Genomic DNA, 54,973 nt, shown 5'->3' with positions numbered 1-54,973 from the left:
ACGGCTGGACGTCTGCAAGGCGGCGCCGAACGTGGTGGAGGTCAATTTCAGCTACGATGAACTGGGTCTGGCCGGGGCGGAGACCGTTCGGCTCCTGAATCCAGTGAACTGAACTCCCCACCTCCGCTCATCCCGGCATTCGCCGGGATGAGCGGAATCATAGGGAAGGGAGAGAGGGTCTCACCCCTTGGGCGTGAACCGCTCGACCATCCAGGGCAGCACCCGCGCCGGGCGCTTGGCGGCGATGTCGATCAGCACCCAGTCGGTGCGGCTCTGGGCGCACATCTCGCCGTCGGGGCCGTCGATGCGGAAGAAGCGCTCGAAGCGCGGGCCCTTCAGCTCGCCCACCCAGGTGTAGCCGGTGGCGATCTCGTGCGGCAGCAGTTCGCGGCGGTAGTCGATCTCGTGGCGGCGGGCGACCCAGCTCCACGGAGCCCGCTCCTCGGGCGTGGCCCAGGCGTCCCAATGGGCGATGGCCAGGTCCTGGCCCCAGGCCAGGTAGACCACGTTGTTGACGTGGCCGTTGGCGTCGATCTCCGACGCCTTCGGTTCGAAGGTCAGCTTGAAGGCGTCGCTGGGCGGGACGAAGGCTTTACTCAAGCCTCGATCAGGCCCTGCTCGGCCAGGAGGGTCTTCAGTTCGCCCGACTGGAACATCTCGCGGACGATGTCGCTGCCGCCGATGAACTCGCCCTTGACGTAGAGCTGGGGGATGGTCGGCCAGTCGGTGAAGGTCTTGACGCCTTGGCGCAGTTCGTCGTCCTGCAGCACGTCGACGCCGATGAACGACACGCCGAGGTGGTCGAGGATCTGCACCGTGACCGACGAGAAGCCGCAGCGCGGCTGATCCGGCACGCCTTTCATGAACAGGACCACGGGATTTTCGGCCACGGTCTTGGCGATGAAGTCGATAGCGGGGGAGGAGGCGACGTCGGTCATGGAACAAAATCCTTGGGCGTAGGCTCTCAGCTAGGCGCCGCGCCCCTCCGGGTCAAGCCTTGGCGCCGCATCGCGGCCTCAGGCGCGACGCTTTGACCGTTCCGCCTGCTGGGCCGAGAAGCGGGCCATCTCGATCTGGGCCGCGCAGCCGGTGGGCAGGTCGCGCTCTGCCATCGCCGCCAGGGCTTCGATTTCGGCGGGCGAGCCGGCCGTGACCTGGACGGTGGCCAGGGACGGTTCGGTCAGGGCGTAGGCCAGGCAGATCTGCTGGGCGTTCCAGCCGGGCGTGTTGCGCAGGAAGTCATAGCCGCCGACATCGGCCAGCGGGTCGGTGCGACGCCGCCACAGCGAGGGCTTGGGCAGGAAGCTGTGCTTGTGCTCCTCGTGCAGCACGTCGGGCCAGTAGTCCTGGGCGATCACCGCCATCTCACGGGTCATGGCGGCGCGCACGCGATTGCGCTCCACCCAGCCCGAAGCCAGGTTGAACGGCGTGGCCATGGCCTCGAACTGGCCCGAGGCGACATAGGCGTCGAACTTTTCGCCGGCCCCGGCCACGCCCAGCAGGCGGATCAGCCGCGCCCCGCGCAGGGCCTTCAGCTGTTCCAGGGTCTCGGCGGGGAAGGCGTTGGTGTCCGGATCGTCCAGGGTGGCCAGGTCCAGGTGGCCCAGGCCGGTGCGGTCCAGGGCCTGCTCGATCATGTCGTGGACGGCTTGGGCCCGCAGCGCGCGGTCGCTGGCGCCGCGCAGCCGCCAGCCGATGAACAGCAGCCGCCGCTCGACCGTCGAGAAGGCCTCGGTCGCGCCCTCGATCAGGGCCGGCGAGACGCCGTCGAGCTCGAAGGTGTTGATGCCGCTTTCCAGCGCAGCGAAGATCAGCTTGCGCCAGTCCGCGCCCCGCAGGCGAGGCTGGTCCTCCAGCCTCAGCGAGATCGCCGAGACCGCCACGCCCGCGCTTCCGAAGGGGCGATAGCGCATGGCGTCTACTCCGTGGGGGCGGCGGTTTCGAGGGCCAGGGCGTGCAGCGCCCCGCCCAGCACGTCGGCCAGGGCGCGGTTGACCATCTGGTGCTGCTTGACCCGATTGAGCCCCCGGAAGGCGGGCGAAACGATGCGCGCCTTGTAGTGGTCGCCGTCGCCGGCCAGGTCGGTCAGCACGATCTCGGCGTCCGGAAAGGCGTCGTGCAGGCGGGCTTCGAGGTCGGGGAAGGACATGGGCACGGCGGAAAACTCCGAATCTCTCGACCTTGGGTATGCCGGGGAAACCTTAAGAACGGGCATACGGGAAATGCCGGCCCGGGCTGGAACGTTGCTTTCATCCGCCGCGGTGTCCTTCGCCGTCATCCCGGCGCCGTGAAAAATGACGACGAGTTCATTGCGAAATCCGGCCGACGCAAGCCATGAAGGCCGGATCAGCAAGGGTCTCGCATGCGTCATCTCCTGGCTTCGGCCGCTCTCGCGCTCGTCTTCACGGCTTCCGCTCACGCCGCGCCCACGCCCGGCGCCCATGCCCTGGACGACGTCCGCATCCTGTCGGCCGACGACATGGAAGGGCGGGCCGTCGGCACGCCGGGCGGGGCCAAGGCGCGGGCCTACATCCTTAAGCGCTTCGGCCAGATCGGGCTGAGGCCCAAAGGCGCGCCGTTCGAACGCCCGTTCACCTTCAAGCCCAAGACCTTCGGCAAGGACGTCACCGGGGTGAACCTGGTGGCGCGGATCGAGGGCACGTCCAGTTCGGACAAGGTGCTGGTGGTCTCGGCCCACTACGACCACCTGGGGGTCCGCAAGGGACAGGTCTATAACGGGGCCGACGACAACGCCTCGGGGATCGCCGGCCTGCTGGCCGTGGCCGAGGCGTTCAAGGCCAAGCCGCCGCGCCACACCGTGCTGATCGTCGCCTTCGACGCCGAGGAAAGCGGGCTGAAGGGCGCCAAGGCCTTCGTCGCCGATCCGCCCGTACCGTTGGCGAACATCGGGCTGAACGTCAATTTCGACATGCTCAGCAAGAACGCCAAGAACCAACTTTATGTCAGCGGCGCCGGCCCGCAGCCGTATCTGAAGCCGGTGCTGGACGGGGTGGCCAGGACCGCGCCGGTCAAGCTGCTGCTGGGTCACGACACCGACGCCCAGGGCAAGGAGAACAACTGGACCCAGCAGTCCGATCAGGGACCGTTCGCCGTGGCCGGCGTGCCCTGGGTCTATTTCGGCGTGGAGGACCACCCCGAATACCACCAGCCCACCGACGACTTCGCCACCGTGCCCCAGGACTTCTTCAAGCACGCGGTGGCCACCGTGGTCACCGCGACCCGAGCGCTGGACGACGACCTGGACTCGATCGCCAAGTCCGCGGGACGGTAGGGTTCGGCTCAGCACATCCCTTTCTATCCGCTCATCCCGGCGTTCGCCCGGATGAGCGGAGTGAAAAATCAGCCCGCGCTTTCTTCCTCTTCCGCCTCTTCGTCGTCCTCTTCGAGACCGAACACCTCGTCGATGACCTCGACGATCTCCTCCAGGTCGTCGAGCGTGACCTTCAGCTTCAAGGTCTGCTCGTCGTCGCCGGTGACGGTCAGGAAGATCCCGTCGGCGGTTTCTTCGAGAATGAACTCGTCCAGGTTCGGAATGGCGGCCATGTCGGTCTCCTCGGTTGGCGGACAAGCGACTGGACACGGCGTTTGTTCCGGGCCGTCACGCGTCGTCACGCGATAGATAGTGTCGCGATGCGCCAATGTCGTGACGGCCCGGGTCGCCGTACCGCCTAGGCGGGAGCGCCGGCCCTGTAGCGCTCGGCGGGACGGTTGCGCGACAGGTTCGGCAGCAGCTTGGCCCGGGCCGCGTCGTAGGCGGCGAAGTCGACCGGATCGGGCAGGGACGGGATGGTGACCAGTTCGCCTTGACGGAAGCCGGCCAGGGCCGCGTCCACCAGGTCGTCGACCTCCATCAGCATGTTCGGGTCCAGCTTGTCCGCGCCGCCGCCGCCCGAACGGTCCCAGATCTCCGTGCGGGTCGCGCCCGGCAGCACGGCCTGGAGCTGGACGCCGGGGCTCAGTTGCTGGCGCAGAGCCTGGGTGAAATAGGTCACATAGGCCTTGGTCGCGCCGTAGACGACCGATTGGAGCTCGGGGGCCAGTCCGACCACGGACGAGATGTTGACGATCGCGCCGCGGTCGCGGGCCGCGAAGGCCTTGGCGGCGGCGTGGGCCAGGCGGGTCACCGAGACGACGTTCAGCTGGATCATGTTCTCGACCCGCTCGACGTCCTGCTCGGCGAACGACCCGGCCAGGGCCGCGCCGGCGTTGTTGATCAGGATGTCGATCGAAGCGTCGTCGGCCAGCCGGGCCTCGACCTTGGCCAGGTCGGTCCTGTCGGTCAGGTCGGCGGCGACGATGTCGATCTTGACGCCCGTGGCGGCCTTCAGCTTGGCGGCCAGGGCTTCCAGCCGCGCGGCGTCGCGGGCCACCAGCACCAGGTCGTGGCCGGCGCGGGCCAGGCGGTCGGCATAGGTCGCGCCGATGCCGGAGGAGGCGCCGGTGATCAGGGCCGCGCCGCGAAGGTCTTGCTTGCTCATCGTCTTCGTCCCGAAAGGGGTTGGCCAGGCCCCATGGCCTGGTCGTGAGGTTCAGATGGGAGGTAACTTTTGATTTGCAAGTGACTAACTTTCAATTCGCTAGTGATCGCCTATATGGAGGGCATGACCCAACGCGCCCTCGATGCTGGACAATGCCCCGTGGGCCGCACGCTGGAGCGCGTGGGCGACGCCTGGAGCCTGATGATCCTGCGGGACGCCCTGCAGGGCCTGTCGAAATTCGACCAATTCGAAAAGAGCCTGGGCGTGGCGCCGAACATCCTGGCCCGACGGCTGGCCGCCCTGGTCGAGGCCGGCTTTCTGGAACGCCGGCCCTATCAGGAACGGCCCGTGCGCCACGAATACCTGCTGACCGACCTGGGGCGGGACTTCGCCCCGGTGCTGACGGCGCTGATGGCGTTCGGCAACCGCCACTTCGCGGTCGAGGGCGTCGCCAGCCAGATGGTCGACGCGACCACGGGCCTGCCGGCCGAGCCCGTGATGGTGGACCGCCGCACGGGCAAGCCGATGGACGATCCCGATTTCGTCTATGCCGCCGGTCCGGCGGCCGGCCCCGCGCTGCTGGCCCGCGTGGCCCAGGTCGCGCAGGGGCGGCGCCGCTAAAGGAGCGGACCACCTTCGATAGCGCGTGGTCAAGTTTCGGCTTTTGAGTGTAGATTTCCCGCAAGGGCCGCCGGACGTCGGGCCATCAGGGTGGGACGCATGGACATCAAGCTGAACTTCATCAACGATTCCAACGATGTGAACAACAGCGAGATCGTGATCTTCGCCAAGAACGCGGCCACGGACGTCCAGGAGACGGCGGTGGCCTGGCTGGTGATCCAGAACTGCGGCAAGGGCGACAACCACCCGTTCGTCTATCCGATGGCCACACAGGTCGGGGCCAGCGACAGCTGGGGCAACTACACACCCCTGTTGGACGCGGCCGACGGCCAGCAATTCTCAATGGTGCGCGACACATCGGGTGATGTGCTGAAATACAGCGGGCAGGCCGCCAGCGCGAGGGAGATCGAGGTGCTCAACGCCCTGCAACAGGGCGCGATCAACGCCGGAATCTACAAGAGCGGCAAGCTCTATGCCCAGGCGACCAGCATCGCGCCTCAGCAGAAGGCGGTGTTCCAGTTCAAGCCGACGATCTGGATCGGGGTGGCGTCGCAGGTGGTCCAAGGCGAGGTGATGAACTCGGCCATCGTCTCGTCGATCAACACCGAACTGTCGCTGCTCGGCATCGCCAGCGCCGACATCGTGATGACCGGCGGCGGCTCCGGCCCGAACGCGACGCCGTTCATGTTCACCCTGGCGAATGTCGAGTACGCCTGAGCGCCTGGCGACCCCAAGGCTCTGGAGGGAGCGATGATCCTGACCTGGCTATGGAAGATGTTTCAGTGGTTTCGGCAGAGCCGCGAGGCGTCGGTTCTCGAGGCGCCGGAAGGCCAGCCCGCGCTGGGCGAGGCGCGGGCCGATTTCATCAACGACTCCAACGACAAGAATAACGCTCATGTCGTGATCTTCGAGGGCGACGAGGCCGCGACGGCTCCGACGAAATAGGTGCGGCCTAGTCGACGCAGATCGCGCCCGTCGTCTTGCCGCCCACGATCTTGGCGTAGCAGCCGAACTGGACGTTGGTCTTCTGGCACTGGCCGGTCGTGGCGCCCTGGGCCTCCAGGTTGCCCTCGGCGATGCAGGCGCCCTGGCAGTCGGCCTTGTCCGAGCAGGTCTTGCCGGCGTCGGCATAGGGCACGACGCAGGTCGGGCGCTGCAGGCGGCCGACGGGCTGCATGGAGCCGCCGCGCGCGGCGCAGGAGGCGTCGGCGCTCTGGGCGGCCGGTCGCGGCGCCGGCGCGGGCGCGCAGGCGGCCAGCAGCGACAGGGCGAGGCTCGTGGTGGCGATGATCGAGATCGTGCGCATGGAGGTCCTCTATGGATCCTATCGGCATTCAAGTCGGGCGCCGGGTCCTCGTCCTTCGACAAGCTCGGGATGAGGACCAAGCGCGGGCGGCGGCGGTGGAAGTCTCTTAGGCGACCGCGCCCATGAAGCTCGGCAGCCAGGCCTCGTGGGCCGTGCGCAGGGCTTCCAGCGGGATGTTGAACAGACCGGTCGAGGCGAAGGCCTCGCCGCCCGCCACGCCGGCCACGATGGCGTGGACGCCGGCGTCCTTGGCCGCCGCCAGAACCGCGTCCGGATCGGGCGTGGCGACCAGGTAGCGGGCCTGGTCCTCGCCGAACAGGTAGGGGTGGGCGTGGGTTTGGCTGGTGGCGTTCAGGGTGACGCCGACCTTGCTGGCCAGGGCGATGTCGGCCGCGGCGATCAGCAGGCCGCCGTCCGACAGGTCGTGCAGGCCGGCGACCAGGCCGGTCGGGATCAGGCCGCGCACGAAGTCGCCGTTCTTGCGCTCCATGCCCAGGTCGACCGGCGGCGGGGCGCCGTCCTCGCGGCCCAGGATCTCGCGCAGATAGATCGAGGCGCCCAGCTCGCCATGGGTCTCTCCGATCAGCACCAGGGTGTCGCCCTCGGCCACGTTGCCGAAGCCCATGCGCAGGTCGTAGTCGTCGATCAGGCCGACCGCCCCGACCGTCGGGGTCGGCGGAATGGCGACGCCGTTGGTCTCGTTGTAGAGGCTGACGTTTCCGCTCACGACCGGGAAGTCCAACGCCCGGCAGGCCTCGGCCATGCCGTCGGTGGCGCGGACGATCTGGCCCATGGTCTCGGGCTTTTCGGGGCTGCCGAAGTTGAGGTTGTCGGTGATGGCGATCGGCGTCGAACCGGCGGCCGTCAGGTTGCGCCAGGCCTCGGCCACGGCCTGCTTGCCGCCCTCGTAGGGGTCGTTCTGGACATAGCGCGGGGTGACGTCGCTGGTCACGGCGATGGCCTTGCCCTTGCCGTGGATGCGCACGATGCCGGCGTCGCAGCCGGTGGCGCTGTCTTCCAGGGTGTCGGCCATCACGTGGCGGTCGTACTGCTCCCACAGCCAGCGCTTGGAGGCCATGTCGGGGCTGCCGACCACCTTCAGCACGGCGGCGTTCCAGTCGGCGGGGCCGGCGATCTTGCCCGGATCGAGGCGCGGATGCAGCGTCGGCTGGACCCAGGGGCGGTCATACAGCGGCGCGTCGTCGAACAGCGGGGCCAGGGGCACGTCGCAGACGATCTGGCCGTGGTGCTTGAGCACCAGGTGGCCGGTGTCGGTGGTGTGGCCGATGACGGCGGCGTCCAGGCCCCACTTCTCGAAGATGGCGTGGCCTTCGTGCTCGCGGCCGGGCTTGAGGACCGCCAGCATGCGCTCCTGGCTTTCCGAGAGCATCATCTCGTAGGCGCTCATGCCCTCTTCGCGCTGGGGCACCATGTCCATGTTCAGCTCGATGCCGACCCCGCCCTTGCCGGCCATCTCGACCGACGAGGACGTCAGGCCCGCGGCGCCCATGTCCTGGATGGCGGCGACGGCGCCGGTGGCCATCAGTTCGAGCGTGGCCTCGATCAGCAGCTTCTCGGCGAAGGGGTCGCCGACCTGGACGGTGGGACGCTTCTCGTCGCTGTCCTGGTCGAACTCGGCGCTGGCCATGGTGGCGCCGTGGATGCCGTCGCGGCCGGTCTTCGAGCCGAAATAGACCACGGCCAGGCCCGCGCCCGGAGCGGCGGAGTAGAAGATCTTGTCGGCTTCGGCGTGGCCCACGCACATGGCGTTGACCAGGATGTTGCCGTTATAGCCCTTGTGGAAGTTGGTCTCGCCCGCGACCGTGGGGACGCCCACGCAGTTGCCGTAGCCGGCGATGCCGGCCACCACGCCGTCGACCAGGCGCTTGGTCTTGGGGTGGTCGGGCTCGCCGAAGCGCAGGGCGTTCAACAGGGCGATCGGCCGCGCGCCCATCGTGAACACGTCGCGCATGATGCCGCCCACGCCCGTCGCCGCGCCCTGATAGGGCTCGATGTAGGAGGGGTGGTTGTGGCTCTCCATCTTGAAGATGATCGCGTCGCCGTCGCCGATGTCGATCACGCCGGCGTTCTCGCCCGGACCGCAGATCACGCGCGGGCCGGTGATCGGGAACTTCTTCAGCTGGTTCTTGGACGACTTGTACGAGCAGTGCTCGGACCACATCACCGAGAACACCCCCAGCTCGACCAGATTGGGCTCGCGGCCCAGGCGGTCGAGGACGACGCCGTACTCCTCCGCGTTGAGGCCAAATTCACGGGCCGTGTCGGCCATGGACTTCGTGGGGGAGGGCGAGGTGCTCATGGGCGGGCCTTCTAGCGCGGCCAGGGGGATTCCGCTAGATTTCCCGCCCAAGGCTTTGTCTAAAATGACCGCTTCCCCGTCGCCTTGAAGCGAGCCGCCCCATGATCTCCCGCCGCCATCTGCTGGCGCTCGCCGCCGCCCTGCCGCTGACCGCCGCCGGGGCCGCGCCCGTTCGCGTGCGGATAGTCACCGATCTCGGGCCGATCGTCATCGAGCTTTGTCCGGACAAGGCGCCGATCACTGTGGCCAACTTCCTGGCCTATGCCGACCAGCATCTGCTGGACGGCGGGACCTTCTATCGGACCGTCTCGCCGAAGAACGACAACAACCCCGCCACCATCTCCGTCATCCAGGGCGGGCTGAACCGCGACGACAGTCCGCTGCCGGCCATCGTCCACGAGACCACCAAGGTCACGGGCCTGCGGCACACCGACGGGGTGATCTCGATGGCGCGGGGCGCGCCGGGCACGGCGGGTTCGGAGTTCTTCATCTGCATCGGCGACAACCCGGCCCTGGATTTCGGCGGCGCCCGCAACAAGGACGGCCAGGGCTTCGCGGCGTTCGGCAGGGTGGTCGAGGGCATGGACGTGGTCCGAAAGATCCACGACGCCCCCACCGTCAGCAAGGCCGACGACCCCTATATGAAGGGTCAGATTATCGAAAATCCGGTGAAGATTCAAAAGCTAAGCCGGAACTAAGGCAGCTTGGCGCTAGGAACGGGGACGGTCCCTGGCCGTTTTCTTGTCCGTGCGCGATCGGCGCGCTGTCCAAGGAGAAAGCCATGGGTGACGACAAGAAGACCCGCAATCCGCAACAGCAGCAGAACGACCCGCAGCGACAGTCCCCGGGTCAGCAGCACCAGCAAGGCGACCGCGATCGCCAGAAGGAACAAGGCCGCGATCCGGGCGGCCAGGCCAATCCGGATCAGCAGCGGCGCGACCGCTGACGCAAAACGCTCCGTGAATGTGAAGGAGGGGCCGGAGGCGTAAGCCTCCGGCCTCTTTTCGTGCGGCGAATACCTGCCCCCTACGGGTCGCTTCGCGACCGTCTTCCCCCACAGGGGGAAGAGGAAGGCGCGCGTCCTCCGCCCCCTATGGGGGCGGACAGACCGCGCAGCGGTCAGGTGGGGGCAAGTGCGTGCGCTACTGAACCACCGGCAGCTCGATGAAGCTGGCCGTGTCGCCCGCGTGATAGACCCGCTGCGTCGCCTTCACGTAGTCCGCCGGCTTGGCGAAGAAGATGTTGGGCACGAAGGTCTGCGGGTTGCGGTCGTAGAGCGGGAACCAGCTGGACTGCACCTGCACCATGATCCGGTGGCCCGGCTGGAACGTGTAGTTCGCGGTCGGCAGGATGAACTGGTACTTCAGCGGCGCATTGGCCTTCAGCGCCTTGGGAGCGCTGAAGCTCTCGCGATAGCGGCCGCGGAAGATGTCCATGCCCACGGCCAGCTGGTAGCCGCCCAGCTCGGGCTGGCTGGGGACCTCGTCGGGGAAGACGTCGATCAGCTTGACCACCCAGTCGCTGTCGCTGCCGCTGGTCGAGGCCGTCAGATTGACCTTCGGCACGCCGGCGATCTTCAGCGGCGCGGTCAGGGGCTCGGACACGTAGGACAGCACGTCGGTGCGGTCGGCCACCGCGCGCTGGTCGGTCAGCAGCCAGGGGGTCCACTTGTCGCGGTCGCCGAACTTCATCGGCCGTGGGATGTACGGCACCGGCTTGGCCGGATCGGAGACGTATTCGTCATAGGCCGCCGCGCCCTTGGCCGGGGCGGGGGCGCTGAACGACAGGCCGCCCTTCTCGGTCAGGTACAGCGGCTTGTTTCCGCCTTGCGGCCAGGACTTGTAGCGATCCCAGTGGTTCTGGCCCGGATCGTAGATCAGCACCGGCGGGGTGTCGGCCTTGGGGGCTCCGTCCTTCAGGTACTGGTTGAAGAACGGCAGCAGCACGTCGCGGCGGAACTGCAGGGCGGTGTCTCCGTCCCACTTGAAGGCGCCCAGGCTGGAGCCGTCGTAATTGACCTGGCTGTGACGCCAGGGGCCCAGCACCAGGTAGCTCTTGTCGTTGGCCGTGTCCTTGGGCTCGGTGGCCGCGTAGGCGTGCACCGCGCCCCACATGTCCTCCTGGTCCCACAGGCCCTGGATCCACATGGTCGGCACCTTGAGCGGCTGCTCGGCCATGGTCTTGTCCAGCGCCTGCTGGCTCCAGAACGGCGTGTAGGCGGCATTCTCGGTCATCTTCTTCCACCAGGGCAACTGGTCGATGCCGTTGGCCTTGGCGTAGTCGCCGGCCGAACCGGCGCGGCGGAAGTTCTCGTAGTCGTCGGGGCTCGGGCGCGCGACGCTGTCGCCGGCCCCGCGCTTGGTGGTCTGGCCGGTGAAATAGTCGAAGTTCACTTGCCGGAACGCGCCGAAGTGGAACCAGTCGTCGCCCATCCAGCCGTCGACCATCGGGCTCATCGGCGCGGCCACCTTCAGGGCCGGGTGCGGATTCACCAGCGCCATCACCACCGTGAAGCCCTCGTAGGACGAGCCCAGCATGCCGACCTTGCCGTTGCTCTCGGGCACGTTCTTGGTCAGCCATTCGATGGTGTCGTAGGCGTCGGTGGCGTGGTCGACCTCGCTGTTGTTCAGCGGCCCCTTCAGCGGGCGGGTCATCACATAGTCGCCTTCCGAGCCGTACTTGCCGCGGATGTCCTGGAACACGCGGATATAGCCGTCCTTGACGAACACCTCGTCGCCCTGGGCCAGGGTGGCCAACATGGACGGGCTGTCGTTGCGGGCGGCGCGCTTGGCGGCGTTGTAGGGCGTGCGGGTGAAGAGGATAGGAGCGTTCTTGGCGCCCTTGGGGACCACGATCACGGTGTAGAGCTTGGTTCCGTCGCGCATGGGCACCATGACCACGCGCTTGTCGTAGTCATAGCCGGCCTTGGACGCGACGTACTTGCCGTCGATGTCCGGCGTCAGGGCGGGCGTCTGGGCGTGAACCGTGGTGGCGAAGGCGGTGAGGGCGGCGGCGGCCAGCAGGCCGGCGCGGAGGGTGGACGCAAGACTCATGGAAAAGCTCCCCAATGGTGCGGCCACCTTAGGAGCGGTTTTTGGCGGGCGCTATAACATAACAGCGTTCAGAGGCTTCTAGCGCGCGTAGACGCCGTCGAAGCTCACCGAAGCGCCACCGCAGCTTCCGCTGTCGGCGACGACCATGTGCCTGCCGACCCGACGCATGCGGACGTCGCAGAAGGGCTCGGTGCCTTCGGGGTCGGCATATTCGGCGTTGACGCCCTTGACCTCCAGCAGGCCGTCGAACGCGCCTGAATGCTGCGAGACGGGGCCGGACCAGGTGGCGTCGCCGGCGGCCCGCAGGCCCTTCTTGGTGCGCTTGATCGTGATCTGGTTGTCGCCGAAGCGCCAATCGCCGAGCCAGTCGCCCTCGCCGGACGGGGCGACGGCGGACTTGACCAGGTCGGCCTTCTTCAGCCAGCCCACGGTGTGGCGATCGCCGCGCCCGTACCAGGCGCAGGCCCAGCCGTTCTCGACCTTGCTGACCAGCACCTCGTCCTGAACGACGAGATAGCTCTTCAGCCGGCAGCTCGGCGCGTCGGGGCAACCCTCGCCGTTATTGTGGAAGTAGGTCCGCCCTTGGCCGGGTGGCGAGACGTTGTAGACCGCCACGCCGTCCTGGGCGAAGGAGACGAAATCGCCGTAGCCGCAACGGTTGTCGGCGGCCTGGGCGACGGCGGCCGCCATCAGTCCGGCGACGAGAGAGGCTGCGGTGATCGAAAAACGACGCATCGGAACCCCCGTTTCTTGTCGTCGTCAGGCGCTGGCGAAAATGCTTCGGAACAGGATCGCGCCGTCCTCCGAGCCCAGGTCCGGGTCGAACGAGCGGTCGGGGTGGGGCATCAGGCCCAGGATATTGCCCTTGGCGTTCATGATGCCGGCGATGTCGCGGGCCGAGCCGTTGGGATTGTCCTGGTAGCGGAACACCACCTGGCCTTCGCCCTCGATGCGGTCGAGGGTCTGTTCGTCGGCGAAGAAGTTGCCCTCGCCGTTGCCGACCGTCATCACGGCCGAGCGCTGCTCGCCGAAGCTGGCGGTGAAGCGGGTCTGGCTATTGACCACGTCCAGGGTCACCGGCTTGCAGATGTACTTGAGCTTCTCGTTGCGCAGCAGGGCGCCGGGCAGCAGGCCCGCCTCGCACAGCACCTGGAAACCGTTGCAGATGCCCACGATCGCGACGCCGTCGTCAGCGGCCTTGATGACTTCGCGCATCACCGGGCTCTGGGCGGCCATGGCCCCGCACCGCAGATAGTCGCCGTACGAGAAGCCGCCGGGCAGGACGATCAGGTCCAGGTCGTCCGGCAGGGCCGTCTCCTGGTGCCAGACCATCTCGACGCGGGCTCCAGCGGAGCGCTCGATGGCGACCTTGCAGTCACGATCGCAATTGGAACCGGGGAAGACGACGACGGCGGCTTTCATGGCGCGGGCCTGTAGCACCGTTCGCGGGGATTGTCAGCGGCGCTTCGTCCTAAACTCCAGCCAGCCCCCGCACCTCCGCCAACGCCAGGTCCACCTCGGCCGGCGAGTTCATCAGGCTGGGCGTCAGCCGCACGTGCTGGATGGCGTAGGGCGCGGCCGAGGCGACGATCCGGCGGCGGCGCAGGGCGGCCACCGCCGAGTCGGTCGACAGGCCGTGGACGTCGAACGAGACGATGCCGGCCGACAGTCGCGGATCGCGCGGCGTGACCAGCCGCACGTGCGGCATCAACGCCAGCCCGGCCTTCAGCTGGTTGGCCAGCTCGGTGGTGCGGGCCGCCACCTGGGCCTTGCCGATCTTCTCGTGGAACTCGATCGCGGCCGGAATCGACCACAGGTGCTCGAAGGCCTTGAAGCCGCCGGGCGACATCAGCGGGCCGTCGGTGTTCTCCAGCAGCGGCGCGTTGTTGATCCAGGCGCTCCAGGCGGCGCTGTCGACATAGGTCGGAATGGTCGGCCGCAGCCTCTGCCAGCCGCGGGCGTTGGCGGCGATGACCCCGGTGCCGCGCGGCCCGAACAGCCACTTGTGACAGCCGGCGAAGAAGATGTCGCAACCCAGGCCGGCCAGGGTGAAGTCCTGATTGCCGAAGCCGTGAACCCCGTCGACGATCAGCAGGATCTGCTCCGTCGGCTGACGAGCGGCGTTGATCGGCGCCAGGGCCGCGGCGATGGCCGGCAGGGGGATCTTCAGCCCGGTGCTCGAGTGCACCCAGGTCAGGGCCAGGGCGCGTGTCCGGGGCGTGATGGCCGTCATCAGCCGGCCGACCATCTGCGGCTCCGACACCGTCTCGATGCTGTCGAACAGGTCGATGCGCCGCACGATCGTGCCGTTGCGCAAGGCGGCGCGGCGCAGGCTCTCGTGGGTGATGTAGTAGTCCTGGTTGGTGGTGATGATCTCGTCGCCGGGCAGCAGCTTCAGCCCGCTATAGATCAGGCCCGCGCCCATGGTGGTGCTGTCGGTCAGGGCGACCTGGTCGCTCTCGAGCGCCAGATACCGGCCGGCGGCGGCGCGGCTGTAGCTCTGCAGGCGTCGGTTGTTGTCTTCCAGATAGGTCACCGGCCGCCAGTCGAGTTCGCGGCGGAACTGGTCGATCGCCTTGCGCACCGGCAGAGGGTGGGTGGCGATCAGCATGGCGCTCATGTTGACCTGGTCGGGGGCGGTCTCGAACTGGGCCTTCACGGCGGCCCAGTCGACCGGAGGCAGTGGCGCGCCGGACGCGACGGGCGCGGCGGCGGGTCCGGGATAGGCGGACGGCGGCGCGGGCTTGGGATAGGAGGTCGGTGGCGTGGGTTTCGGATACGAGGTCGGCGACCTGGGCCCGGGATACGAGCCCGGCGGTATCTTGGGCGGCGTGGTTGCTGGAGAAACAGCCTGCCGCGCCAGGGCCGACCCCGCGGCCATCGCCAAGCCGGATCCCAAGAGGAAGTCCCTGCGGCCTACGCTCATCACACTGTCCCAGCCTACCTGCTGAGACAACGCCGCCCGAAGGAGAAGCGTTCAGACGCGCGGGAAGCCGGCTAGGCGCACTCGTCCAGCACCGGCTCCACGCTCGCCTGGTCCGGAGCCGGGAAGGGAACCTTGAACGTGAAGGCCTCTGGCGTCGGGCCGTTGGCCTCGAGCAGGGCCAGCTTGGCCTTGGCTTCCTCGATGGTCGGCCGGCGGCCGGCGGGCACCCACCACAGGACCATGTAGAGGTCAATGTGCTCGAACCACTCGCGGCGGCGGCGCATGATCGCCACGTGGTCGCTGCGATAGACATAGGCGCCGAGCGAGGGGATGTCGGTCCAGACCGACATGTTCATCGCCATCAGCGGGTCGTCGTAGGGCTTGATGTCGGTGGCGTTGTCGCCCTCGCCGGTCAGCCGCCAGACGAAGCCAGGCGAGGCCTCGGCCAGGGCGTTGATGGGGTCGAGGTTGTCGACGAAGTCCTTGATCATCGGATGATCGACCGGCGCGCGCAGGCGCCCGAAATTGACCTGGGCCAGTTCGAACTTCGCGCTCATGGAATCCCTCCGCCGGTTTCATCGAACATGGGGCGGCGAAGCTTGGAGGGAAGGCCCAGGCAAAGAAAAAGCGCCGCTCCAGGGGAGGGCGCTCGATCGTGACGCGGTTGGGGACATGCGCATGCGCATGTCCCCAGGCGTCGCCCTAGGCGATCTCGACGCGGTAGCTTTCGATGACCGCGTTGGCCAGCAGCTTGTCGCACATGGCCTTGACCTCGGCTTCGGCCTTGGCGGCGTCGGTCTGCGTCAGGTCGAACTCGATGGTCCGGCCGACCCGCACGCCCGACACGTCGGACCAGCCCAGGCCGTGCAGGGCGGCTTCGACGGCCTTGCCCTGAACGTCCAGGACGCCGGGCTTGAGGAACACTTGAACCTTGGCTTTCATGATCTTCCCGACTAGTGCACGCCGCCTTGGATGACGGTGGGCATTTCCTTCATGATGCCGAGGCGGCGGGCCACCTCGGTGTAGCTTTCGATGACATTGCCCAGATCGCGGCGGAACCGGTCCTTGTCCATCTTCTCGTTGGTGGCCGAGTCCCACAGGCGGCAGCTGTCGGGGCTGATCTCGTCGGCCAGGATCACGCGGCTGAAGTCACCTTCATAGACGCGGCCGAACTCGATCTTGAAGTCCACCAGGGTGATGCCGACGCCGCTGAACAGGCCCGACAGGTAGTCGTTCACCCGCAGGGCCATGGCCATCATGTCGTCGATCTCCTGGGTGGCGGCCCAGTTGAACGCGGTGATGTGCTCCTCGGAGACCATCGGGTCGCCCAGCTTGTCGTCCTTGTAGTAGAACTCGATGATCGAGCGCGGCAGCGGGGTGCCTTCGGCCAGGCCCAGGCGCGTGGCGATCGAGCCGGCGGCGATGTTGCGCACCACCACTTCGAGCGGGATGATCTCGACTTCCTTGATCAGTTGCTCGCGCAGGCTCAGGCGGCGGATGAAGTGGTTCTGCACGCCGATGCCGTTCAGACGAGTCATGATGTACTCGCTGATCCGGTTGTTGATCACGCCCTTGCCCTCGAGAACCGCCTTTTTCTGGGCGTTGAAGGCGGTGGCGTCGTCCTTGAAGTACTGGATGAGGGTGCCCGGCTCGGGTCCCTCGTACAGGATCTTGGCCTTGCCTTCGTAGATCTTCTTGCGGCGGGTGGTCATGGCTCTCGTCGAGGCCCTTCATGGTTGCGGGCGCGCCCTTCCCGGAATAATCCGGAGAAACGAAAAGCGCGCGCGGCGGATAGCTGCGCGCGGCGTTCGACTCAAGGCCGCTCACGAAAAATGTCGTCGCGAAACTAGCTGAACGCGGCCCTTGGCGCAAACAGCCCTAGTCTCGGCGGCGGGATTGTGAGCGGGATTGTGAACGTATCTGGGGCAATGCGGCGTTGCTTCCGATTGCCGGGCGGCTCGCCACGGGATATGCAGCCGGCTCAGAGACTATTGGGGCTTTCATGACCACCTTCGACGAACGCGAACAGGGTTTCGAACGCAAGTTCGCGCTGGAGCAGGAACAAGAGTTCAAGGCGACCGCCCGTCGCAACCGCCTGCTGGGCGAATGGGCGGCCGGCCTGATGGGCCTGACGACCATCGAGGAATACGCCCGCGCCGTGGTGAAGTCCGACTTCGAGCAGCCCGGCGACGAGGATGTGCTGCGCAAGGTCGCCGGCGACCTGAAGGGCTCGGGCGTCAGTGTCAGCGAGGGCGAGGTCCGCCGGAAGATGGACGAACTGCTGGCCCTGGCCCGCGGTCAGATCGCCGCCGGCGAGTAGGCTTTCGCGTTTGCGATGCTGAAAGGGCCGCCCCTCGGGGCGGCCCTTTGCGTGTCACCACACCCGCGAGCGATCCTCGGGCTTCAGGTAATAGGTGTCGCCCGGCTTGACCCCGAAGGCGGCGTACCAGGCGTCGACGTTGCGGGTGGGGCCCACCACGCGGAACGACGACGGCGAATGCGGGTCGGACGCCATCTGCTGCTTGAGCGAGTCGGGGCGGGTCTTGTCCTGCCAGGCCTGGGCGAAGGCCAGGAACAGGCGCTGGTCGCCGGTCAGTCCGCCGATCACCGGGGCGGGCTTGCCGTCCAGCGAGGCGTGGTAGGCGTCCAGGGCCACCTGCAGGCCGGCCAGGTCGGCGATGTTCTCGCCCATGGTCAGCTTGCCGTTGATCTTGCTGCCAGGCACGGGCTCGTAGGTGTCGTACTGCTTGCCCAGCACGTCGGCCTGGGCGTCGAAGCGCTTGGCGTCCTCGGCGGTCCACCAGTCGCGCAGCTTGCCGGTGGCGTCGATCTTGCGGCCCTGGTCGTCGAAGCCGTGGCTGATCTCGTGGCCGATCACCGCGCCGATCGCGCCGTAGTTCACCGCCGGATCGGCCGCCGGGTCGAAATAGGGGGCCTGCAGGATGCCGGCCGGGAAGACGATCTTGTTCTCCAGCCCGCCGTTGTAGGCGTTCACCGTCTGCGGGGTCATGCCCCACTTGGCGTGATCGACCGGCTTGCCCAGGTCGCTCAGGGTGTAGGCCCACTCGAACCGCCGGCTGGCCGCGACGTTGCCGTAGAGGTCGTTCACGTCCAGCTTCAGGCCCGAATAGTCGCGCCACTTGTCCGGATAGCCGACCATCACCTGCATCTTGGACAGCTTGGTCAGGGCCTCGGTCTTGGTGGCTGGGCTCATCCACGGCGCCTGCTGGATCCGCGCCGCCATGGCCGTCTTCAGATTGGCGATCAGCTCGACCATCTGGGCCTTGGAGCTGGGCGGGAAGTACTTGGCGACATAGGTCTGGCCGACCACCTCGCCCAGGCTGCCGTCGACCAGTTGCACGCCGCGCTTCCAGCGGGGCCGCAGGGTGGCCTGGCCGGTCAGGACCTTGATGTACTCGAAGCGGCTGTCGACGAAGCGCTTGGAAAGGTAGGGCGAGGTCTCGGACACGACGTTGGCGGTTTGCCAGGCCTTGAGGGTCTCCAGCGGGGTCTCGGCGTAGATCTTGGCGATGTCGCGCACGGCGGTCTTCTCGCCCAGCACCACCTTGGTCAGACCCGGCATGTCGGCGGCGGTCAGATAGCCGGACCAGGGGAACGGCGCGTAGGCGTCCAGCTCGGCGGCGGTGACGGGGTTGTAGACCTTGTCGATGTCGCGACGCTCGGCGACTTCCCAGCTGACCTTCGCGATCCTGGTCTCGAAGGCCAGGACGTCGGCGGCCGACTTGGCCGGGTCCGGATAGCCGGCCATCTTCAGGGCCCGCTCGACAAAGGCCGTATAGGCCGCCAGCTGCGGCTTGAAGCCGTCGGTCAGGTAGTAGTCGCGGTCGGGCAGGCCCAGGCCGGCCTGGCCGATATAGAGGGTGTTGATCTCGGGGTTCTTGGCGTCCGGAGCGATGTCCAGCGAGAAGACGCCGCTGCCGAACCCGCCTTGGGCGGCGCCCATGGCGGCGGCGAACTCGGCCTTGGTCTTGATCGCGGCGATCTTGGCCAGATCAGCCTTCAGGGGCTTGTCGTCGACCGCCTCGACCTTGGCCTCGTCGACGAAGCTCTTGTACAGGGCGCCGATCTGGGTCGAGGGCTCGGCCGTCTCGATCAGGGTGCGCAGCTGGTCCTGCGAGCGGTTGTAGACGTCGTAGCCGACGCCGGCCGAGCCCTGGTCGTCGGGGATCTTGGTGCGCGCCGCCCAGGCGCCGTTGGCGTACTTGTCGAAATCGGAGCCCGGCGAGACCGACTTGTCGCCGGCGGTCAGATCGACGCCCCAGTCGCCGTACATCGGTTTGCCCACAGGGGGCTTGCTAGGAGGATCGGCGGCGACGGCGGCGGTGGACATCGCGAACGCCGAGACGGCGGCCAGCAGGATCGTGCGCATTGGAACAAGGTCTCCCCTTAGAGCCGGGGATGCTGCCCTAGTTGTGAGGCGGGCGCAGATGAAAATCCTGTAATGTGGCGGAGCTTTGGGCGTTCGCCTTCAGGCGAGCCACTCGCTGATCGCCCGCCAGGCTTCCGCCTTCTGCTCGAACGACCGCGCCGCGTGGGCCGGACTGGACGACGGCAGGGCCAGGGTCGCGACGCGGCCGCCGATCAGCCGTCCGCCCAGCCTGGCCGCCGTCCCGCCGTTGAAGGCCACGGCGCGCAAGGCTGGCAGGGCGTCGATCAGGGCGACCAGATCGTTGGCGGCCGGGTCGCGGATGGCGGCGTCCAGGCTGCCGGGCCGGTCGGCCTCGGCGATCACGTCCCATAGGCCCACGCCGCGCGAGAGCAGGGCGGCCAGGCGGTCTTCATAGGGCAGGGGCACGAGGGGCGTGTCCACCACGCCCTCCATCAGCCGCCAGAAGGCGTTGCGCGGATTGCCGTAATACTGGGCGAGCGCCAGCGAGGCCTCGCCCGGCAGGCTGCCCAGGATCAGGACGCGCGTGTTCGCGTCGACGACCGCCGGGAAGCCCGCCTTGCGGGTCATTGGGCGGTTAGCCCTGCTCGCCGAACACGCGCTTGAAGATCACGTCGACGTTCTTGGTGTGGTAGCCGTAGTCGAACAACTCCTCGAGCTCGGCGTCGCTCAGGGCCTTGGAGACCACCGGGTCGGCCTTCAGGAAGTCGATGAACCGGCCTTCGCCGCGCCACACCTTCATCGAATTGCCCTGCACGGCCGCATAGGCGTCCTCGCGGCTGACGTTCTTGTGGGTCAGGGCCAGCATCACCCGCTGCGAGAACACCAGGCCGCCCAGCTTGTCCAGGTTCTTGGCCATGTTGTCGGGATAGATGTTGAAGCGCTCGATTACGCCCGCCAGGCGGCGCAGGGCGAAGTCTAGGTGGATGGTGGCGTCCGGCCCGATGCCGCGCTCGACCGACGAGTGGCTGATGTCGCGCTCGTGCCAGAGGGCGACGTTCTCCATCGCCGGGGTCACGGCCGAGCGCACCAGCCGGGCCAGGCCCGTCAGGTTCTCGGTCAGGATCGGGTTGCGCTTGTGGGGCATGGCCGAGCTGCCCTTCTGGCCCGGATCGAACGGCTCCTCGGCCTCCAGCACCTCGGTGCGCTGCAGGTGGCGGATCTCGGTGGCCAGGCGCTCGACCGACGAGGCGACCACGCCCAGGGCGGCGAAATAGGCCGCGTGGCGGTCGCGCGGGATCACCTGGGTGGAGACCGGCTCGACAGCCAAGCCCATCTTGTCGGCCACGTGCTGTTCGACCCGCGGATCGACATTGGCGAAGGTGCCCACCGCGCCGGAGATCGCGCAGGTGGCGATCTCGAACTTGGCCATCGCCAGGCGCTCCTTGGCGCGCTGGAACTCGGCGTAGTAGCCGGCCAGTTTCAGGCCGAAGGTGATCGGCTCGGCGTGGATGCCGTGGCTGCGGCCGACGCAGACCGTCATCTTGTGTTCCAGGGCCCGGCGCTTCAGGGCGGCCAGGATCAGGTCGACGTCTTCCAGCAGCAGGTCGGTGGCCTTGGAGAGCTGCACGGCGAAGCAGGTGTCCAGCACGTCGCTGCTGGTCATGCCCTGGTGCAGGAAGCGGGCCTCGGGGCCGACGATCTCGGCCACGTGGGTCAGGAAGGCGATGACGTCGTGCTTGGTGACGCGCTCGATCTCGTCGATGCGGTCGCTGTCCCAGACCGCGTCGCGGCCCTTTTCCCAGATCGTCTCGGCGGCCAGCTTGGGGATGACCCCCAGCTCGGCCATGGCGTCGGCGGCGTGAGCCTCGATCTCGAACCAGATCTTGTACTTGGTCTGGCTGGACCAGATGGCGGCGGCTTCGGGGCGGGAATAGCGGGTGATCATGAGGCGGGCGTTTGGTCCCGTCCGTCGGGTGAGTCAAGGGAAGGGGATTATTACTTGGAAGATCCTCCCCCTGTGGGGGAGGTGTCGGCGAAGCCGACGGAGGGGGAGTTTGCCGAGGTGGGTCCGCTCCCCCCACCGGCGCTTCTGCGCCCCCTCCCCCACAGGGGGAGGGTCTTTGACGGCTCAGGCCTGGGCCACCGCCCGTTCCCGCATGTGCTTGACCATGCCGATCGCCGCCAGGGCGTAATGCAGGGCGGCCCAAGCGTAGAAGCACAGGGAGACGATGATGCCCTGTTGGGTGGCTCGGGCCATGGCGCCGTGGCAGGCCTTGGCGAGATCGACGGGCGAGCCCTTGGGGGCCAGGCCGCCGGGGCACTGGGCGTTGAAGCTGGCCGCGCCGGGGTCGGCGAACGAGCCGCCCAGGGCGTGGAAGATCGTGGAGGCTTCGGGATGGTTGAAGTGGAACCGCGCCAGATGGTCGATCAGCCAGCCGGTGAACACCGGCCCGCCGCCCAGGGCGATCAAGTTCAGGAAGAAGAACAGCAGGGCGGTGGCCGTGGCCCGGCGGCGCGGCTCGACCGAGTTCTGAACCACGGCGAAGGTTGGGGCCAGATAGGTGTAGTGGAAGATGCCCGGGACCAGCAGGATCAGGGCGGTGGTCTGCCAGTTGGTCTGCAGATAGGCCGCGACATAGATCGGGGTGGCGATCAGCAGACCGATGGCAGGCACCAGGGCGTACCACTTGGCGCTGCGCTTGCCCGACCAGTCGGTCAGGAAGCCGCCGACCAGGGTGCCGATCCCGGCCGAGAAGCCGCCGATCAGCCCGACGATCAGGCCCACCTGGGCCAGGCCCAGCCCATAGGTGCGGACGAAATAGGGCGGCACGAACGCGCCCGAGCCGTAAGAGCCGAACGAGGCGATGGTCACGCCCAGCATCATGTGCAGGACGGGCCACTTGCCGAACAGCACGGCCATGACCGCGCCCAGCTCCTTGAACTCGTTGGCCAGCGAGAAGGGCGGCTTGGGCGGCTCGACGACCACGTCCTCGGCTTCCAGGGGCCGTTCCTTGAGCTCCGAATGGCCGCGCGGCGGTTCCTTGACGATCAGCTTGACCAGCACCGCCAGGATGATCCCCGGCAGGCCGACGATCACGAAGGCCACGCGCCAGCTGAACTCCTGGGCCAGCCAGCCGCCGGCCACCGCGCCGAACATCGTGCCCAGCGGAATGCCGAACGAATAGATCGACAGGGCCGAGGCGCGCTTCTTGGGTTCGTAATAGTCGCTGATCAGCGAATGGGACGGCGGCGAGCAGCCGGCCTCGCCGACGCCGACGCCGAAGCGGTAGAGGGCCAGCTGGGCGAAGCTGGCGGCGCTGCCGCAGAGGGCCGTGAAGCCCGACCAGACGACCAGCGAGATCGAGATGATCGTCACCCGGTTCCAGCGCTCGGCCATCCGGGCGATCGGAATGCCCAGCAGGGTGTAGAGCAGGGCGAAATAGAGCCCTCCCAGCAGGCCCAGCTGGGTGTCGGTCAGCTTGAGGTCGACCTTTATGGCCTGGCCGATGGTGGCGATGATCGTGCGGTCGATGAAATTGAAGGTGTAGGTGGCGAGCAGCAGGCTCAGCACCGCGGCCTTGTAGCCATTGGAATACAGCGGCGTCGCGCCGGCTTGCGAAACTGGCGGCATCGCGCCGCCCGGCGTGTTCGCCTGCGCCATCCTGGGCCTCTCCCTTCAAACATTTGTTCTAATCGTTGGGCCGACTGTAGACGTAAGGGAAGCGGCAAGGCCAGAGGGGAAATCGCGGCGATTTCGGAGCGGCCGGATGAACGTGAGACAACAACGGCGCCCGCGTCGGTTCAGGCGCGAAGGCTTTCAATGACCTCATGGCCGCGACAGACGGTCGTCATGGAGGTCGCTCATGCAGGCCCTGCCGAATCCCAGCGCCGAGCCGGTCGAACGTTCGGCTCAGATCATTCCCTTCGCGGAGCTCAACAGGGCGCGCTCGCTGCGCGCCCTGGCCCAGGACCTAGGCGCGCCCGCCGAGCCGCACCCCTGGGCCTACGTCTTTCCCAGACCCTCCCAAACGCTGTCATCCCGGACGTAGCGAAGCGAAGATCCGGGACCGACCCGGAACTCCGCGCTCAGGCGTCGGTCCCGGATCGGCGCGCTACGCGCTTGTCCGGGATGACAACGCGGTTGTGGTCGACAAGAGAAGCTCTCTTCCAAAGCTGGCGTTGTCCCGCGAGGACCGTCGCGCTAAGCCCGGGCGTCCGCCCGTTCGCGAAGGAGCTCGCCATGGAAATCGTCGTCGGCACCAAGAAATGGTCCAGCTGGTCGCTGCGCCCCTGGCTGGCGCTGAAGCGCACGGGCGAGGCCTTCAAGGAAACCGTGATCGAGCTGCGTCATGTCGGGACGTCCGAGGTCGAGATCGCCAAGCACTCGCCCAGCCACCTGGTGCCGGTGCTGAAGGACGGCGATCTGGCGATCTGGGACTCGCTGGCGATCTGCGAATATCTGGCCGAGAAATTCCCCGCCGCGAAGCTGTGGCCGCAAGACCCCGCCCTGAGGGCCTTGGGCCGCTCGGCGGCGGCCGAGATGCATTCGGGCTTCTCGTCCCTGCGCGGCGAATGCCCGATGGCGCTGGAGGCGGCGCCCCGCGTCGTGACGATCTCCGAGGCCACCCAGAAGGACGTGCGCAAGATCGTCGAGCGCTGGAACCAGCTGCTCGAGCGTTCGGGCGGGCCGTTCCTGGTGGGCGAGTGGTCGATCGCCGACGCGTTCTACACGCCGGTCGCCACCCGGTTCCGCACCTACGGGATCCACCTGTCGGACTATGGCGACGCCGGTCCGGCCGGGGCCTATTGCGAACGCCTGCTGCGGACGCCGGAGTTCCTGGCCTGGGAAGCCGACGCCTAGACGTCCTACTCGGTCGGGAACATCGCGAAATAGGGCTCGGCCTCCTGCAGCACCCGCGCGACCGACGGGCGGGCCAGCAGGCGGTCCAGATAGGCCGACACGTTGGGGTGAGCCTCGCCCAGCGGCGCCACCTTGTTTGCGTAGAACAGGGCCGGGGCGGCCGCGCAGTCGGCAAGGCCGAACGCCTCGCCCGCGGCCCAGGTCCGGCCCGCCAACTCGGCCTCCAGCAGGTCATAGGCCATGGCCAGCTGCGCGCGGGCGTTGGCCACGCCATAGGGATCCTTGGCGTCGGCCGGCCGGATCCGGTCGCCGACGATCGCCTGCATCGGCGTCATCACATAGAGATCGAACAATCTGTCCATCAGGCGCGTGCGCAGGGCGGCGTCCGGCTCGTCGGGAATGAACCGGACGGGGCCGGGATAGGTCGCTTGCAGATATTCGATGATCGTCGAGGACTCGGGCACCGTGCGGTCCCGCGCCGCGTCGCGCAGCAGCGGCATCTTGGCCGTCGGCCACAGCGCCTTGAACGCCGCGACGGCCTCGGGATCGCCGAAGTCGACCATCTGGGCCTCGAACGGCGTGTCGTTCTCGTAGAGGGGGATCAGCACCTTCCAGCAATACGAGGACAGCGGGTGCATGTGCAGGGTCAGGGACATCGTCTACTCCGTGGGTCCGTCGGGGACACGCACCCGCCCCTCGCGCATCGCCATGCGTCATCGGCGGATGGGGTGGGTGCGTGTCCAAATCTCGGCGCGGCGCCGGGGCTAGGCTTCCGCGCCTTCGCGTTCGAGCTCCTCCGCCAGCCTTTCGTACAGCTCGCGGCAGCCTTGCTCGCGCTGGGCCGGGAAGTCGAAGCCGTCGAGGAACGCGCCCTGCTCGGTGTAGGTCAGGCGGGTCTTCTTGCCCTCGGGCTTCAGCTCGATCGTGGCGACCGACACCGAGATGCGGTTGCCGTCGATGTCCATGGCGTAGGCCATGATCAGCCGCTGGTCCGGGACGATGTCCCAGTAGGTCGTCTCGTTGAGGATGACCATCTTGCCGTCGGGGCTGAAGCGTCCGTACTCCTGGCCGCCGACCCGGAAGTCGTAGGTGTATTCGGCCACGGGCCAGCCTTCGGACTTCACGAACCAGCGGTCGCGAGCCTCCGAATTGGAGAAGGCCCTGAACACCCGGGCGGGCGAGGCGTCGTAGACCCGATTGATGACGAAGGTGGCGTGGACGACGGAACGTTCGGTCATGATCCTATCCTCTTGAATTTGAAGTCAGTCTTCTTCGTCGCCGGCCGTGGCGCGCAGATACTCCTCCAGGCGGTCGAGCTTGCGTTCCATCAGCACGCGGCGGTCGTTGATCCAGGTCTCGGCGGCGCTGAGCGCTTCCGGTTCCAGGCGGCAGGTCCGCACCCGTCCCACCTTCTCCGAACGGATCAGGCCGCTGCCCTCCAGCAACTGCAGGTGCTGCATCACCGAGGGCAGGGACATGGCCAGGGGCTGGGCCAGTTCGCTGACCGAGGCCGGGCCGGCGCAGAGCCGCTCGACAATGCCGCGCCGACTGGGATCGGCAAGCGCCTGGAACATCAGGTCGAGCGAGGGTTGTTGGTTAGTCATATGCCTAAGTATCTGCGGGGCGCGGCGGGCGTCAAGAGATAGTTTGTCGATCGCCTAAGTATCCGTCCTGCCCAAACGAAAAACGCCTCGGACGCAAGGTCCGAGGCGTTCGGCGCGAGCGAAAGGGGCCGCCTCAATCGGCGGCCGGATGGGCTTTTTTCCAGGCGGCGTAAGCGTCCAGCGCCTTTTTGGGGCTGGTGTTGAACCAGGAATAGCCATTGCGCCGCTCGCGGGTCAGCTCGTTGACGTCGTCATGGAGGGTCTTGTCGCGGTCGCCGAAGATCGGGGTGTTGGAGCCCGCCATGTAGTAGCGGGCCCAGATCGGACCCGCGCCCGGCTTGGGCGTCAGGCGACGGCCGCCTTCGGCGTCGCGGTCGCCGCCCCAGGCCTGGTCATGGATGGCGTTGGCCGCCAGATAGTCGGCGCCCGCGTGGACCGCCTTCACCAGGGTCGGCGACGGATTGGGCAGGCTCATCAGATAGACCAGCAGGTCGGCGCTTTCCTCGGTCGACAGCTGGGCCGGCTCGAAGTTGCGGCCGGCGACCGGCTTGAGGGTCAGAGCGTCGTGCTGCTGGGCCCAGATCGTGCGCTTGCCGTTGACGACGACCTGGGTGGCCAGGACGCAGGCCAGCGCCCGGTCGGCGGCCGCGGCCGCCTGCTTTCGGAGATCGGCGGGCGCGAAGGCGTAGTCGCCCTGACCCTCGGACACGTCGGTCAGCAGGGACGCGGCCTCGGTGACGGCGTCGTCGTTATAGGTGATGGCGTCGTGATAACCGCCTTCCAGCGGCCAGACCTGCGGCCAGCCGCCGTTCGGGAACTGGGCGGCCAGCAGGTAGCGCACGCCGCGCAGGAAGCTGGCCCGCCAGGCCTGGCCCTCGGCGCCCGGCGCCTGGCGGGCGACGTGGGCCAGGAAGCGCAGCTCGGTGATGGTCGCGCCGTTGTCCAGGGTGCCGACATAGTTCCAGTGCGGGTCGCGCGGCGTGTCGAAGTCGTCGGCGGCCAGGTACTTGGAAACGTTGTCGGGCGCGTAGGGCTGACCCGGCCGGCGCGGGGCGCCCGTACGCGGCTGGTTCTTGCTCCAGCCGCCGGCCGGGGTCTGGAAGCTGACGATGACGTCGGCCACGTGACGGGCTTCCGGCGAGGCGTACCAGGCCGCGTCGCGGTCCAGCGGCATGGCCTTGGGACCGCCGGGACCTTCCTCGGGCGGCGGCGGCGTGGGTTGGCTGGGCTTCAGCTCGGCGGCCAGGGCGGCCCGGTCGGCCAGCTCCTGCTTGTCCGAGCGCGCCAGATAGGCCTTCCAGGCGTCGCGGTCCTTGGCGGGCAGGGCCTCGACGCGCGCGGCGCTGATCGCCCGCGCCGGGGTGTTGGTCCCCACGACGGCGGCGTGAGCAAAGGGCGCGACGGTCCCGCACAGCAGGACGGCGCTCAAGGCCAGGGCGGCGGGGAGGGGGCGCAGGGTCATGCGGGATATCCGACGGTCGGCCAGGGCGACCGTCGCGAAAGGTCATCCCAAAGCCAGGGGAGCGCACCCCATTTTTCCGCCCCGCGACAGGCCGGGTTTACGGGCGGCCAAGGAGCGGCTTTCATCTGGGCCGCACCGGAGGATTGGAATGGCGACGCCAGGCGCGGCGGAAGTCTTGGCCGACGATTTCGACGATCCGCTGGTCAGTCGGATCGTCGCGTTCCTGCGCCAGATCGGAATCCCGGTCGAGGTCGCCGCGCTGGAGGACGAGACGTTCCTGCCGGGCGTCCTGGTGGCCGGCGGCGGCCTGCGGGTCGACCCGTCGCGCCTGGCCTGGCCGGGCGACCTGCTGCACGAGGCCGGTCACGTCGCCGTCGGCGATCCCGCGTGTCGCGACGACGGGGTGTCCGACGATCCCGGCGAGGAGATGGCGGCCCTGGCCTGGTCCTTCGCGGCCGCGACCCATCTGGGTCTGGACCCTTCGGTGCCCTTCCACGAGGGCGGCTATCGCGGTTGGGGTCCGACGATCGCCGAGAACTTCAGCGAGGGCGGCTATGTCGGCGTGCCGATGCTGGCCATGTGGGGACTGACCCATGAGCCGCGTCGCGCCAAGGCCATCGGGGCGCGGCCCTATCCGCACATGCTGGCCTGGCGGCGGACCTAGGGCAGGTGCGGGCCGACGCGCGTCCTGAGCAAGGTGATCAGGGCCGGATCCATGAACTCGTAGTTGTCGGGAATGTTCAGGCAGATCACGCGGCCCTTGATGTGCCGTTTGAACCGCTTCGACAGCTTGTTCCGGTGGACCCGCTCCATCACGAAGATGATGTCGGCCCATTCGACCAGTTCGCCGGTCAGAGGTTCTTCCGCGTCGTGGTTGGTGCCCGCCGAACTCGCCTCGACGCCGGGCCAGGTCGAAAACACCTGCTCGGCGGTGGGGCTGCGCAGTTTGTTCTGGCTGCAGATGAAGAGAAGGTGCTTCACGCGAAAGTCAGGCCGCGGCGAAGTCGCGATGCACCAACAGGCCGCCCTGGTTGATCGGCAGGATGAAGCTGGCCGTGGTGCCTTCGCCGGGGGTGGAGGTCAGCTCCAGCGCGCCGTCGTGCATCTCGACCAGCGACTTGGTCAGGGCCAGGCCCAGGCCCGTGCCCTGGGTCGTCTTGGCGTGCTGGCTTTCGACCTGCTCGAAGGGCCTGGCCAGGCGGGCCAGGTCTTCGGGCGCGATGCCGATGCCGGTGTCGGTGACCGAGACCCGCACGCGCTCGCCCAGCGGATCGCGGCGCACCTCGGCCCGCACCGTCACCCGACCGGCGCGCGGGGTGAACTTGATGGCGTTGGACAGCAGGTTCAGCAGCACCTGCTTGACCGCGCGGTAGTCGGCCTCGACCTCGGGCAGGGCGGGGAAGTCGACCTCGAGCTTCAGGCCGGCGGCCTCGGCCCGGTTGCGCACCAGCCGCACGGCGTCCTCGGTGACGTCCTCGAGGCTCAGCGGCTCGAACTTCAGGTTCATCTTGCCGGCTTCGATCTTCGACATGTCCAGGATGTCGTTGATCAGGGCCAGCAGGTGCTGGCCGGAATTGTGGATGTCGAGGCTGTAGCCCTTGTAGCGCTGGTCCCCGAGCGGGCCGAACATCTCGTTCATCATGATCTCGGAGAAGCCGTTGATGGCGTTCAGCGGCGTGCGCAGCTCGTGGGACATGTTGGCCAGGAACTCGCTCTTGGCCTTGTTCGCGCCCTCGGCCTTGACCTTCTCCATCTCGTACTTGCGGGCCAGCTCGGCCAGTTGCTCCTGGCTGCGCTCGAGGCCGGCGACGGCGTACTGCAGCTGCTCTTCGTTGAGGCGGCGGGCCTCTTCCTGGTTCTTGATCGCGGTGATGTCGGCGGCGGTCATCACCAGGCCGCCTTCGGCCGTGCGGCGCTCGCTGATCTGGATCCAGCGGCCGTCGTTCAGCTCGGCTTCGCGTACGCCCTTGGCGCCGTCGGGGGCGGGCTGGTCGTGCTTGATGGCCAGGGCGGCGAAGCGGTTTACCTCGTTGCGGGGCGCGCCGGGCTTGAGCAGCTTGGGCTCGAGGTTGAAAACGTTGCGGTAATTGCGGTTGCACATCAGCAGCCGGCCCTGGCGGTCCCAGAGCACGAAGGCTTCCGACACGCTTTCGATGGCGTCGCGCAGGCGATTCTCGGCGGCCTGGGCGCGGGCCTGGGCCAGGCGCTCCTCGGTGACGTCCAGCGCCACGCCGATGATCCGCGAATAGCCGTCCTCGCCGGGCTTGCCGAAGCCCTGTCCCCGGGCGTCGATCCAGATGGCGCGGCCGCCGTCGCGCGACGGCACGCGGAACGACACGTCGAAGGCCCCGTAGGTCGCGGCGTTGGCCAGGGCCTGGCGGACCTTGTCGCGATGGTCGACCGAGACGCGGTCCAGCAGTTCCTGTCCTGGCACCACGCCGCCGCCGCCCCAGCCGAACATCGCGCCGGTGACGTCGGACATGAACACCTGATCGGCGCTCAGCTCCCATTCCCAGATGCCGCAACGCGCGGCCTCGACGGCCAGGCGGAAGCGCTGCTCGCTGTCGACGAACTCCTTCTGGGCGGTTTCGACCCGCCGGCTCTGCAGCATCAGCATCAGGGCCAGGGCGATGCCCACGGCCAGCGGGGCCAGCAGCGAGAAGGCGCCTTCCATGACCTGGCGGTCGATATTGGCGACCGTGCGCGGCCTGGCCGCGGCGGCGGCCAGCAGGTCGCCCTGGGCCAGGGGCTGGATCGCGACATCGAGGGCCTGGCCGTCGACCGACTGGCCGCGCAGGGCCGCCGCGCCGTCGCCGAGGTCGTCGAGCGCCAGCGAGAAGGCTTCGCGCAGATTGGTCGCGCCCTGGATCGAACGGCCGCCGCCGGCGAGGATCCTGCCGTCGGACAGCATCAGGGCGCTGGCCGCGCCCTTGCCGGGGTCGGCGATCAGGCGGGCCGGGTCGCTGGAGGCGATGACGAAGCCGCGCCCGCCCGCGACCGGCGTGGCCATGGCCACGTACAGATGGCCGCTCGTCCCGCCGCCGATCCACAGGCTGCGGCCCGAGGCCCCGGCTGAGCGGGCGATGGTCTTCCAGTCGGCCGAAGCGTCGCGGCCGGCGACCGCCAGGACGTCGGTCGGGCTGACCACGGCCACGGCCATGGCTTCGCCGCCGGCGGCGCGCAGGGCGGTCTCGGCCGCGTCGATCGGGCTGTTGGCGTCGCGTTGCAGCAGGTCCGAGGCGGCCGACAGGCCGGCGCGCTGGGCGGCCAGATTGGTCTCGGCGGCGGCGGCCACCAGCTTGGCCTGGGCGGCCAGGGTCGCGCCGCCGGGCGGGGCGTTGGCCTCCTCCTTGAGCCGGCTGACGCCGAAGGCCGTATAGATGGAGAGAAGCAGGAGGGCGGCCAGGATGGCCAGGCGCACATAGGCCTGGGACGGCGACCGCGCGGCGCGCGAGCGGGCCGCGCCCGCCGCCGAAAGACCGGCCCCCGCCAGCCTCCCGGTTCTCGCCCCGCCACGCTCCAATGCCCGATGCTCCCGAAGACCCTCGGCGAGTCACTTCGCCGATATGGTGAATCTACCTTAGGCCAAAGGGGCGCGTCACCGCCGAACCGTGGTTTTGACCAGGGATGGGCCCTTTAGTCGCAACTCGGACGGCGGAGAATCGTCTCAAGCTCGTCGCCAGCGGCAGCCGGAGCGTCAGTCCAGGGCCCGCGACACCAGCTCCAGCACGTTCTTCGACAGGCCGACATGGTCGCGGATGCGCTCCAATTGCTCGCGCATGAGGGCGCCGAGTTCGGGGACGTAGCGCCGCCAGGCCCCCAACGGCTCGACCAGCCGCGCGGCGGTCATCGGGTTGAAGCCGTCGACGGCCAGGATCTGGTCGGCCAGGAAGCGGTAGCCGGCTCCGCTCTCGTCGTGGAAACGGGCCGGATTGCCGCTCGAGAAGCCCTGGACCAGGGCCCGCAGGCGGTTGGGGTTGCCGGCGTCGAAGTCGGGATGGGCGGTCAGGGCCAGGATCCGGCCGATCGCGCCCTCGCCGGGATCGCGGGCCTGGGCGGCGAACCATTTGTCCAGCACCAGCGGCTCGTGGCGCCACTGGGCGTGGAAGGCGGTCAGGGCCTTTTCGGCCGGTGCGCCGCCGATCGTCACCAGGGCCAACAGGCCGCCCATGGCGTCGGTCATGTTGGCGGCGCTCTCGAAGTGGCCCACGACCCGCTCGACATTGACCGCGTGCGGATCGGCCGCCAGCAGGTCGCAGCAGGCGTTGCGCAGGGCGCGCTTGCCGGCCGCCCGGGCGTCGGCCGAGAACTCGCCGCCGCTCTGCAGGTCGCCGTGCAGCCGCCGCAGCAGGTCGCCCAGATGGACGGCGATGACGGTCTTGAGGTGGTCGCGCGCCGCGTGGATCGCGGCCGGATTGACGGGATCGACCGCCAGGCTGAGATCGCCCTCGGTGGGCAGGGCCAGCAGCAGGGCCTTGAAGGCCGGGTCCGAGGCCTCGTCGACCAGGGCCTTGCCCAGGGCGTCGGCGTAACGCTCCTCGCCGACCTCGTCAGGGGCGTCGGCGGCCCGGCCCAGGATCAGCTCGCGGGCCAGGGTCTGGCCGGCTTCCCAGCGATTGAACAGGTCCGGATCGGCGGCGAACTGAACGTAGCGGTCGACGGCGCGGGTGTCGGTGGTCAGGTTCACCGGGGCGGAGAAGCCGCGCAGGGCCGAGATCACCGGGATGCTGTCGACGCCCTCCCAGCGCACGGTCGTGGCGGCCGTGTCCAGCATCACCACCTCGCTGCCGCGCAGCACCTCGCCGTCGCTGTCCAGCAGGCCGATGGTCACCGGCACGGGCAGGGGGCGCTTGACGGGCTGGCCGTTGGTCGGGGCGGTGGACTGGGTGAGCGTGATCTCCAGCGCCTTGGCCGCCTCGTCATAAACGTGGGTCAGCGACACGGCGGGCGTGCCGGCCTGTTCGTACCAGGCGAAGAAGTCGCTCATGTCGTGGCCCGAGGCGTCGGCGAAACACGCGATGAAGGCCTCGACCGTGGTCGCCTCGCCGTCATGGCGCTCGAAATAGAGGTCCAGGCTCTTGCGGAAGGTCGCCGCGCCCAGGATCGTCTTGAGCATCCGGATCAGTTCGGAGCCCTTCTCGTAGATCGTCGCGGTGTAGAAGTTGTCGATCTTCAGATAGCTCGACGGCCGCACCGGGTGGGCCAGCGGGCCGGCGTCCTCGGCGAACTGCCGCGCGCGCAACGCCTTGACGTCCTTGATCCGCTGGACCGCCTCGCCGCGCATGTCGGCGCTGAAGCTCTGGTCGCGGAAGACGGTCAGGCCCTCTTTCAGACACAGCTGGAACCAGTCGCGGCAGGTGATGCGGTTGCCGGTCCAGTTGTGGAAATATTCGTGGGCCACGACGCTTTCGATGCGCTCGTAGTCCATGTCGGTGGCGGTCTCGGGCTGGGCCAGCAGCAGGGAGCTGTTGAAGATGTTCAGCCCCTTGTTCTCCATGGCTCCGAAGTTGAAGTCGCGCACGGCGACGATCATGAACAGGTCCAGGTCGTATTCGCGGCCGAACGCCTCCTCGTCCCATTTCATCGAGCGCTTGAGGGCGTCCAGGGCGTAGGCGGCGCGTGGGGCCTGGCCGGGATCGACGAAGACCTTCAGGGCCACGGTGCGGCCGCTCATGGTGACGAAGCTGTCCTCCAGCACGTCCAGCGCGCCGGCCACGAGGGCGAACAGATAGGCCGGCTTGGGGAAGGGGTCGTTCCAGACGGCGAAGTGGCGGCCGTTCTCCAGGGGCCCGGACTCGACCAGGTTGCCGTTGCTCAGCAGGTGATGGAACGCCTCGTCGGCCTCGATCCGCGCGGTGAAGCGGCTCAGCACGTCGGGGCGGTCCGGGAAGAAGGTGATGGTGCGGAAGCCCTCGGCCTCGCACTGGGTGCAGAAGCGGCCGCCGGACATGTAGAGGCCCATCAGCGCCTTGTTGGCCGACGGGTCGATCTCGACCTCGGTGGTCAGGACGAAGCTGTCCGGAACCTGGTGGATCGTCAGGCCCTCGCCGTCGAGGCTGTATTCGTTGGCGCTGAGCGTCTCGCCGTCTATGGCCGCCGAGATCAGCTTCAGCCGCTCGCCGTTCAGGAACAGGGCTTCGCCGCCCTCGCCGCTGCGTTTGATCGCCAGCGTCGCCCTGACCCGCGTCGCGGCGGGTTCCAGCTGGAACTCCAGGGCGGTGGTCTCGATCAGGAACGGGAACGGACGGTAGTCCGAGAGCCGGACGGGCTGGGGCGTGTCTGTGCGCATGGCGGCAATGTAAGCGGGCTCGGCCCCGGCGGCGAGAGGTCCAAAGCGAGAAAGAGATGGGGCGCGATAGGTAGTGACCGCAATTCTCCCACAGAAATTGTGGTCTTTGTTCAAGATCAAAGTTCGCGGCCGCCGCCGGCCGCATCCCCCGTCCCGAGGCGTCCTTCGACGTCCGTCCGAGAGAAGGGGATATCATCCATGACCGCCGCCATCCGTTCGGCCCTGGCGCTCGCCGCCGCCGGCCTGTTCGCCGCATCGACCGCTCAGGCCCAGGAAGCCTTCGTGCCCAAGGCCAAGGGAACCTGGATGCTCAATGTCCGGGCCACGGAAGTCAGCCCCGACGCGGGCGATCCGATCGTGACCTCGGCCGGCGCGGCGACCGGTCTGCGCGCCGAGGTCTCTGACGACATGATGCCGACGATCGGGCTCAGCTACTTCGTCACCGACAAGATCGCCGTCGAAGTGATCGCCGGAACGACCCAGCACACGGTCAAGGCGGTGGGGCCGGGCACGGACGTCGAGGTCCACAAGACCTGGGTGCTGCCGCCGGTGGTGTCGGTGCAGTACCACCCCTATCCGGCGGCCAAGTTCAGCCCCTATGTCGGCGCGGGCCTGAACTACATGCTGTTCTACAGCGACAAGGACAAGAACGGCTTCAAGGTGAAGCTGGACGACGGGTTCGGCTATGCGCTGCAGGCCGGGGCCGACGTCGCGCTGACGGCCCGCTACAGCCTCAATGTCGATGTGAAGAAGATCTGGTTCGAAACCGACGCCAGCATCAATGACGGCGCCCTGAAGTCCAAGGTGAACCTGGATCCCTGGGTGGTCTCGGCCGGCGTCGGCTATCGGTTCTAGTCGGGCGCGCCGCCGGCGATGGGAGAGGACCAAACCGGAAGCGGGGCGGCGATGTCCGATCGGGAATGCGGCGCGCGCGGCCAAGGCCGCAAGCTGATCGGCGTGCGCGAGCTGGAGAAGGCTCCGCACGTCCGGCGCCGCTATAACAAGCGCGACAAGGGTGCGGGATCTACGCGGTCCGGCCCCAGGGGTGCGCCGATTTCGCCCGCGACTGGCCGCCGGGCCTCGCCGCCTAAACGGTTCTTCACTTGAACCGAGGCGCGACCTCCTCAAAGGTCGACCGACGTTCTGGGGGAGCTGATTCAATGTCGATGACGGATGTTTCGCCGGCCAACGGGCTGGATCTGGGCTCGCGCCGGTTCCTGCATCCCGGGCCGCTGCGGTGGTTGCGGGCGCTGGGCTGGGGCGCGGCGCTGTTCGTGCTGTTCGGCTTGATCTACGGCCTGCTCGGCTTCGCGACCAAGCCCGGCCATACCCCCTTGTCTCCCGCCCTGTGCACCCTGCTCACGGTCGCGGTCAGCGCCGCCGCCTTCGCGCTGTACGCCGTCATGGTCAAGGGCGCCGAAGCACGCTGGCCCACTGAACTGGAATTGAAGCAGGCCGGCGCCGAGTTGCTGATCGGCGTCGCGGCGGGCGTGGCGATGATGAGCGTGGTGGTCGGGGCGCTGCTGGCCTCGGGGCTCTACGAGATCTCGGGACCGCGCGCGGCCTCGCCCTGGGACATGATCTCGATCGCCATCTCTTCCGGCGCCTTCGAGGAGCTGATGTTCCGGGCGATCCTGCTGCGGCTGCTGATGCGGGCCATGGGGGCCTGGCCGGCCCTGGCGGTGTCGGCGGCGTTCTTCGGCCTCGCGCACCTGGGCAATCCCAACGCCACCCCGACCGCGGCCATCGCCATCGCCGTCGAAGCGGGCCTGATGCTGGCCTCGTTCTACATGCTGACTGGACGCCTCTGGATCTCGATCGGCGTGCACGGGGCGTGGAACTTCGCCCAGGGCTGGATCTACGGCGCGCGGGTTTCCGGCCTCGACGTCAAGGACAGCCTCTATCTCAGCACGCCCAAGCCCGGTGCGCCCGAGTGGGCGAGCGGCGGTGCGTTCGGTCCCGAGGCCTCGGTCCCGGCCATGGTGGTCGGCACCGCCGTGGCGGTGGCGGTGCTCTATTGGGCCTGGAAGAAGGGGAACTTCAGGGCGCGCCCCGACGTCCCCAGGCTCGAGGCGGCTTAATCCGCCTCGACGACGCCCGGCGCGCCCTCGGCGGCGGCCGGCACCTCGTAGAGGCTTCGTTCGATCGCGGAGGCCCGCTGGGCCAGGGCGACCACGGCCGGCGGCGCGTCCTCCGGATTGTCGGCGGCCAGCTCGATCAGTTGCCGCACCAGGGCGTGAAGCTGCGGCGCGGCGGCGATCAGCCGGGCCTGGAACTCGATCTTGCGCGGATCGCGATCGTATTCGGCCCCCGGGGTGCGCCAGCCGCCCCAGTCGTTGGGGTCGGTGACGACGACCGGATAGGTGCCGGGATAGGGATGGTGCAGGCAGTCGCTTTCCTGCTGCCACTTGTTGCGGGCCCGCAGGATGCGCCAGTTGGCCGTCGCCGCGCCGCCCGTCTCGTCGATGCGGTCTTCCGGCTTCAGCTCGCTGGCCTGGAACTCGCGACCCAGGCCGACGTCGTAGGTGACGCGCACCGGTTCGTCGAAGCCCTTGGCCCAGACCGGCACGATCTTCTCGATCGTCGCCCAGGCGCCGACGCTCTCGACCCACACCTTCTGGTTCCGCTGGAAGACGGTCTTTGCCACGCACGCATTCTCTCTGAGTTCGGGGCCGCCATAAGAACCTGAAATCCTTGACGCGAGGTCAATCTTTCCCTGAGGCGAACGATCGTTCATCGTGCTTTCCGAGCCGTTCCGCCACCTACAAGAGCGGGCGCCAAGGGAGGGAATCCGAGTGGATTTCGACTATTCCGACGACCAGAAGTTCCTGAAGGACGAGGCGCGCAAGTTCCTCGCCGCCCGTTGTCCTCCCTCGGTGGTGCGCGGCGTGCTCGACGATCCGGCCAAGAGCTACGACGCCGGGCTGTGGACCGCCGTGGCCGAGCAGGGCTGGCTGGGCGCGGCCATTCCCGAGGAATACAACGGCCTCGGCCTGGGGCGGGTGGAGCTGTGCGCCATCGCCGAGGAGCTGGGCCGGGCCGTGGCGCCGATCCCGTTCGCCTCGACGGTCTATGTCCTGGCCGAGGCGGTGATGGCCCACGGCAGCGAGGCCCAGAAGGCCGTCATCCTGCCGCGCATCGCCGCCGGTGAACTGATCGGCTGCCTGGCGACCTCGGAAGGCCCTGGCGTGATCACGCCTTCGGCCATGCAGGCCAAGGTCGAGGGCGGCAAGCTCTCCGGCGTCAAGATCCCGGTCACCGACGGCGACGCGGCCGACATGGCCCTGGTGCTGGCCAACGAGGGCGGCCGTCCAGGTCTGTTCTTGGTCGACCTGAAGGCCAGCGGCGTGAAGGTCGAGACCCTGGAAAGCCTGGATCCGACGCGCGGGGTGGCCCGCCTGACCTTCGATGGCGCGACGGCCGATCGGCTGGGCGAAGCGGGGCAGGGGTTCGCGCTGATGCAGGCCGTCCTCGACCGCGCCGCCGTGCTGTTGGCCTTCGAACAATTGGGCGGGGCCGACCGCTGCCTGGAAATGGCCCGCGAATACGCCCTGGGCCGCTACGCCTTCGGCCGCGTCATCGCCGGCTACCAGGCGATGAAGCACAAGATGGCCGATATGTACGTCAAGAACGAGGTCGCCCGTTCCAACGCCTATTACGGCGCCTGGGCGCTGAACGTCGACGCGCCGGAACTGCCGACCGCCGCCGCCGCCGCCCGCATCGCCGCTTCCGACGCCTTCTGGTTCGCCAGCAAGGAAAGCGTCCAGGTGCATGGCGGCATGGGCTTCACCTGGGACGTCGACTGCCACCTCTACTATCGCCGCTCGCGACAGCTGAGCCTGGTGGCCGGTTCGCCGAAGCTCTGGAAGGAGCGGCTGGTGAGCGAACTCGAGAAAAAGAACGCGGCTTAGGGACAAAGATCATGGATTTCAACGACTCCCCCGAAGAAGCCGCCTATCGCGAAAAGGCCCGCGCCTGGCTGGTCGAGGCCGCCGCCGCGCATCGCGCCGAGCATGGCGAACCCAAGCCCACAACGCCCGAGCACATGGCGGCGGGCAAGGCCTGGCAGGCCCGCAAGGCCGCCGCCGGCTACGCCTGCATCACTTGGCCCGCGGCCATCGGCGGGGGCGGCGGCACGCCGATCCAGTCGGTGATCTTCGGCCAGGAAGAGGCCAAGGCCGGCGTCGGCTACGGCTACTTCACCATCGGCCTGGGCATGTGCGTGCCCACGGTCATGGCCTTCGCCGACGACGCCACCAAGCAGCGCTTCGTCTCGCCCGCCGTGAAGGGCGAGGAGATCTGGTGCCAGCTGTTCTCCGAACCCGCCGGCGGCTCCGACGTCGCGGCCCTGCGCACCCGCGCCGTGAAGGACGGCGACGACTGGGTCATCAACGGCCAGAAGGTCTGGACCACCGGCGCCCACTATTGCGACTACGGCATCCTGCTGGTCCGCACCGATCCCGACGTGCCCAAGCACAAGGGCCTGACCATGTTCTGGATCGACATGCGCGATCCGGCCGTCGAGTGCCGGCCGATCCACCAGATGTCGGGCGGGCGCGAGTTCAACGAGGTCTATTTCACCGACCTGCGGGTCAAGGACAGCCAGCGGCTGGGCGCGGTCGGCGACGGTTGGAAGGTGGCCCTGGTCACCCTGATGAACGAGCGCCTGGCGGTCGGCGGCTCGGCCGGGCCGGACTATCGCCAGGTCATGGAGCTGGCGCGCGGCCTGTCGGGCGCCAACGGCCCGGCGCTGAAGGACGCCGCCTTCCGCGAGAAGCTGGCCGACTGGTACGTCAATTCCCAGGGCCTGAAGTTCACCCGCTTCCGGACCATGACCGCCCTGTCGCGCGGCCAGACGCCGGGACCGGAAAGCTCGATCGGCAAGATCATCTCGGCCAATCAGCTTCAGGACCTGGCCAATACCGCCGTCGAGGCCCAGGGCGAATACGGCATCCTGACCGATCCGGCCCTGGCCCCCATGGAGGCGGCCTTCCAGGCCAGCCTGATGTGGGCCCCGGGCCTGCGGATCGCCGGCGGCACCGACGAGATCCTCAAGAACATCATCGCCGAACGGGTCCTGGGCCTGCCCGGCGACGTCCGGGTCGACAAGGACGTGGCGTTCAAGGACATGCCCACCGGACGATGATCGCTGTTCGCCGAACATGACTCGCCTTTAGGGTGCGGCTCATTCATCCTCCCGCGAAAATCAACGCAAAGGGTGGGCGATGCGCGCGAGAGCTTCGAAGGACGGTCTGACGGTGAGGGTGATCGCGGGGACGCACGCGGCGTTGCTCGCGTTCGACCTGGCGGATGAGCGCCGCGCCGGATGCCTGGGCTTCTCGATCGAGCGGACCGACGTCGGCACGGGCGATCGCCGCTGGCTGCCGAACTCGCTGCGTTTCATGAGCGACCCGAACCCGGAATGGGTGACCACGGCCCGGGCGCCGCTGCAGAAGTTCCGTTGGGGCGACTACACCACCGAGCCCGGACGCCTCTATCGCTACCGGGTGGTGGCTCGCTACGGGACGCCGGCCGAGATCCTGGCCCAGGGGATTCTGGCCGAACGCCCCGGCGGCTTCGACGCCATCCCCGGCGGGGTCACCCTGGAACTGCGCACCGAGGACTGCCGCAACGAGGCGACCTCGATCTTCTTCAATCGCGGGGCCGCGGCCAGCCAGGCCTATGTCAACAAGTTCGGCGACAACGATCCCGACGCCATTCCCGAGGCCCTGACCTGGCTGTCGCGCGGGCTGGAAGAGGGGCTGGTGGCCTTCATCGCCAAGGCGAACGGGCCGGACTACGCCCTGCACGGCTGCATCTACGAATTCGAGAAGCCGACGCCGATCAAGGCGCTGGTGCAGGCCCAGAAGCGCGGCGCCGAGGTGCACATCGTCTATCACGCCCGGGCCGGGGGCAACACCGCCGAGGAGAACAAGGCGGCCATCGCCGACCTGGGCGTCACCTTCGCCACCACGCCTCGCGCCCAGGGCTCGGCGATCATGCACAACAAGTACCTGGTGCTGCTGCGCAAGGACGCGACGGGCGTGCTCAAGCCGATCGCGGTGTGGACCGGCGGCACCAACTGGACCGAGGGCGGCATTTACGGCCAGCTGAACGTCGGCCACGCGGTCTACGACACCGCCGTCGCCGAGCGTTACGAGGCCGGCTTCCAGGTGCTGGCCCTGGACCTGAGCATCGACCAGACCCAGGCCAAGAATGACGTGATCACGCCCACGCCGCTGAACCGCGCGGCGCTGCAGCACGGGGCGACGCCGCTGTTCTCGCCGCAGAACGGGCTGGGGATGATCGAGCTCTACGCCGACGTCTGCAGGACGGCCAAGGTGCTGATGGTCAGCGCCCCCTTCGCCCTGCACGAGAAGATCCGTGACGTGCTGGGGTCTCCGACCGACGGGGCGATGCGGTTCATGCTGGCCGACAAGGAAGGATCATACGGCGCGAAGGGCAATATCGACGCGCTCAACGCCGATCCCGGCAACATGGCCGCCGTCGCCAAGCCCTTCGAGGGGATCAAGCTGACCGACTTCCAGAAGCGCAAGCTCGATCGCGATCGGTTGATGATGGACGAGGGCTTTCACCACGCCGGCATCCACATCCACTCCAAGATCATCCTGGCCGATCCGTTCGGCCCGGATCCCGTGCTGATCACCGGCTCGGCCAACTTCTCGACCAACTCGACGGTGGCCAACGATTCCAACGTACTGGTCTTCCGGGGCGATACGGCGGTGGCCGATGTCTATGTCGCCGACTTCATGCGGATGTTCGAGCACTACTGGTTCCGGTCGCGCAAGGACGAGAAGTTCGAGGCCAACCAGATCTTCGCCCTGAAGGACACCGACGACTGGTCCGAGCGCTACTTCACCCCCGGCACGCGCGACCAGCGCGATCGTCTGGCCTTCCTGGGACTGATCACCTAGCCTTCGGGCTCCCCGGCGTGGAGAGCCCATGAGCCAGACATCCCGGTCGCGCGTGGCGGCCCTGCCGCCCGAGGCCTTCGGCCGTCGGTTGCTGGTCGATTGCCCCGCCTGCGGGGGCAAGGCGGTGATCCATGTCGGCGAGCCCGGCGAGCGGCCTGTCGACGCCGCCGCCCGCCGGCTGGTCTGCGAGGCCTGCGGCCTGACCCGCGACCAGCCGGCGCCGCCGATGGGCGTGATCCTGGATCCGTTCATGGGCCGGGCGCCGCGCCTGTGCGCCGAGACGCGGCACGGGTTCCTGGTCGCCTGGAACGAGGACCACCTCGACTATCTGGAACGCTATCTGGCCGGCGGATTGCGCGAAGAGACGCCCGCCCCGGAGGGCGGGGTCCGCAACGCCTCCATCGTCTCGCGCCTGCCGGCCTGGGCCAAGGCGGCCAAGAACCGCGACGAGGTGCTGAAGGCCATCGCCCGGGTCCGGCGCGAAAAGCTCTAGCTTCGGACATCGCGGCGTGACGGGCGCCGAAACCGGCCTCCACGCTCGGCTGTCTCGCTCTAGCTGCCCTTCACGTCCTTCGCCGCCCGGGCCAACTGCACGAACTCGGCGCGCAGGCCGTAGGGATCCTCGCCGCGCGCGCCCTGGGCCAGGCCGGTGACGGCGTCCCAGTCGAAGCCGGCGTCGATCCAGGGATCGCCGCGCAGCTTCTGGCCATAGGCGGCCACGGCCACCGCGAAGCGGGTCGACTCCGGCGCGGCGGCCAGGCTCGGACGCACGTCGCCGGCGCCGATCGGGCGTTCGATCAGTTTCGAGGTCGAGCCGCCTGGAGGCTTGTAGCGGATCTTCAGGAAGGCCAGCTCGCTTCCGCCCGCCGCGGGAGGCGGGGTGGCGCCGTAGCGCAGCGGGTCGGACGAGGGCCTGGCCCCGGCGGGGGTGATCTCGTAGATCGCCGTCACCGCCGCGCCCGAACCGACCTCGCCGGCGTCGACCTGGTCGTTGTTGAAGTCCTCGCGATTGAGCAGCCGGGTCTCGTAGCCGATCAGCCGGTATTCGCTGACCTTCGCCGGATTGAACTCGACCTGGATCTTCACGTCGTCGGCGATCGGGAACAGAGCGCTGTCGAAGTCGTCGCGCAGCAGCTTGCGGGCCTCCTGCAGGCTGTCGACATAGGCCGCCGTTCCGTTGCCGTTCTGGGCCAGGGCTTGCATCATCGTGTCATTGTAGTTGCCGCGTCCGAAGCCGTAGACTGACAGATAGACCCCGCTCTTGCGCTGGTCGGCCACCAAGTCCTTCAGGCGCGCCGGCTCGGCGATGCCGACATTGAAGTCGCCGTCGGTCACCAGGATCACCCGGTTGACCGCCTTGGGGTCGAAGTTCTGCTTGGCCAGGTCGTAGGCCAGTTTCAACCCCTGGCCGCCGGCGGTCGAGCCGCCCGAATGCAGCGCCGTCAGGGCGCAGCGCATCTTCAGCTTGGAGCGTCCGTCCGTGGGCGACAGCACCGCCCCGGCCGAACCGGCATAGGCCACCATCGCCACGCGGTCCTGCGGCCGCAGCTGGTCGATCAGCACGTTCAGCGCCTTCTGGGCCAGCGGCAGGCGGTCGGGACCGGACATCGAGCCGGAGGTGTCGATCAGGAACACCAGGTTCAGCGGCGGCTGGCCGGCGCGCGGCGCGGCGTAGCCCTGGACGCCGATGTGCAGCAGCTGACGGTCATTGGACCAGGGGGAGGGCACGACGGCCACGGTCGCCTTGAACGGCTCGTCCTTGGCGGTCGGGCGGGCGTAGCCGTAGTCGAAATAGTTGACCAGCTCCTCGACCCGGACCGCGTCACGCGGCGGGGCGGCGCCTTCGTTCAGGAACCGGCGGACATTGGCGTAGGCGGCGGTGTCGACATCGATCGAGAAGGTCGACACCGGCTCCTCGGCCACCCGCTTGATCGGGTTAGCCGCCGCGCCGGGGTATTTCTCGGTGTCGCGGGCCGGCGACGGGAAGTTGGGCCGAACGGACGGGAAGGCGCCGATGTCCGCCGTCGCGCCGCTGTAAGCCATCGGAGCCGGGGGCGGCGGGAGCGGCGGCGGCGGACCCGCGAAGCGTTCCTGGACCGGCGGGATCGGCAGCGGCGGCGGCGCGACGCCGGTCGGGGCGTACTGCGTCAGGGCGCTTCTTTTTCGGGCCTGGGTGGTCGTGAAGCTGTCTTGTCGCTCGGGCGGGGCATAGCCGAGGGCCGCGCAAGCTTCCGGCGTCGCGGCCCCGTCGCCGCGCGAAGGCGAGGCAAGGCTCGGGGCGGTCGTGGAACTGGCGATCAAGAGCGAAAGAGCGGTGGAGCCGAGGACGCGAACGAGACCTGACGCCATGACCTGAAATCCTCCCAGGGTTGCGGATCAAGCTGGCGCGCCCGTTGTGGCGAAAGCTGGGCCATGACTGAAAACCCAGGGATTCGCCTGAGGCGAGAATCCTTCTGTGGGCATCTTCGAGACAGTCTCACGAACGACGTTCCGCGAGCTTGACAGTCTCTACGGCCAAGCACATGAGTGATTTGTAAATCATGGTTAACGGCGTGCTGAGGGGGAGCGATGCACGAGACCAGCAATGCTGTTTCTCATCTCGCCGCCCTCAAGCGTGGGCTGGCCTATCTGGTCGATAATCGCGCGACGCTGCTCCGCCGCCTGCCGGTCGGAGCCGTGGTCGCCGCGGTGGTGATTCCGCTCGTCGGCTGCGACACCGGACCCAGCTTCCTGTTTCACAAGCGCGCCAGCGCCTGTCCCCGGCCCCAGGCCGCGCAGGGGGTTTCCGGCCAGTTCAATCAGCAGCAGCAGGAAATCCGCGGCCTTCGCCAGGGCGGCTTCCGCGGCGACTTCTTCGCTCAGCTCGAGCTGGCCCGTCGCTACGAGGGCCAGCGCGCGGTCGACAAGAATCTCGAGGACCCCGTCGAGGCGGCGGTCTGGTACGCCATGGCTCTGGCCAACGCCGGCGGCTATTCGCCCATCGCCGCCTACGAGCGTCGCGGCGGCAAGGACCAGGGACCGCTGTCGCGATTCGACGATTGCCGGGCCTTCGAACGCCACGCGGCCTACGGCGCCCTGGACCGACTTTTGTCGCGCATGTCGACCGAGGAGCGCGAGAAGGTCCGCAACCGCGTGATCTACATACTTTCCACCCAGGGGGCCGACGGCTACCGGGCCCTGGCGCGCATGCATGACGGCTTCTTCGGCCCGTTCGGCGAGCCGTCCGACAATCTGCAGGCCATCGAGGCCTACGGATCGCCCAAGCGCACCGGCGCGCCGGCCGCGCTGGACCTGTTCCGCCGCAACGACGTCGACGCCTATCTCTACAATTACCTGGCCGTGCAGACCGGGGACGTGTCGGCCTATGTGATGCTCAAGGACTTCGAGCGCTCGTCGCCGCAGCGCGCGTCCTACGGCGGCTTCGTCGAGACCAAGGCCAAGCGCTGGATCCCGCCCTACGAATTCTACCCGCCTGAATCGCCCGACAGCGGCGTTCCGCATTCCGACGAGAGCGATCCGTCGGGCGACGCCAAGGAAGCGGCCCTGGCGCGGCTGAACGAACTGCCGTTCGTGCACATCGGCGAGGCCCTGACCTATCTGCGGGTGATCCCGGCGCCGCTGCTCGACGAGCGCATGCTGAGCACCAACGAAGCCCAGACCTTCCAGTCGATGATCGGCCGTCCGGTCACGGGCCGCCTGTCGGGCATCGAGAAGGTCCGCGCCATCCAGTACGCGGCGGTCAACGGCTCCTCCAAGGCCCAGCTGGTCCTGGCCGTGATGTATTCCGAAGGCGTGGGCGTGCCGCGCGACTATGCCCGGGCCTATCACTGGTACGAGGAGGCCGAGCGCCAGGGGTCGGCCGAGGCCAAGTACGCCATGTCGACCTTCTTCTCGCTGGGCCTGCAGGGCGTGGCGGACCAGGACCGGGCCAAGGCCGTGGTCTACCAGCTGGACGGGGCCCTGGCCGGCTTCAAGCCGTCGGTCTGGCGGCTGCAACAGCTGCTGTCCCAGGTCTCGCGGCCGCCGCGCGCCGCCGGCGAGCCTCGGCCCCAGCCCTATGCCGAAAGGGACTATCGATGATCCGCCTCCGCACGCTTGTCGCGGCCCTGGCGGTCTGGGGCCTGGCGCTCGGCGTCGCGCCGCAGGTCGCCGTCGCGGGATCGCCCGACGCCAAGATCGACCAGCAGATCCGTCCGTGCTTCGGCCTGCTGCTCGATCCGAACCTGTCGGCCGGCTGTCGGACCAGGCACTATCGCAAGCCCAGGCCGCGCTACGGCCCGGGTTACGACTACGGCCGGGGCGGGCGCTATCACGCCGTGGTGGACTGCGGCCGGGCCTATCCGGGCGAGGTCAGCGACGCGCTGGAGCGGCTCCATGAAGGCGGCACCCTGACCCTGCGGTCGCGCGGCGGCCGGGCCTGTGTCGACTCCCTGAACATCACCCGCTCGGTCAACATCGTCGTCGAGGGCTACGTCCCGTCGCGCGACCGGCCGATCCTGGTCGCGCCGGTCGATCAACCCTGCATCCGGATCGCGCCCGGCGTGGCCTATGTGGTGATCGAGGGCGTGGGCATCGAGGCCACGCGGGCCGGGTCCGCCTCGTGCATCACCGGCCGCGCCACCGAGCTGGCCCTGAAGGACGTGGTGATCCGCTACGACGGCGAAGGTTCGGCCCTGGACCTGAGCGACAGCCGCCTGGAGGTCGCCGACACCACCTTCATCGGCCGCACCCGTCAGGCGGTGGTCAAGGCGACCGGCACGGTCATGGCCGACAATGTCGAGGTCGCCGCCACCGCCATCGGCGCGGCGTTCGAGGCCGGCGACGACAGCCGCATCCGCGACATGCGGGTCATCCGCCTGGGCGACTGGACCGGCTCCAGCCGCAGCCGCAACTCGGCCGGCTTCGTGCTGGCCGGCATGAACCGCTCGCAGCTGGTGCAGATCGAGGGCCTCTATGTCGACGGCTTCTCGCGCGGCATCTATGTCGGCGGGGGCGACGAGACGACCCTGCTGCGGCCCGTGGTCCGCGACAGCGACTGGGCCGTGGTGCTCGAGAACGCCGACCTGAGGGTGCTGGAAGGCAAGCTGGAAGCCACCGACGTCGGCATCTATGCCGGTTCGGGCACGGTCTACGCCTCGGACAACGCCATCGCCGGGGTGATGCGCGCCGGCCTGTTCGCCGACAACGGCGCCAAGGTTCGGGCTCGCGACAACCGGGTCTACGCAAAGCCCGGCGGCTGCGAGGCGCTGATCACCGGTTATTTCGACGGCAAGCTGACCTGTCAGCCGTGGTTCGAGGGGCCAGAGCTGTTCCGCACGCCCCGCGACCGGGCGCGGCAGGACTTCGACGGCTACTGGCCCGCGGCGATCGTCACCGCCGACGTCGCGACGCCCGTCCTGGCCGGCGCCCCCTCGGCCGGCGGCCCGGTCGGTCCCGGTTCGCCGCAGCCCTATGTTCCATCCAATCCTCAGCAAGGGGGATCTCCGCGATGAGCAAGCTCGCCGTCGGCCTGATGGCCGCCCTGATCGCCTCCACCAGCCTGGTCGGCGTCGCCTCGGCCCAGGGCCCGGTCGGATCCGGCCCTGGCCCCGGTCCCGCCAGCCGCCCCATGCCCTGCGGCGCGCCCCTGACCGGCGAGGCGCCCGACGTCATGACCTTCGACCGCGCCACCGGCACCCAGGTGTTCGTGGGCGGCAAGGGGCAGACCGAAGTCAGCGCCTTCAACCGCGACACCGGCTCGTCGGCCGCCCTGCGCGGCGATCTCAGCCGGCCCGGCGTCACCGAGTCCTGCGCCGTCGACAAGCTGTCGGGCGACGCCTACCGCGTCAGCTCGCAGGGACCCGGGGACATGCAGGTCACCGGCCGCACCGGCGAGACCGGCGAGCGGTGGGCGTACCGCGCGCCGGACGGTTCGACCCAGTATTGGGACCCGCGCGGCGACAATAACTGCTTCCGCCAAGGCCTGGGCCTTGGGGCGAACGGCGGTCTGGGCTCGGGTCCGCGCGGCGACGGACGCCAGGGATGCTGAGGACGGGGCTGCTTCTCGGCGGCCTGGCCCTGGCGCTTTGCGCCTGCGGGCACCGGTATTATCCGCCGCCGCGCACGCCGCCCGTCCCGGCGCCCGACATCTCGCGCGTGACGCCGCCGCCGCCACCGGTCGATGTGATTCGGCCGAAGGTCTGAGCCTGTTCCAACCCTCTCCCATGGGGAGAGGGAGGGGCCCAAGCGAAGCTTGGGAGGGTGAGGGGGTTCTGAGCCAGACGGCGTGCCGACAGGGCGCTCGCGTAAAAGCGGTGAGGGTGTAACCCCTCACCCTCCCACGCTCTTCGAGCGCGGGTCCCTCCCTCTCCCTCTGGGAGAGGGCGTTTAAGGCGCCACCGTCGACAGGAACTTCGGGTCCTTGCGCTTCATCGTCGCCTGCTCGTAGGCGAAACCCAGGTTCAGCAGCGACGCCTCGCTCCAGGCCGGGCCGATGAAGCTGAGCCCCACCGGCAGGCCGCCGACATCGCCCATCGGCACGGTCAGGTGCGGGTAGCCGGCCACGGCGGGCAGGGTGGTGGACGAGCCGCCGTAATGGTCGCCGTTCAGCGGATCGATGGTCCAGGCCGGCCCCGTCGTGGGGGCGACGATGGCGATCGCGCCGGCGTCCTTGAGGATCTTGTCGATCCCTTCCGGCCCGGCCAGTCGCTTTCCGTCGGCCACGGCCTTGATGTACTCCGGATCGTCATAGCCCTTGGTGGCCTGGGCCTTTTCGAAGCTTTCCTGGCCGAACCATTCCAGCTCCTTCGGGGTGGCCTTGTTGAAGGCGATCAGGTCCTCCAGCGTGCGGGTCTTGACCTTGTTCGGGTCGGTCGAGGCCAGGTAGGCGTTCAGGTCGACCTTCAGCTCGGTATAGAGCACCACGCCCTCGGCCTTGCCGATCGGGCCCTCGTCGAAATCCTTGACCTCGACCAGGGTCGCGCCCTGAGCCTTCAGGTCCTTCAGCGCCTGTTCGAACACCGCGTCCGTGCCGGGCGAATAGCCGGTGTAGAAGCGGGCGACGGCCAGGGTCACGCCCTTCAGGGCGTTCTTGTCCAGGCCCTTGGCGTAGTCGGTCTTGCGGGCGTCGGCCTCCTTGGTCGCCGGGTCCGCCGGATCGGAGCCGGCGATGGCGGTCAGGATCAGGGCCGCGTCGGTGACCGTGCGGGTCATCGGGCCGGCGGTGTCTTGGCTGTGGCTGATCGGCACGATGTGGGTGCGCGACACCAGGCCGACGGTGGGCTTGAGGCCGACCAGGCCGTTGATCGCGGCGGGACAGGTGATCGAGCCGTCGGTCTCGGTGCCGATCGCCGCAAGGGCCAGGCCCGCCGCCACCGCCGCGCCCGAGCCGCTGGACGAGCCGCAGGCGCTGCGATCCAGCACATAGGGGTTGCGCACAGTGCCGCCCACCGCGCTCCAACCGCTGATCGAATGGCTGGAGCGGATGTTGGCCCATTCCGACAGATTGGTCTTGCCCAGGATCACCATGCCGGCGTCGGTCAGCCGCTTGACCAGCGGCGCGTCGCGGCCCGTGACATTGTCCTTCAGCGCCAGCGAGCCGGCGGTGGTGGCCGTGTCGTCGGCGCTCTCGATATTGTCCTTCAGCAGGATCGGCACGCCGTGCAGCGGTCCCCGGACCTTGCCGGCCTTGCGCTCGGCGTCCAGCGCCCGGGCGTCGGCCAGGGCGTGCGGGTTCAGGGCGATGACGGCGTGGAGCTGGTCATTCTTGGCCTTGATCGCGGTCAGCGACGCTTGAGTCGCCGCGACGGCGGAGGTCTTGGCCTCCTGGGCGTTTGTCGAGGTCGCGAGCAACGCGGCCATCGCGCCGCTGATCAGCAAGGTCTTCCGGATCACGTTTCACCCCCGAACATGCGTGACCCTCAGATGAACACCGCCACGTTCTGGCGCGCAACGATCAACGGCGTTCCGGCCCCGTCCCAGAGCGTCATGTCCTGGGTCGAGTAGCCGTCGCCGATGGTTTCCGCCCGGCTGCGCAGCAGTCGCCAGCCGTCGTCGTGCTGATCCGGCAAGCCCACGATGTCGAGAGCCCAGGTCATGGTCGAGATCGGCCCGAAGGTCGGGAACAGGGTCATGGCGGGCGGCGGCGGCGTGTCGGCCAAGGCGACCAGGGCCGACAGCGAGCGGGCGGCCGGGTCGCGGTGGCGGATCCACAGCAGATATTCCGGGGCGCCGCCCGACAGCGGCCGCGCGCCGCCGGCCATCCGCACCTCGAACTGGCCCACGAAGCTGGGGCCGCCGCGGTCGCCCGGGAAGAAGGGCTCGCAGGCCTCGGGCCGGGCGATGGCGGGGCAGGGAACCTCGCCATAGGCCACCACCGACGCCCGCGCCGCGCCGAAGGTCAGCACGCCGTGGGTGGCCACGCCCTGCTCGCCCAACAGGTCGACGGCGACGAACAGGGTCGACTTGCCCTGGCGCAGCGGCTTGACCTGGATCGACAGCTCGCCCGCCGCCGGTCCGACGAAGGCGAACTGGGCCGAGCGCAGGGGCGGGGCTTCGGGGAAGGTCCGCTGCGCCGCCTCGACGCACAACGCCGCGCTGAGCCCGCCATAGGTGGTGCGGCCCTGGCGCCAGTCGTCGGTGACATGGGCGGTGAAGCCGGCGTCGGTGGCGGTCATGGCGGCCATCAGGTCGGTGTAGGCGGTCACGCTGGGACTTTCGGTTGTTTCGTGTGCGAAGGTTCGTCTTCTTTCGCTACGGAAGTCAAATGAGGAGCTTCGTGCGGCGAACACTTGCCCCCTACGGACCGCTTCGCGGTCGTCTTCCCCCACAGGGGGAAGAGGAGTCGGCGCGAACCTCCGCCCCCTATGGGGGCGGACAGACCGCGAAGCGGTCAGGTGGGGGCAAGTGGGTGTGATCTCACGTTAAATCGGAGGCCAACATGAATCGTTTCGTCGTGATCTCCGGCTGCTCGGGCGGGGGCAAATCCACCTTGCTGGCCGCACTCGCGCAACGCGGCCATGCCGTGATCGAGGAGCCCGGCCGGCGGATCGTGCGGGAGGAACTGGCGGGCGGCGGCGCGGCCTTGCCGTGGGTGGATGCGGAGGCCTTCGCGCGGCGGGCGGTCGCCATGGCCCTGGCGGACCGGACCACGGCCGAGGGGCTGGACGGCTGGGTGTTCTTCGACCGGGGCCTGGTCGACGCGGCGGCGGCCCTGGAGCAGGCGACCGGCGAGGCGGTGCTGGAGCCGCTGGGCCGCGCTTATCGCTTTCATGAGCGGGTGTTCCTGACCCCGCCGTGGCCGGAGATCTACGTCAACGACCCCGAGCGGCCCCACGACTTCGAGGCGGCGCGGGCCGAATACGAGCGGTTGCTGGAGGCCTACGAGCGGTTGGGCTACGCGGTCTCGATCCTGCCGAAGATCGATGTGGCCGCGCGGGCTGGGTTCGTGCTTGAGGCCTTGGAAATCTAGGGCGGACCGGCACGCATGCGGAAGCGAAAGCCTCGTCCCCCAGGTTGTTTTGGCGACAAGCTCAGGACGAGGTTTTCCACTGCCACGGCCCGTACAATAGTCCTCATCCCGAGCTTGCCGAAGGGCGAGGACTACGCACGGCGTTGAAGGCTGACGCCAGCGAGCCTACTGGCCCTTCAGCTGGCGATCGAAGAACTCCAGGTGCGTCTTCAGCACATGCAGGCCCTTGGTCTTGCTGCCGGGCGCGCTGTGGCGTTCGCCCGGATAGAGCATCATCTCGAACGGAATGGCGTTCTTCTGCAGGGCCGCGATCAGGCGGGTGCTGTTTTCGAAGATGACGTTGTCGTCGGCCATGCCGTGCAGCAGCAGCAGGCTGTTGGGCTTGAGAGCCTTCAGGCGGTTGACCACGTCCGAATTGGCGTAGCCGTCCTTGTTCTCGTCGGGCTTGCCCATGAACTGCTCGGTGTAGTGCGTATCGTAGAGGCCCCACTCCGTGGGCGGAGCGCCCGCGGCCCCGGCCTTGAACGGGGTGTCGGGGGCGGTCATCAGCATCAGGGTCATGAACCCGCCGTACGACCAGCCCATCACGCCCAGCTTCTCGGGATCGACATAGGGCAGGTCGGCCAGGAACTTGGCGCCGGCCAGCTGGTCCTCGACCTCGACCGTGCCCATGCGGCGGTCCAGGGCGCGCTTGAACTTGGCCGAGCGGTTGGTGCTGCCGCGATTGTCCAGCTTGAAGATGACGTAGCCGTCCTCGAGATACGGACGCTCGCCGACCTTCTGCCAGGACCGGCTGACGGTCTGGGCGTGCGGGCCGCCATAGACCGAGACGATGGCCGGATACTTCTTGGCCGGATCGAAGCCGATCGGCTTGAGGATCTCGTAGTGCAGGACCTCGCCGTCGGCGGCCTTCAGCGTGCCGTACTCGGGAACGGGCAGGGTGGCGGCGTAGGGCCAGTAGGGGTGACCCTCGGCCAGCTTGTTCTCCTCGATCCAGCGCACGCGCTTGCCGGTCGCGTCATAGAGCGCGGTCTGGGGCGGGGTCTTGGGATCGCTGTAGCCGGCGGTGAAGGCGCCGCCGGTCTCGGCGACCTTGGCGGTCCACCAGCCGCCGGCCGGGGTCAGGGCCTTGGGCTTGCCCGGTTTGGCGTAGGAGACCTCGTAGATGCGGCGCTCGAGCGGGGTGTCGATCGAGGCCGAGAAGATCGCGACCTTGCGGGCCTCATCGACGCCTTCCAGATCGGCGACGGGCCAGTCGCCCTGGGTGACCTGGGCGATCAGCTTGCCGCTGGCGGCGTAGTGGTAGAGGTGCTTGTAGCCCGACTTCTCGGACGACCACAGGAAGCTGCCGTCCTTCAGCGGATGGAAGTCGTCGGAAAGCTCGATCCAGTGGGCGTCGGTGTCGGTGACGATCGTCTTGCCCTTCACCATCGGGTTGGGGCCCTTGGCCGGGTCGTAGGCGATCAGCTCGACGGTCTTCTGGTCGCGGGTCTGGCGCTGGACGTACAGGGTCTTGCCGTCGGCCGACCAGTCGACGCGGGCGACATAGATGTCCTTGTTGGGTCCGAGGTCGATCTGGACGACCTTGCCGGTGGCCAGGTCCTGGACGAACAGGTCGACCACGGCGTTGGGGCGGCCGGCGCGCGGATAGCGCTGCTCGACCACCGTGGCGCCGCCTGGACCGATGTCGGCCCGGGGGACGACGTCGACGGTGCTTTCATCGACGCGGGTATAGGCGATGCTGGTTTCGTTTGGGTTCCACCAATAGCCGGTGAAGCGGTCCATTTCCTCCTGGGCGACGAACTCGGCCGTGCCGAACGACAGGGCGTCCTTGCCCTCGGTGGTCAGGGCCTTCTCGGCCCCGCCGGTCGCTCCCCCGTTCAGGGGCTTGATGTAGAGGTTCTGGTCGCGGACATAGGAGACGAAGCCGCCCTTGGGCGAGACCTTGGCGTCGACCTCGTCGCCCGGGGTCTGGGTGACGCGCGTGACCTTGCCGTCGGCGACGCTGTCCAGATAGAGGTCGCCGTCCAGCGGCACCAGGATGAAGCGGCCTTCCTCGTCCCAGCTGTATTCGACGATGCCGCGGGCCGAGACGCGGGCCCGTTCGCGGCGGGCCTTCTCGGCCTCCGACAGTTCCTTGGCGCCGGCCGACAGGGCCGCCGAGTCGATCAGGCGATAGGGCTCGCCGCCCTTGACGTCGGCCGCCCACAGATCCTGGACGTTGGCCGCCTCGGCCTTGCCCTTCAGATAGGTGACGCGCTTGCCGTCCGGCGACAGGGCCACCCCCTTGGCCGTGGGGCCGTTCAGGGCCGGGTCGGCGAAGATCCGCTCCGGGGTCAGTTTTTCCGCCATCACGGGCGAGGTCAGGGCGAGGCAGGCCGCGATGGCCAGGAGCGAGGGTCTGATCATGGCGCGGGACGCTATGGGGAAGCGCGACTGTTGTCAGCAGGGAAAGTTAGATCCTCCCCCCACGGGGGAGGTGTCGGCGAAGCCGACGGAGGGGGAGTTTGCGTAAGGTGGGTCTGCTTCCCCCACCGGCGCCTTCGCGCCGCCTCCCCTACGGGGGGAGGACCTACTCCACATGAACGTGCCGTAATCCTTATCCCGCGTCCGTGATCCGATGTGATCGCCCCATGATTGCGTTGCGCCGCAGCATGCATACCTGAAGCTTGGCCGCTGTTTCATGGAGCGATGATCGCTTCCCAGGCGGCCATATGGGGCTACCTAAATGTCTAACGTCATGGCGTTGGGACCGCTTGTCGGTTCGGCGCTTTTTGTCGTGCTCGCTTCGGCGGTGTTTGTCGCGCTCTCGGGCATGGTCCGCTACATCGGCAACAACCGCGTGGCGGTGGTCGAGAAGCTGTGGAGCCGGCGCGGTTCGATTGCCGGCGGCCTGATCGCGCTGAAGGAGGAGGCCGGCTTCCAGCCCGACGTCCTGCGCGGCGGCCTGCATTTCTTCTTCCCGTTCCAGTACCGGCTGCACGTCCAGACCCTGGTGACGATCCCGCAGGGGCGGGTCGGCTATGTCTTCGCCCGCGACGGCGCGCCGCTCGAGGCCGACCAGACGCTGGCCACCCATCCCGACGGCGTCGACTTCCAGAACGCCCGCGCCTTCCTCGAGGCCGGCGGGCAGAAGGGGCCGCAGCGCAAGATCCTGCGCGAGGGCGCCTACGCCATCAACCTGGCCCAGTTCGTGGTGGTGACCAAGGACCGCACCTTCGCGCTCAGCCTGGACCGCGACGAAGCGGCCCTGCTGGCCCAGATGGCCGAGATCATCGAGGAACGCGGCGGCTTCGAGCCGGTGGTGATCAAGGACGCAGACGACCAGATCGGGGTGATCACCGTCCACGACGGCCCTGGACTGCCGTCGGGCGAGCTGATCGCGCCGCTGGTCGGGACCGACCCCGAGGATCACGCGACCTATCACAACAGCTTCCAGGAGGCCGGCAAGTTCCTCGCCGCCGGCGGCCGCAAGGGTCGCCAGCTGCAGGTGCTGGTCGAGGGCACCTACTACATCAACCGGCTGTTCGCGACGGTCGAGCGGATCAACAAGACCGTGGTCGAGGTCGGCCAGGTGGGCGTGGTGGTGTCCTACACCGGCGCGCTGGGCGCCGACACTTCGGGCGAGGGCTATCGCCACGGCGAGCTGGTGGCCAACGGCGAGCGCGGCGTGTGGCGCGACCCGCTGCTGCCGGGCAAGTACGCCTTCAACACCTATGCCGGCCGCGTGACCATGGTGCCGACCACCAACTTCATCCTGAAGTGGGAGACGATGGCCGTGGGCTCGCACAAGTTCGACGAAAACCTGGCCGAGGTGTCGCTGATCACCCGCGACGCGTTCGAGCCGACCCTGCCGGTCTCGGTCGTGGTCCACATCGACTACCGCAAGGCGCCGCTGGTCATCCAACGGTTCGGCGACATCAAGAAGCTGGTCGAGCAGACCCTGGACCCGATGGTCAGCGCCTACTTCAAGAACATCGGCCAGACCCGCACCCTGATCGAACTGTTGCAGGACCGCAGCGCGATCCAGAGCCAGTCGAGCGAGGAGATGAAGGCCAAGTTCGGCCTCTATAACCTCGAGCTGCAGGAGGTGCTGATCGGCACGCCGCGTCCGTCGGCCAGCGGCGACGACCAGATCGAGAAGATCCTGACCCAGCTGCGCCAGCGGCAGATCGCCGACGAGCAGGTCGGCACCTACGAGCGGCAGAAGTTCGCCGCCCAGAAGGAGCGCGAGCTGCGCGAGGCGGAAGCCTTCGCCAAGCAGCAGACGGCGATCACCGAGAGCCAGCTGTCGATCCAGGTGCAGCAGAACGCCGGTAAGGCCAACCTGGCCCGCTCGGAGCAGGAGGCCCAGCAGCGCCGGACCCTGGCCAAGGCCGACGCCGACGCCATCCGGCTGCTCGGCGAGGGTGAGGCCGGCAAGGTCGTGGCCCTGGCCCGGGCCGAGGCCGAGAAGGTGACCAAGGTGGGTCTGGCCACCGCCGAGGCCATCGCCAGCCAGGTCGAGGCCTCGGGCGGCGCCCGCTACCAGCTGGCCCGCCAGGTCGCCGAACGCTTCGCCCAGGCCCTGGAGACGAGCGGCGTCGACGTGGTGCCCAAGGTGTCGATCACCGGGGCCGGCGGGGAGGGCGGCGCCAACGGCGGCGTTATGCAGGCCCTGCTGACCCTGCTGATGTCCGAGAAGCTGGGCCTGGCGGTCGACGCCGCCCCGGTTCAGTACGAGGAGGAACAGGCCTAAGCGGGAACGCATGGGGCGCGGCGGGTGCGTCAGCTCGCCGCGCCCGGCAGGAATCGCTTGCAACCCCATCCATGTTAGCGGTAACAGACACCCGTGAGGCGCCGAGCGCCTCTGCCCTTCTGGGCGTTTCCTCCCTAATGACTTCAAGCCCGGTCTTTTGGCCGGGCTTTCTTTTTGCGCGCGCGGAAAAGTGCTAGCCGTTGGGAACGTCTGAAAGGGTGTTCCATGAACGCTGGAAAACCGCTCAAGAAAAGCGAAGTGCTCGAGGTCCGTCTCCCGCACGAAACCAAGACCGCCTTCATGGCGCGATGCCGCGAGACGCGGAGCACCGCCAGCGAGGCCGTCCGGATCTTCATCGACCGGGAACTGGCCGGCCGCGCGACCAAACCCAGCCGGTCCAACCTCGTCTGGCGCGTCCTGGCCGCCGCCCTGGCCGGCCTGGCGGTCGGCGCGGTCGCCGCTCCCTCGCTGGCCCGACCGATCGCGGCTCACGCGGCCTTCGATCGCCTGGACGCCAACCACGACGGCGTTCTGAGCCTCGCGGAATTCAGCCGGCGCTG

Annotated in this window: 54 protein-coding genes (2 of these 54 only partly in view); 23 read left to right on the top strand and 31 right to left on the bottom strand. The window is 68.4% G+C overall.

What is annotated here, in order from left to right; translation table 11 throughout:
* A protein-coding gene (locus ASD38_RS21120; RefSeq protein ID WP_056463168.1) for a hypothetical protein crosses the window boundary here: on the top strand, positions 1 to 112 show its end. Its footprint begins 257 nt before the window's first position; the window shows 112 of its 369 coding nt (coding positions 258-369); the start codon falls outside the window, past its left edge; the stop codon is at positions 110 to 112.
* 68 nt (positions 113 to 180) lie between these two features.
* On the opposite strand, the gene ASD38_RS21115 is transcribed toward ASD38_RS21120, so the two are convergent.
* From ASD38_RS21115 to ASD38_RS21100, 4 genes are all read right to left on the bottom strand, one after another.
* A complete protein-coding gene (locus ASD38_RS21115) occupies positions 181 to 600 on the bottom strand; it encodes an acyl-CoA thioesterase (protein WP_056445946.1) in 420 nt (139 codons plus the stop codon).
* Entirely contained in the window at positions 597 to 938 is a 342-nt protein-coding gene (gene grxD / locus ASD38_RS21110; protein ID WP_056445943.1) for a Grx4 family monothiol glutaredoxin, read from the bottom strand. The genes ASD38_RS21115 and grxD overlap by 4 nt, the downstream gene beginning before the upstream one ends.
* Before the next feature lie 78 nt (positions 939 to 1,016).
* On the bottom strand, positions 1,017 to 1,913 hold the full coding sequence (locus ASD38_RS21105; protein ID WP_056445941.1) for an aldo/keto reductase: 897 nt from the start codon (positions 1,911 to 1,913) through the stop codon (positions 1,017 to 1,019).
* Between the two features lie 5 nt (positions 1,914 to 1,918).
* Positions 1,919 to 2,155, bottom strand: coding sequence for a BolA/IbaG family iron-sulfur metabolism protein (locus ASD38_RS21100; RefSeq protein ID WP_012287488.1), 237 nt, complete (start codon positions 2,153 to 2,155; stop codon positions 1,919 to 1,921).
* A 207-nt stretch (positions 2,156 to 2,362) separates the two neighbouring features.
* Between ASD38_RS21100 and ASD38_RS21095 the strand changes: the two genes are divergently transcribed.
* The gene (locus ASD38_RS21095; protein ID WP_056463165.1) at positions 2,363 to 3,292 is read left to right on the top strand and encodes a M20/M25/M40 family metallo-hydrolase; all 930 of its coding nucleotides are present in this window, start codon (positions 2,363 to 2,365) and stop codon (positions 3,290 to 3,292) included.
* 68 nt (positions 3,293 to 3,360) lie between these two features.
* On the opposite strand, the gene ASD38_RS21090 is transcribed toward ASD38_RS21095, so the two are convergent.
* Both ASD38_RS21090 and ASD38_RS21085 read right to left on the bottom strand, forming a co-directional pair.
* A complete protein-coding gene (locus ASD38_RS21090) occupies positions 3,361 to 3,564 on the bottom strand; it encodes a hypothetical protein (protein ID WP_056445935.1) in 204 nt (67 codons plus the stop codon).
* Positions 3,565 to 3,689: 125 nt separating this feature from the next.
* A complete protein-coding gene (locus ASD38_RS21085; RefSeq protein WP_056463163.1) occupies positions 3,690 to 4,499 on the bottom strand; it encodes an SDR family NAD(P)-dependent oxidoreductase in 810 nt (269 codons plus the stop codon).
* Positions 4,500 to 4,622: 123 nt separating this feature from the next.
* Between ASD38_RS21085 and ASD38_RS21080 the strand changes: the two genes are divergently transcribed.
* From ASD38_RS21080 to ASD38_RS21070, 3 genes are all read left to right on the top strand, one after another.
* Complete coding sequence (locus ASD38_RS21080; RefSeq protein ID WP_056463326.1) at positions 4,623 to 5,120, top strand: winged helix-turn-helix transcriptional regulator; 498 nt, start codon at positions 4,623 to 4,625, stop codon at positions 5,118 to 5,120.
* A gap of 99 nt (positions 5,121 to 5,219) precedes the next feature.
* Positions 5,220 to 5,837 carry a hypothetical protein gene (locus tag ASD38_RS21075; RefSeq protein ID WP_056445929.1) on the top strand — a complete coding sequence of 206 codons (618 nt, stop codon included), beginning with the start codon at positions 5,220 to 5,222 and terminating at the stop codon, positions 5,835 to 5,837.
* A gap of 33 nt (positions 5,838 to 5,870) precedes the next feature.
* On the top strand, positions 5,871 to 6,065 hold the full coding sequence (locus tag ASD38_RS21070) for a hypothetical protein (protein ID WP_056463161.1): 195 nt from the start codon (positions 5,871 to 5,873) through the stop codon (positions 6,063 to 6,065).
* Positions 6,066 to 6,072: 7 nt separating this feature from the next.
* On the opposite strand, the gene ASD38_RS21065 is transcribed toward ASD38_RS21070, so the two are convergent.
* A complete protein-coding gene (locus ASD38_RS21065) occupies positions 6,073 to 6,426 on the bottom strand; it encodes a hypothetical protein (RefSeq protein ID WP_056445923.1) in 354 nt (117 codons plus the stop codon).
* A 106-nt stretch (positions 6,427 to 6,532) separates the two neighbouring features.
* Positions 6,533 to 8,746 (bottom strand): phosphoribosylformylglycinamidine synthase subunit PurL, encoded by a 2,214-nt coding sequence (gene purL / locus ASD38_RS21060; RefSeq protein ID WP_056445920.1) that lies wholly within the window; start codon positions 8,744 to 8,746, stop codon positions 6,533 to 6,535.
* A 101-nt stretch (positions 8,747 to 8,847) separates the two neighbouring features.
* Here purL and ASD38_RS21055 point away from each other — a divergent pair, with 101 nt between their 5' ends.
* Together ASD38_RS21055 and ASD38_RS24360 are read left to right on the top strand one after the other, a co-directional pair.
* Entirely contained in the window at positions 8,848 to 9,444 is a 597-nt protein-coding gene (locus ASD38_RS21055) for a peptidylprolyl isomerase (protein WP_056463158.1), read from the top strand.
* An 83-nt stretch (positions 9,445 to 9,527) separates the two neighbouring features.
* Positions 9,528 to 9,692 (top strand): hypothetical protein, encoded by a 165-nt coding sequence (locus ASD38_RS24360; RefSeq protein WP_200941457.1) that lies wholly within the window; start codon positions 9,528 to 9,530, stop codon positions 9,690 to 9,692.
* A gap of 196 nt (positions 9,693 to 9,888) precedes the next feature.
* On the opposite strand, the gene ASD38_RS21050 is transcribed toward ASD38_RS24360, so the two are convergent.
* The 7 genes from ASD38_RS21050 to purC form a co-directional block, all read right to left on the bottom strand.
* A complete protein-coding gene (locus ASD38_RS21050) occupies positions 9,889 to 11,799 on the bottom strand; it encodes a CocE/NonD family hydrolase (protein WP_056463155.1) in 1,911 nt (636 codons plus the stop codon).
* Between the two features lie 78 nt (positions 11,800 to 11,877).
* A complete protein-coding gene (locus tag ASD38_RS21045) occupies positions 11,878 to 12,534 on the bottom strand; it encodes a hypothetical protein (RefSeq protein WP_056463152.1) in 657 nt (218 codons plus the stop codon).
* Between the two features lie 24 nt (positions 12,535 to 12,558).
* Positions 12,559 to 13,221 (bottom strand): phosphoribosylformylglycinamidine synthase subunit PurQ, encoded by a 663-nt coding sequence (gene purQ / locus ASD38_RS21040; protein WP_056445906.1) that lies wholly within the window; start codon positions 13,219 to 13,221, stop codon positions 12,559 to 12,561.
* Between the two features lie 49 nt (positions 13,222 to 13,270).
* Positions 13,271 to 14,680, bottom strand: coding sequence for an aminotransferase class V-fold PLP-dependent enzyme (locus ASD38_RS21035; RefSeq protein WP_235523926.1), 1,410 nt, complete (start codon positions 14,678 to 14,680; stop codon positions 13,271 to 13,273).
* 116 nt (positions 14,681 to 14,796) lie between these two features.
* Positions 14,797 to 15,282, bottom strand: coding sequence for a DUF3291 domain-containing protein (locus ASD38_RS21030; protein ID WP_056463146.1), 486 nt, complete (start codon positions 15,280 to 15,282; stop codon positions 14,797 to 14,799).
* Positions 15,283 to 15,427: 145 nt separating this feature from the next.
* A complete protein-coding gene (gene purS, locus ASD38_RS21025) occupies positions 15,428 to 15,667 on the bottom strand; it encodes a phosphoribosylformylglycinamidine synthase subunit PurS (protein ID WP_056445899.1) in 240 nt (79 codons plus the stop codon).
* An 11-nt stretch (positions 15,668 to 15,678) separates the two neighbouring features.
* Positions 15,679 to 16,437, bottom strand: coding sequence for a phosphoribosylaminoimidazolesuccinocarboxamide synthase (gene purC, locus ASD38_RS21020; protein ID WP_056445895.1), 759 nt, complete (start codon positions 16,435 to 16,437; stop codon positions 15,679 to 15,681).
* Between the two features lie 290 nt (positions 16,438 to 16,727).
* Between purC and ASD38_RS21015 the strand changes: the two genes are divergently transcribed.
* Positions 16,728 to 17,045 (top strand): DUF1476 domain-containing protein, encoded by a 318-nt coding sequence (locus ASD38_RS21015; protein WP_056445892.1) that lies wholly within the window; start codon positions 16,728 to 16,730, stop codon positions 17,043 to 17,045.
* A gap of 54 nt (positions 17,046 to 17,099) precedes the next feature.
* Here the strand turns inward: ASD38_RS21015 and ASD38_RS21010 are convergent, their stop codons facing one another.
* The 4 genes from ASD38_RS21010 to ASD38_RS20995 all read right to left on the bottom strand — a co-directional run bounded on the left by ASD38_RS21010 (position 17,100) and on the right by ASD38_RS20995 (position 22,707).
* Positions 17,100 to 19,115: a M13 family metallopeptidase gene (locus ASD38_RS21010; protein ID WP_056445889.1), complete on the bottom strand. Its 2,016-nt coding sequence runs from the start codon at positions 19,113 to 19,115 to the stop codon at positions 17,100 to 17,102.
* Between the two features lie 99 nt (positions 19,116 to 19,214).
* On the bottom strand, positions 19,215 to 19,703 hold the full coding sequence (locus tag ASD38_RS21005) for a DNA-deoxyinosine glycosylase (RefSeq protein ID WP_056463143.1): 489 nt from the start codon (positions 19,701 to 19,703) through the stop codon (positions 19,215 to 19,217).
* A gap of 7 nt (positions 19,704 to 19,710) precedes the next feature.
* The gene (purB, locus tag ASD38_RS21000; RefSeq protein ID WP_056463140.1) at positions 19,711 to 21,021 is read right to left on the bottom strand and encodes an adenylosuccinate lyase; all 1,311 of its coding nucleotides are present in this window, start codon (positions 21,019 to 21,021) and stop codon (positions 19,711 to 19,713) included.
* Between the two features lie 183 nt (positions 21,022 to 21,204).
* Complete coding sequence (locus ASD38_RS20995; RefSeq protein WP_156390828.1) at positions 21,205 to 22,707, bottom strand: spinster family MFS transporter; 1,503 nt, start codon at positions 22,705 to 22,707, stop codon at positions 21,205 to 21,207.
* Between the two features lie 232 nt (positions 22,708 to 22,939).
* Here ASD38_RS20995 and ASD38_RS20990 point away from each other — a divergent pair, with 232 nt between their 5' ends.
* Positions 22,940 to 23,125, top strand: a complete 186-nt coding sequence (locus ASD38_RS20990; RefSeq protein WP_056445876.1) for a hypothetical protein — start codon at positions 22,940 to 22,942, stop codon at positions 23,123 to 23,125.
* Positions 23,126 to 23,316: 191 nt separating this feature from the next.
* Positions 23,317 to 23,937, top strand: coding sequence for a glutathione S-transferase family protein (locus ASD38_RS20985; RefSeq protein ID WP_056445873.1), 621 nt, complete (start codon positions 23,317 to 23,319; stop codon positions 23,935 to 23,937).
* Positions 23,938 to 23,942: 5 nt separating this feature from the next.
* On the opposite strand, the gene ASD38_RS20980 is transcribed toward ASD38_RS20985, so the two are convergent.
* The 4 genes from ASD38_RS20980 to pelA all read right to left on the bottom strand — a co-directional run bounded on the left by ASD38_RS20980 (position 23,943) and on the right by pelA (position 27,003).
* Entirely contained in the window at positions 23,943 to 24,593 is a 651-nt protein-coding gene (locus tag ASD38_RS20980; protein WP_056445865.1) for a glutathione S-transferase family protein, read from the bottom strand.
* A 108-nt stretch (positions 24,594 to 24,701) separates the two neighbouring features.
* Positions 24,702 to 25,175, bottom strand: a complete 474-nt coding sequence (locus tag ASD38_RS20975) for an SRPBCC family protein (RefSeq protein ID WP_056445862.1) — start codon at positions 25,173 to 25,175, stop codon at positions 24,702 to 24,704.
* Positions 25,176 to 25,199: 24 nt separating this feature from the next.
* Positions 25,200 to 25,541: an ArsR/SmtB family transcription factor gene (locus ASD38_RS20970; protein ID WP_056445859.1), complete on the bottom strand. Its 342-nt coding sequence runs from the start codon at positions 25,539 to 25,541 to the stop codon at positions 25,200 to 25,202.
* 133 nt (positions 25,542 to 25,674) lie between these two features.
* Positions 25,675 to 27,003, bottom strand: a complete 1,329-nt coding sequence (gene pelA, locus ASD38_RS20965; protein WP_056463133.1) for a pectate lyase — start codon at positions 27,001 to 27,003, stop codon at positions 25,675 to 25,677.
* A gap of 148 nt (positions 27,004 to 27,151) precedes the next feature.
* On the opposite strand from pelA, the gene ASD38_RS20960 reads away from it, so the two are divergent.
* Positions 27,152 to 27,667: a hypothetical protein gene (locus ASD38_RS20960; RefSeq protein ID WP_056445853.1), complete on the top strand. Its 516-nt coding sequence runs from the start codon at positions 27,152 to 27,154 to the stop codon at positions 27,665 to 27,667.
* On the opposite strand, the gene ASD38_RS20955 is transcribed toward ASD38_RS20960, so the two are convergent.
* The 3 genes from ASD38_RS20955 to pepN all read right to left on the bottom strand — a co-directional run bounded on the left by ASD38_RS20955 (position 27,664) and on the right by pepN (position 33,292).
* Complete coding sequence (locus ASD38_RS20955; RefSeq protein WP_056463130.1) at positions 27,664 to 27,984, bottom strand: low molecular weight protein tyrosine phosphatase family protein; 321 nt, start codon at positions 27,982 to 27,984, stop codon at positions 27,664 to 27,666. The genes ASD38_RS20960 and ASD38_RS20955 overlap by 4 nt on opposite strands.
* 7 nt (positions 27,985 to 27,991) lie before the next feature.
* Positions 27,992 to 30,526: a cell cycle histidine kinase PleC gene (pleC, locus tag ASD38_RS20950; protein ID WP_056445847.1), complete on the bottom strand. Its 2,535-nt coding sequence runs from the start codon at positions 30,524 to 30,526 to the stop codon at positions 27,992 to 27,994.
* 174 nt (positions 30,527 to 30,700) lie between these two features.
* Positions 30,701 to 33,292, bottom strand: coding sequence for an aminopeptidase N (gene pepN / locus ASD38_RS20945; protein ID WP_056445845.1), 2,592 nt, complete (start codon positions 33,290 to 33,292; stop codon positions 30,701 to 30,703).
* A 198-nt stretch (positions 33,293 to 33,490) separates the two neighbouring features.
* Here pepN and ASD38_RS20940 point away from each other — a divergent pair, with 198 nt between their 5' ends.
* Together ASD38_RS20940 and ASD38_RS20935 are read left to right on the top strand one after the other, a co-directional pair.
* Positions 33,491 to 34,147, top strand: coding sequence for an OmpW/AlkL family protein (locus ASD38_RS20940; RefSeq protein ID WP_056463128.1), 657 nt, complete (start codon positions 33,491 to 33,493; stop codon positions 34,145 to 34,147).
* Positions 34,148 to 34,452: 305 nt separating this feature from the next.
* The gene (locus ASD38_RS20935; protein WP_056463125.1) at positions 34,453 to 35,373 is read left to right on the top strand and encodes a CPBP family intramembrane glutamic endopeptidase; all 921 of its coding nucleotides are present in this window, start codon (positions 34,453 to 34,455) and stop codon (positions 35,371 to 35,373) included.
* On the opposite strand, the gene ASD38_RS20930 is transcribed toward ASD38_RS20935, so the two are convergent.
* On the bottom strand, positions 35,370 to 35,939 hold the full coding sequence (locus tag ASD38_RS20930) for a hypothetical protein (protein WP_056445836.1): 570 nt from the start codon (positions 35,937 to 35,939) through the stop codon (positions 35,370 to 35,372). The two genes, ASD38_RS20935 and ASD38_RS20930, sit on opposite strands and share 4 nt — an antisense overlap.
* A gap of 148 nt (positions 35,940 to 36,087) precedes the next feature.
* On the opposite strand from ASD38_RS20930, the gene ASD38_RS20925 reads away from it, so the two are divergent.
* The 4 genes from ASD38_RS20925 to ASD38_RS20910 all read left to right on the top strand — a co-directional run bounded on the left by ASD38_RS20925 (position 36,088) and on the right by ASD38_RS20910 (position 40,720).
* Positions 36,088 to 37,203, top strand: coding sequence for an acyl-CoA dehydrogenase family protein (locus ASD38_RS20925; RefSeq protein ID WP_056463124.1), 1,116 nt, complete (start codon positions 36,088 to 36,090; stop codon positions 37,201 to 37,203).
* A gap of 11 nt (positions 37,204 to 37,214) precedes the next feature.
* On the top strand, positions 37,215 to 38,438 hold the full coding sequence (locus ASD38_RS20920) for an acyl-CoA dehydrogenase family protein (protein ID WP_056463121.1): 1,224 nt from the start codon (positions 37,215 to 37,217) through the stop codon (positions 38,436 to 38,438).
* 79 nt (positions 38,439 to 38,517) lie between these two features.
* Positions 38,518 to 40,227, top strand: coding sequence for a phospholipase D-like domain-containing protein (locus tag ASD38_RS20915; RefSeq protein WP_082554862.1), 1,710 nt, complete (start codon positions 38,518 to 38,520; stop codon positions 40,225 to 40,227).
* Between the two features lie 28 nt (positions 40,228 to 40,255).
* Positions 40,256 to 40,720, top strand: a complete 465-nt coding sequence (locus ASD38_RS20910; RefSeq protein ID WP_056463118.1) for a zinc ribbon domain-containing protein — start codon at positions 40,256 to 40,258, stop codon at positions 40,718 to 40,720.
* A gap of 59 nt (positions 40,721 to 40,779) precedes the next feature.
* Here ASD38_RS20910 and ASD38_RS20905 read toward each other — a convergent pair whose 3' ends face one another.
* Positions 40,780 to 42,576 carry a vWA domain-containing protein gene (locus ASD38_RS20905; RefSeq protein ID WP_056463117.1) on the bottom strand — a complete coding sequence of 599 codons (1,797 nt, stop codon included), beginning with the start codon at positions 42,574 to 42,576 and terminating at the stop codon, positions 40,780 to 40,782.
* A 219-nt stretch (positions 42,577 to 42,795) separates the two neighbouring features.
* Here ASD38_RS20905 and ASD38_RS20900 point away from each other — a divergent pair, with 219 nt between their 5' ends.
* The 3 genes from ASD38_RS20900 to ASD38_RS20890 are packed head-to-tail and all read left to right on the top strand — an operon-like array spanning position 42,796 to position 46,255.
* The gene (locus tag ASD38_RS20900; RefSeq protein WP_056445819.1) at positions 42,796 to 44,307 is read left to right on the top strand and encodes a tetratricopeptide repeat protein; all 1,512 of its coding nucleotides are present in this window, start codon (positions 42,796 to 42,798) and stop codon (positions 44,305 to 44,307) included.
* Positions 44,304 to 45,719, top strand: coding sequence for a hypothetical protein (locus ASD38_RS20895; protein ID WP_056463114.1), 1,416 nt, complete (start codon positions 44,304 to 44,306; stop codon positions 45,717 to 45,719). The genes ASD38_RS20900 and ASD38_RS20895 overlap by 4 nt, the downstream gene beginning before the upstream one ends.
* Positions 45,716 to 46,255 carry a hypothetical protein gene (locus ASD38_RS20890; RefSeq protein ID WP_056463111.1) on the top strand — a complete coding sequence of 180 codons (540 nt, stop codon included), beginning with the start codon at positions 45,716 to 45,718 and terminating at the stop codon, positions 46,253 to 46,255. Before ASD38_RS20895 ends, ASD38_RS20890 begins: the two co-directional genes overlap by 4 nt.
* A gap of 338 nt (positions 46,256 to 46,593) precedes the next feature.
* On the opposite strand, the gene ASD38_RS20885 is transcribed toward ASD38_RS20890, so the two are convergent.
* A complete protein-coding gene (locus ASD38_RS20885; RefSeq protein ID WP_162252154.1) occupies positions 46,594 to 48,066 on the bottom strand; it encodes an amidase in 1,473 nt (490 codons plus the stop codon).
* 59 nt (positions 48,067 to 48,125) lie between these two features.
* Positions 48,126 to 48,911 carry a thioesterase family protein gene (locus tag ASD38_RS20880; RefSeq protein WP_056463108.1) on the bottom strand — a complete coding sequence of 262 codons (786 nt, stop codon included), beginning with the start codon at positions 48,909 to 48,911 and terminating at the stop codon, positions 48,126 to 48,128.
* A 233-nt stretch (positions 48,912 to 49,144) separates the two neighbouring features.
* Between ASD38_RS20880 and ASD38_RS20875 the strand changes: the two genes are divergently transcribed.
* Positions 49,145 to 49,675, top strand: a complete 531-nt coding sequence (locus ASD38_RS20875; protein ID WP_056463104.1) for an AAA family ATPase — start codon at positions 49,145 to 49,147, stop codon at positions 49,673 to 49,675.
* A 165-nt stretch (positions 49,676 to 49,840) separates the two neighbouring features.
* Here the strand turns inward: ASD38_RS20875 and ASD38_RS20870 are convergent, their stop codons facing one another.
* Positions 49,841 to 52,084, bottom strand: coding sequence for a S9 family peptidase (locus ASD38_RS20870; protein WP_056463101.1), 2,244 nt, complete (start codon positions 52,082 to 52,084; stop codon positions 49,841 to 49,843).
* A gap of 319 nt (positions 52,085 to 52,403) precedes the next feature.
* Here ASD38_RS20870 and ASD38_RS20865 point away from each other — a divergent pair, with 319 nt between their 5' ends.
* Together ASD38_RS20865 and ASD38_RS20860 are read left to right on the top strand one after the other, a co-directional pair.
* The gene (locus ASD38_RS20865) at positions 52,404 to 54,413 is read left to right on the top strand and encodes an SPFH domain-containing protein (RefSeq protein ID WP_156390819.1); all 2,010 of its coding nucleotides are present in this window, start codon (positions 52,404 to 52,406) and stop codon (positions 54,411 to 54,413) included.
* 225 nt (positions 54,414 to 54,638) lie between these two features.
* Positions 54,639 to 54,973, top strand: partial view of an EF-hand domain-containing protein gene (locus tag ASD38_RS20860; protein ID WP_056463097.1) — the 5' portion only. The gene runs 1 nt beyond the window's last position; 335 of the gene's 336 nt are visible here — the first part of the coding sequence; the start codon lies at positions 54,639 to 54,641; only part of the stop codon is in view: it crosses the right edge, with 2 bases visible at positions 54,972 to 54,973.

The organism is Caulobacter sp. Root487D2Y (assembly GCF_001427165.1).
Taxonomy (GTDB): Bacteria; Pseudomonadota; Alphaproteobacteria; order Caulobacterales; family Caulobacteraceae; genus Caulobacter.
The sequence above is the reverse complement of the archived record's forward strand: the minus strand, read 5'-3'. Positions and strand labels throughout refer to the sequence as shown.

Coding starts and splice junctions, on each gene's coding strand:
- ASD38_RS21080 (WP_056463326.1), top strand. CDS start 4,623: ATGACCCAACGCGCCCTCGATGCTGGACAATGCCCCGTGGGCCGCACG.
- ASD38_RS21085 (WP_056463163.1), bottom strand. CDS start 4,499: ATGAGCAAGCAAGACCTTCGCGGCGCGGCCCTGATCACCGGCGCCTCC.
- ASD38_RS20970 (WP_056445859.1), bottom strand. CDS start 25,541: ATGACTAACCAACAACCCTCGCTCGACCTGATGTTCCAGGCGCTTGCC.
- ASD38_RS21070 (WP_056463161.1), top strand. CDS start 5,871: ATGATCCTGACCTGGCTATGGAAGATGTTTCAGTGGTTTCGGCAGAGC.
- ASD38_RS20905 (WP_056463117.1), bottom strand. CDS start 42,576: ATGGCGTCAGGTCTCGTTCGCGTCCTCGGCTCCACCGCTCTTTCGCTC.
- ASD38_RS21045 (WP_056463152.1), bottom strand. CDS start 12,534: ATGCGTCGTTTTTCGATCACCGCAGCCTCTCTCGTCGCCGGACTGATG.
- ASD38_RS20885 (WP_162252154.1), bottom strand. CDS start 48,066: ATGGCCGCGTTGCTCGCGACCTCGACAAACGCCCAGGAGGCCAAGACC.
- ASD38_RS20890 (WP_056463111.1), top strand. CDS start 45,716: ATGAGCAAGCTCGCCGTCGGCCTGATGGCCGCCCTGATCGCCTCCACC.
- ASD38_RS21065 (WP_056445923.1), bottom strand. CDS start 6,426: ATGCGCACGATCTCGATCATCGCCACCACGAGCCTCGCCCTGTCGCTG.
- ASD38_RS20915 (WP_082554862.1), top strand. CDS start 38,518: ATGCGCGCGAGAGCTTCGAAGGACGGTCTGACGGTGAGGGTGATCGCG.
- ASD38_RS21005 (WP_056463143.1), bottom strand. CDS start 19,703: ATGACCCGCAAGGCGGGCTTCCCGGCGGTCGTCGACGCGAACACGCGC.
- ASD38_RS21050 (WP_056463155.1), bottom strand. CDS start 11,799: ATGAGTCTTGCGTCCACCCTCCGCGCCGGCCTGCTGGCCGCCGCCGCC.
- ASD38_RS21015 (WP_056445892.1), top strand. CDS start 16,728: ATGACCACCTTCGACGAACGCGAACAGGGTTTCGAACGCAAGTTCGCG.
- purC (WP_056445895.1), bottom strand. CDS start 16,437: ATGACCACCCGCCGCAAGAAGATCTACGAAGGCAAGGCCAAGATCCTG.
- ASD38_RS20975 (WP_056445862.1), bottom strand. CDS start 25,175: ATGACCGAACGTTCCGTCGTCCACGCCACCTTCGTCATCAATCGGGTC.
- ASD38_RS20910 (WP_056463118.1), top strand. CDS start 40,256: ATGAGCCAGACATCCCGGTCGCGCGTGGCGGCCCTGCCGCCCGAGGCC.
- ASD38_RS21105 (WP_056445941.1), bottom strand. CDS start 1,913: ATGCGCTATCGCCCCTTCGGAAGCGCGGGCGTGGCGGTCTCGGCGATC.
- ASD38_RS20875 (WP_056463104.1), top strand. CDS start 49,145: ATGAATCGTTTCGTCGTGATCTCCGGCTGCTCGGGCGGGGGCAAATCC.
- ASD38_RS20870 (WP_056463101.1), bottom strand. CDS start 52,084: ATGATCAGACCCTCGCTCCTGGCCATCGCGGCCTGCCTCGCCCTGACC.
- ASD38_RS21095 (WP_056463165.1), top strand. CDS start 2,363: ATGCGTCATCTCCTGGCTTCGGCCGCTCTCGCGCTCGTCTTCACGGCT.
- ASD38_RS20865 (WP_156390819.1), top strand. CDS start 52,404: ATGTCTAACGTCATGGCGTTGGGACCGCTTGTCGGTTCGGCGCTTTTT.
- ASD38_RS20990 (WP_056445876.1), top strand. CDS start 22,940: ATGCAGGCCCTGCCGAATCCCAGCGCCGAGCCGGTCGAACGTTCGGCT.
- ASD38_RS24360 (WP_200941457.1), top strand. CDS start 9,528: ATGGGTGACGACAAGAAGACCCGCAATCCGCAACAGCAGCAGAACGAC.
- ASD38_RS20940 (WP_056463128.1), top strand. CDS start 33,491: ATGACCGCCGCCATCCGTTCGGCCCTGGCGCTCGCCGCCGCCGGCCTG.
- ASD38_RS21075 (WP_056445929.1), top strand. CDS start 5,220: ATGGACATCAAGCTGAACTTCATCAACGATTCCAACGATGTGAACAAC.
- purS (WP_056445899.1), bottom strand. CDS start 15,667: ATGAAAGCCAAGGTTCAAGTGTTCCTCAAGCCCGGCGTCCTGGACGTT.
- purQ (WP_056445906.1), bottom strand. CDS start 13,221: ATGAAAGCCGCCGTCGTCGTCTTCCCCGGTTCCAATTGCGATCGTGAC.
- ASD38_RS21090 (WP_056445935.1), bottom strand. CDS start 3,564: ATGGCCGCCATTCCGAACCTGGACGAGTTCATTCTCGAAGAAACCGCC.
- ASD38_RS21055 (WP_056463158.1), top strand. CDS start 8,848: ATGATCTCCCGCCGCCATCTGCTGGCGCTCGCCGCCGCCCTGCCGCTG.
- ASD38_RS21030 (WP_056463146.1), bottom strand. CDS start 15,282: ATGAGCGCGAAGTTCGAACTGGCCCAGGTCAATTTCGGGCGCCTGCGC.
- grxD (WP_056445943.1), bottom strand. CDS start 938: ATGACCGACGTCGCCTCCTCCCCCGCTATCGACTTCATCGCCAAGACC.
- ASD38_RS20985 (WP_056445873.1), top strand. CDS start 23,317: ATGGAAATCGTCGTCGGCACCAAGAAATGGTCCAGCTGGTCGCTGCGC.
- ASD38_RS20920 (WP_056463121.1), top strand. CDS start 37,215: ATGGATTTCAACGACTCCCCCGAAGAAGCCGCCTATCGCGAAAAGGCC.
- purB (WP_056463140.1), bottom strand. CDS start 21,021: ATGATCACCCGCTATTCCCGCCCCGAAGCCGCCGCCATCTGGTCCAGC.
- ASD38_RS21010 (WP_056445889.1), bottom strand. CDS start 19,115: ATGCGCACGATCCTGCTGGCCGCCGTCTCGGCGTTCGCGATGTCCACC.
- ASD38_RS20935 (WP_056463125.1), top strand. CDS start 34,453: ATGTCGATGACGGATGTTTCGCCGGCCAACGGGCTGGATCTGGGCTCG.
- pepN (WP_056445845.1), bottom strand. CDS start 33,292: ATGCGCACAGACACGCCCCAGCCCGTCCGGCTCTCGGACTACCGTCCG.
- ASD38_RS21035 (WP_235523926.1), bottom strand. CDS start 14,680: ATGGCCGCGGGGTCGGCCCTGGCGCGGCAGGCTGTTTCTCCAGCAACC.
- ASD38_RS20960 (WP_056445853.1), top strand. CDS start 27,152: ATGGCGACGCCAGGCGCGGCGGAAGTCTTGGCCGACGATTTCGACGAT.
- ASD38_RS20980 (WP_056445865.1), bottom strand. CDS start 24,593: ATGTCCCTGACCCTGCACATGCACCCGCTGTCCTCGTATTGCTGGAAG.
- ASD38_RS20895 (WP_056463114.1), top strand. CDS start 44,304: ATGATCCGCCTCCGCACGCTTGTCGCGGCCCTGGCGGTCTGGGGCCTG.
- ASD38_RS20995 (WP_156390828.1), bottom strand. CDS start 22,707: ATGCCGCCAGTTTCGCAAGCCGGCGCGACGCCGCTGTATTCCAATGGC.
- pelA (WP_056463133.1), bottom strand. CDS start 27,003: ATGACCCTGCGCCCCCTCCCCGCCGCCCTGGCCTTGAGCGCCGTCCTG.
- purL (WP_056445920.1), bottom strand. CDS start 8,746: ATGAGCACCTCGCCCTCCCCCACGAAGTCCATGGCCGACACGGCCCGT.
- ASD38_RS20900 (WP_056445819.1), top strand. CDS start 42,796: ATGCACGAGACCAGCAATGCTGTTTCTCATCTCGCCGCCCTCAAGCGT.